This is a genomic window from Romboutsia sp. 1001713B170131_170501_G6 (assembly GCF_015668195.1).
GTDB lineage: Bacteria > Bacillota > Clostridia > Peptostreptococcales > Peptostreptococcaceae > Romboutsia_C.
Window position 1 is genome coordinate 1 of sequence record NZ_JADPFC010000003.1, and the last position, 57,671, is coordinate 57,671.

The window sequence follows — 57,671 nt, forward strand, 5'->3', positions numbered from 1 at the left end:
GTAGGAGTTTGGACCGTGTCTCAGTTCCAATGTGGCCGATCACCCTCTCAGGTCGGCTACTGATCGTCGCCTTGGTAAGCCGTTACCTTACCAACTAGCTAATCAGACGCGGGTCCATCCTGTACCGCAAAAACTTTGATAAGAAAGCCATGCGACTTTCTCATATTATCTCGTATTAGCATACCTTTCGGTATGTTATCCGTGTGTACAGGGTAGGTTACCCACGCGTTACTCACCCGTCCGCCGCTCTTCACCGAAGTGAATCGCTCGACTTGCATGTGTTAGGCACGCCGCCAGCGTTCATCCTGAGCCAGGATCAAACTCTCAAAATAAATTTGAATTTATATCGCCAACAAACAAGTTTCGTATTCACTCAACTTATTCTGTTGCTCAAATATAAGTTTTCCTGCTCAGACTATCATTATCTGAATATCTGGCTTGGTTGTATTCGATTCTTTAAAGAATCATTAGTTATATAAATTAACCTACTGTTTAATTTTCAAAGTTCATTTTCATTTTGCCCTTTTCTTAAGGACAAGTAATACTATATCACCTTATATTTATATCGTCAATACTTTTTATAAACTTTTTTATTTTTATATTTATTATTTAATATTAATATCACTAAATTACTTATCTTCACTTAGTTTTAAATATATTGTACTAGTTAATTTTTTCTTATCTTTATTTGTATAATTAATTTTAACTAGTACAATATATATTATTTTCTATTTAGTATAATTTTCTTCTGTTATCATATGATGTATGCATATTGCCATCATAATCTAATTTAGCTTTTATGCTTACTATACGTCTACCCTTATTATGATTCACAGCTATATCCTCATATCTAGCATCATCTGCGTTACTTTTTAAATAATCTCTTAAAAATTCTTTACCTGATGTTGTGTCTGCATTATCAAATACATTAAAGTATGCAGAATCTTTCACTTCTAAAGATATATCATATGTTCCATCTTCTCTTTTATATCTAGTTTCTCTTATATTATCCATATTATTTCCTCCTGTAAGAAATAGCATAATTATATTTAATTTTTCCATAATATTATTTTTTATTATAAAAACCTTAAATAAATTATAAAAAAAGAAGAATGCAATTTTGCATTCTTCTTTTTTTATAATTTATATTCCATCTTCAGCCAACACAACTTTTCTTATTGGTGGTTTTATACTGTTTATTCCAGCTGTCTTTATAGCCTCGCTATCAATTTCAAATCCTAGAGATACCATCATAGTTGATTCAACTAGCATTGGTAGATTAGTTCCACAGAAAACTTCTATATTTGAATGTTCTAATGTTAACTCACTACTAACTTTAAAAGGAGTTCCTCCAGGTAAATCTGTAAATATATATACTTTATTATCAGTATCTCTAATCATGTTATTTATTTCTTCTTTTAAATCATCAGATGATTTATTTTCTGTAAAATCAACAGTTTTTATGAAATCATATTTTCCTGCAATTAAATCCAAACTACTTTTAAGTCCACTTCCAAAATTCCCATGTCCTGTTATTATTATCATTTTACCCTCCTAGAGTATGCCTAAGAATGCTCCTATTAATCCTATTACTACTAATACTAATATATTAACTAGCGGAGAAACATTTTTCTTAACTAATCCATACATTCCAAATGTTAATCCAAGAGGTAATAAACATGGCATTATAGAATCTAGTATCTTTTGTAAGTCTATAGTTCCAGACATACTTAAGTATTCTGGAGTAACTATATTTATATTTACATATGATGCTATTAATGCTCCTACTACTATCATACCAAGTACTGTAGCTGATCTAGTAAATTCTTTAGCATTTTTAGTAAGCTTAGTTATACCTTCAACACCAACTTTATATGACCAATGCATAAGGCCAAATCTCAATCCTAAATGTACTACATTAAATAAAACAAAAAATATAATTGGTCCTAATATACTTCCTTGTAAAGAAAGATTCGCTCCTATACCTGCAGATATTGGTAATAATGTAAACCAGAATATTGCATCTCCTATACCACCTAAAGGTCCCATTGCTGCAACTCTTAGTGCACGTATAGTCTGAACATCTGATTTTTTTTGTTCAAGAGATAATATTATTCCCATAACAAATGTTATTAAAAATGGATGGCAGTTAAAAAACTCCAGATTATGTTTCATTGATGTTGATAAATCTTCTTTGTTTTTGTGTATTTTTTTAAGCCCTGGAAGTATAGAATATAACCATCCTCCAGCTTGCATTCTTTCATAGTTAAATGATGCTTGTAAAAACATTGATCTCCAAGCCATTTGATTTAATGTTTTATTGTTAAGAGTTTCGCCTTCTGTTTTATCAATATATTCTCTTTGACTTTTTAATGCTTCTATATTAGATGCCATCGCCTATACCTCCTCCTGTATTTTTAGTTTTCATACTTACATGGAAGTCATAAACTGCTGCAGCTATACCTACTATAGCTATAGCTAAAAGTGGCAATTTACCATATGCTACTAAAACAAATCCTAACATCATAAATAGTGCATATTCTTTACTTAACATAACCTTAAGTAACATTGCAAATCCTAGAGCTGGCATCATCTTACCTGCTGCAGTTAGTCCATCCCAAACCCATTGTGGTAATACTTTTGTTAAAGTTTCTCCTATTGCCTGACCTGATAATAATCCTGCTAAAACTATTAGTGCAAATGATACTGCTAATATTCCCATAGCCATATAATTAACTCTATCTATTCCTTTTGGATTAGCTTCATCTGCAGCCTTATCACATAGTCCCATTAATGGAGACATTACTGTAAATAAAGCTGTTACTGCATATTGACCAAGTAATGCAAATGGTATTGCAAGAGGTAGTGCAGCTGAAGTGTCAAGACCTGATTGAATAGCAAATACTGTAGCCATTATTCCACCTATAACTGCATTTGGAGGTTGTGCTCCTCCTACTGGCATTGCTCCTATCATCATAAGTTCATATGAACCACCAACTATAAGTCCTGTTTGTAAATCTCCCATAATAGCTCCTATTATAGGTCCCATTACTATTGGTCTATAAAAGGATTCTAAGAAGTTGAACTGGTCTACTGCTGCTATCATTGTAACTATTAGTATAAGACCAATTTGCATAAAACTTAATTCCATAAACTTACCCCCTTTATTGAATTTTATTTAAATAGTTCATCTAGACTCTCAGCAGATTCACTTGGAACCCTTCTGATTTCTAGTTTCACACCAAGTTCTTGAAGACGTCTAAATGCAGCTACGTCATCATCATTTACACATACAGCTTTAGATACTTGTCTTTTTCCTTCTGCCATATGCATGTTTCCTATATTAACTTCTTTTATTGGTACTCCACCTTCTACTAATCTAAGTACATCTTGTGGAGTTTCACATATTATTGCTATATGTTGAGCATTACTTGCTTTGTGTATTATATTTATAGTTTTTTCTATACTAAAATATCTAGTTTGCGCAAAGCTTGGTGCTGCCATATCCATAAGACCTTGTCTAAATTCATTAGCGCATACCTCATCATTTGCAACTAATAATAAATTTGCTCCTACACTTGAAGACCACATTGTCGCTACTTGACCATGTATCAATCTGTTATCAATTCTTGTTAATACTATATTTGGCATAATCCCCCACTCCTTAAATTTTGATATTATTTGTTATGTTTTATAAAATTATATTACTTACTTTAATTGTAGTAACTTTTTTTATCTGTGTATTTGTAATTTTGTCTTTATGATTTATACTTTTATACTCTAGATTCATTATAAAAATATATGTAGTTATATATATCAAAACTCTTTTATCAATAATTTAAAATTCAATATTTTGATAAAATAAAAAACGGTCCTTAAGTTTAATAACTTAAGAACCGCTTTTTATTTTTTTAACAAGCTTCTACTTCTTCAAACTGACTATTGTATAATTCAGAATAGAATCCGCCTTCTTTTAGTAATTCATCATGACTACCTTGCTCTACTATATCTCCATCCTTCATTACTAATATTAAATCAGCATTTCTTATAGTAGATAGTCTATGTGCTATTATAAAGCTTGTTCTACCTTCCATAAGATTTTCCATAGCTTGTTGTATTAATACTTCTGTACGAGTATCAACAGAGCTTGTTGCTTCATCTAATATTAATATTTTCGGATCTGCAAGTATAGCTCTTGCTATTGTTAGTAATTGTTTTTGACCTTGAGATATATTGTTAGCCTCTTCATTTATTTCCATGTTATATCCGTCACTTAATGTCTTTATAAAGTGGTCTGCATGTGCAAGTTTTGCTGCTTTTATAACCTCTTCATCGTTCGCTTTAAGGTTTCCATAACGTATATTATCCATTATACTTCCATTAAATAACCAAGTATCTTGTAAAACCATACCAAATAGATTTCTTAAATCTCTTCTTGTAAATTCTTTTAAATCGTGTCCATCTATTAATATCTTTCCACTATTTAATTCATAGAATCTCATAAGAAGTTTTACTATTGTAGTTTTACCTGCCCCTGTAGGACCTACTATCGCTACTTTTTGACCTGGTTTTATTTTTATTGAAAAATCATTTATTATTATTTTATCATCACTATATCCAAAGTTTACATTTTCAAATTCAACTTCACCTTTAATATTTTCAGTTGATGCAGGTGTTTTAGTTTCTTCTATTTCTTCATCTTCACTTAAGAATTCAAATACTCTTTCGGCTGCTGCTGCCGTTTGTTGCATTACATTGGCGATTTGAGCTGTTTGTGCTATTGGTTGCATAAATGATCTTACATATTGAATAAATGATAGTATATCCCCAACTTCTATTTTTTTCTTTATTGTAAGATATCCACCCATTATAGCTACCATTACATATCCTAAGTTTCCTATGAAAGTCATTATAGGCATCATCATTCCAGATAATGCTTGAGATTTCCAAGCAGAATTATATAATGTATTGTTTAACTCATTAAATTCTTCAATAGCTTTTTCCTCACCATTAAATGCTTTCATTATATTGTGACCACTATATATTTCCTCTATATGACCATTAGTGTGACCTAAGTACTCTTGTTGATCTTTAAAGTGTTTTTGAGATTTTTTAACAACAATACTTATAAATACTAATGCTAAAGGTATTATTACTAAAGTTACTAAAGTCATACTTACACTTATTGATAGCATCATCACTAGTACACCTATAAGTACTGTGGCTGCAGTTATCATCTGTGATAGTATTTGGTTTAAGTTTTGACTTATTGCATCTACATCGTTAGTAACCCTCGATAGTACTTCTCCATTTGTTGTTCCATCAAAGTATTTAAGAGGTAATTTGTTTATTTTTTCTGATATCTCTTTTCTTAAATTATAAGATACCTTTTGTGATATATCAGATGTAACAAATGTCTGAACAAATGAAAATAGAGCACTTATAACATATAACCCAACCAACATAACTAGTGTTTTTGATATGCTAGTAAAATCTATTCCGCTTCCACTTCCACTTACTTTGCTTACTAATCCTTCAAATATTTCAGTTGTTGCATTACCTAATATTTTAGGTCCCACTATAGTAAATACCGCACTACCTATAGCAAATAATACAACAAATATTAATGATACTTTATATGGACTTAAACGATTAAGTAATTTTTTCATAGTCCCTTTAAAGTCTTTTGCTTTTTCTGAACCTGCCATCATAGAAGGTCCTCCACCCATTCCCATAGGTCTTTTGCTTTTCTTAACACTCATTGACTAACTCCTCCTTTGATAACTGAGATAGTGCAATTTGCTTATATACGTCACAGTTTTCTATTAGCTCTTGATGAGTTCCTTTACCTACCATCTTCCCTTCATCAAGCACTATTATTTGCTCTGCATTCATTATAGTACTGATTCTTTGAGCTACTATTAAAACTGTTGAATCTCCAGTTTGATTTTTCAGTTCTTTTCTAAGTTTCGCATCTGTTTTTAAATCTAAAGCTGAGAAACTATCATCAAATATAAATATCTTAGGCTTTTTAGCTAAAGCACGAGCAATAGAAAGTCTTTGCTTTTGACCTCCAGATACATTCGTACCCCCTTGAGATATTTCAGTTTCGAATTTTTCTGGCTTAGTAGATATAAACTCCATAGCTTGAGCTGTTTGTGCTGCTCTTTCAACTTCTTCCTTACTTATATCTCTTGCGCCGTATTTTATATTACTATCTATTGTTCCAGAGAATAAAACTCCTTTTTGAGGTACATATCCTATTTTTTCTCTAAGATCATGTTGGCTTACTTCCTTTATATTAACTCCATTTACCAAAACTTCTCCCTCAGTAGCATCAAAGAAACGAGGTATAAGGTTTATTAGAGTTGATTTACCACTTCCTGTACTTCCTATAAATGCTGTTGTTTGACCTGGCTTAGCAACAAAACTTATATCACTTAATACATTATCTTCTGCATTAGGATATTTAAATGATACGTTTTTAAATTCAACTTCTCCATCTTTTGAATCATCAAATATTTTAGTGCTTTCAATATCTTTTATAGATACTTCTGTATCTAATACTTCCATTATACGCTTAGCTGATACAGCTGCTCTTGGAAGTATTACTGATAACATTGATATCATTAAAAATGCCATTATTATTTGCATAGAATATTGTATAAATGCCATCATATCACCGACTTGCATTGCACCTGCATCTATTTGCTTAGCTCCAACCCATACTATTAGTACAGTTGTTATATTCATAATAAGCATCATAGTCGGCATCATCATAGTCATTATACGATTTACAAATGTATTTGTTTTTCTTAAAAGAGTATTTGTTTCATCAAATCTTTCTTCTTCTATTTTTTGAGTACTAAAAGCTCTTATAACTAACATTCCTGTTAACGATTCACGTGTTACTAGATTTAATTTATCTATAAGCTTTTGAACTTTATTAAATTTCGGTATAGCTAAACTAAATAATACTGTAACAACTATTAGTATTGCGCCAATAGCCACTCCTATTATCCAAGACATAGAAGTATCTGTATCTAGTACTTTTAATACCCCACCTATACCTAGTATTGGAGCATAAAATACCATTTTTATAAACATCGCAGTAAATACTTGTATTTGTTGTATATCATTTGTACTACGAGTTATAAGTGATGCAGTAGAAAACTTATTAAATTCTACATTGGAAAATCCTACAACTTTTCTAAATACATCTTTACGTATATTTCTTCCTACGCCTGCACCAACTCTACCAGCTATGTAAACCACTGATATTGTAGCTGCCATACCTACAAGAGCTATTACTATCATTATTGCTCCTGTTTTGAATATATAATTGTTTTGTAACTTAGTTAAATCCATACCTATTTTTTCATATTCAGTTTTAACCGCATAAATAGCTGATTGATTAAGCATGCTAGGATCTAAATCATCTATTTTTTCATCAATAGGCTTCATCATAGTGTCTAACTGAGCTTTTGGCATATTTTCTATCATAGGCCATATATCAGTACCTTTTGGTACATTTGGTATATCTCCTTTATCACTAGCCATATTTATAGCTGCTACTCTCATCATAGAGTCAGACATTATCTTATTTAAGCTATCTATAACATCTTTATCTTTAGTATTTAATTGGTATAAAGGTTCATTTTTAAGTGCAGGATACTTTTCAACTTCTTTGTTATACTCCTTGTCACTTAAATCTTCTTTGTCTATCAAGTTATAATATTTTTCAACCTTTTCTTTTTCAGTATCGTTCATAAATATTTTTAACTTCTTAAATTCTGATTCTCTTATAACAACTGGTACTGCATTTTCTATACCACTTTGTTGAATTCCTACGTTTACTATGTTTGAAGTATAATCAGGCAATGATAAATCACACATTGCTTGAACTACTAAAAGCATAACCGCCATAATAATTGACACAATAAACGGTTTTGAGTATTTAAAAATCTTAAACATAGCTTAAAATTCCCTCCATTTAATTTTAGTCTTTTTACACAATTTATAGTTTTTGATGTATAATAATATTAAACTACTTATACTAGTTAATAGTTATACTTTTTAACTATTATATTTTTTAAGTATATAGTATTTTAAAAAAAAGTCAATATTTTATATACTATTTTTATAACTAAAAATAGTTGATTAGAAACCTTATAAATTATATATATTATATTTATCTACAATCTCAAAATAAATTTAATGTTATATATAGTATGAAATAATTTTTCTGAGTAAAATTTGTGTTAAAATAAATTTTTATGGAGGTATTATTATGGCTGATGATAAATTAGAGTCTATAGTTCAAAATTTTGTAAAGATAATGCCATTATTTCAAAAGAAAATAATTAGGAATGAGTGTGGATTTAGAAATGATACATTCAATCATTCTCACTTTCAAATAATGGAGGTCCTTAGGCATCATGGTACTCAACCAATTTCTGAAGTTGCTAAAAAGTTGTTAATTTCAACACCAAATATGACAAAACTTCTTAATAAACTTATAAATGAAGGAATGGTTGAAAGGGCTCATGATACAAAAGACCGCAGAATAGTTAATATTAGCTTAACTGATAAAGGAGATCAATATTTAAAAGATAAGTTTAATCTTATGAAAGATACCTTAAAAAACAGACTTTCGACTATTCCAGACGACCAACTTAATAAATTAAATACATCTCTTGAGAATTTAAAAGAGGTATTAATGGAAATAAGCTCAGATAATTAAGTCTGAGCTTTTATTTTAATAAGGTATGTTTTATCTACTTTACTAACCTCTTTAGTAGTAACATCTTATTTTTCTATAAGGTTGTCTGGCACATATAGTGATGTTGACTTAACAAAATACTAGTGTAATCAACATGACAATTACTTTTCTTAAATTAACATATTCTCTTAATTTACATTTCGTTATGTAATAATTCAATTTCTATTACCGAACACATTAATTTATTTCTTCCATTATCTCTTTAATAACTGATTTTGCATCATTTATAACATACTTAGGTTCTACTTCATAATATTCGCAATCTATAAATCTTTCTATCTTTTCTATGTCTTCTACTTCAAAACTTATTACAAATAGTACTGCACATGCTTTTCTAATTTCAGTTTCACTTATTTCATTTTGTATTTTGAAATTTTCTTGTATTTCACAAACCACATTTATCCCTAGTTCTTGTCCTGCTGACTTTATCGCTTCAGCACTTTGTATATTTTCACATATAACTACTATGTTCTTCATATTTAATACCTCTCTCTTTTATAATCTATCTTTATATTATTATATTTTATTATTCTCTGAGTCAATATTAATTTTATAAATAAACTTCATAGATAAATCAATATAATTTTTTATTTAAAATAAGTCCATTCTAATAAAAAAAAGTATTGTTAGCTAATATAACTACAATACTTTTTTATCTTGTTTCAAATGTTATTTAACTAGTTAAACAAATTACATATTTTGAGGAAGTATTTCTATCCAATAATTATCTGGATCCGCTATAAAATAAATTCCCATAGCTTCATTCTCAAAACATATACATCCCATATCTTTATGTAGTTTGTAAGCTTTATCAAAATCGTCTACTCTAAGAGCTAGGTGGAATTCATTATCTCCTAGGTTATAAGGTCTATCCCAATCTCTTAACCAAGTTAACTCTAATGTATAATCACTTTCTCCATCTCCTAAATAAACTAATATGAAACTTCCGTCTTCAGCTTCTTTTCTTCTTACTTCTTTAAGACCTAATGCCTTTTCATAAAACTCAAGACTTTTCTCAAGATTTAATACGTTAAAGTTATTGTGACAAAATTTAAAATTCATAGATTCCCCTCCATATATCTTTTTATTTATTATAATTTATTTATTGATTTAAATAAATATATTAGTTTAATTTTAGCTTTACACTAGTATCTAAACATATGTAATCATTATAAAAATATGTTAACCTATCCACAAATTAACATAAATATAGTGGAAAACATTTTTCAATAATTATAAACGCATTTCTTAAATATATAGCTATACTTTAAAATATTATGTTTATTTTTATATTATTAATAGGCTATTTTTGTAATATTAAATTTAATTTTTATTTATATAACTTTTGTTAAGTGAGTATTAATTATAAATTAATTTCTATAATAATAAGAATGTGTGTATATAAATTAATTTACAATAATATAGATTTACCCATATTAAATTATTTTTGTGTATAATTTTATTATATAACTAGTATTTTGCCTAACTCATTATTAATCAACTTTAGCTTTTCCATATCATTCATATTTTGATTCTCCACTATTTCCTTTATGCTTATAATTATTCTTCTGCTTTCATTTTCTCTTTCACTTTTTAAATCTATTAATCCTTCTATTATATTTTCTCTACTTAAAACCATTATATATACCCCCTAAAGTAATTATTAATACTATCTTTGACATTTCTTATAATATTTAATCAATCTACATAACAAAAATAACTAGCTATAAGCTAGTTATTTTTGTACATATTTTCTGGTAATATTATTGTAAATTTGGTTCCTTTTCCTAATTCACTCTCTACATATATATCACCTTTATGTAGATTTATAATATGTTTTGTTATAGTAAGACCTAGTCCACTACCTTGTTTTGATTCACCATATTCATCTACCACTTGGTTAAATCTATTAAATATAGAATGATGATATTTTTCTTCTATTCCTACTCCTGTATCAGATATTTCTATCTGCACGTTTGTTCCAACTTCCTTAATTATAACCTCTACCTTTCCTCCCTCACTTGTAAACTTTATAGCATTGTTTACTAAGTTTACTATACATCTATCAATATCGTATGAATCACATAATATTGTTTTTTCTTCTATATAAGGATCTACTATTAATTCAATTCCTTTATCATGAGCTAAATTACTCAAACTTAGTGCACTTTCCTCTACTAAATATACTATATCATGTTCATTTACATTAAGTATATAGTTCCCATTTTCTATTTTTGATGTATCAATAATATTATTAATAAGCCTTAATAATCGATTTGAATTTTTTCTTAAGATGCTCATATAATATTCTATTTTTTCACTTGATATTTGCTTTCCACGATTATTAAGTCCTGTTATCAACTGCTCTGTACTACGTATAAGATTTAATGGCGTTCTTAATTCATGAGATAAGTTTATAAAATAATTATTTTTGTTTTTTTCAAGCTCAATAACTTTATCAAAAAGAACTTTATTCTTTTCCATCTCTTCTCGTAATTCTTCTGTTCTTTCTCCTACTAATTTATCAAGCCTCTTCATTTTTCTTTGATTGTGGACAATAATGGCTATTATAATAAGTGCATAAATAACTAGTGCTTCTTTACTTCTCCACCACGGTGGATTTATCTTAAAGTTTATATTAGTTTTTTCACTCATTACACCATTATTATTTATAGCTTTTACCATAAACTTATAGCTTCCTGGTCTTAAATTTGTATATGTTACTTTATTATCCTTTATAGTATGCCAACTATCATTACTTCCTTCTAACTTATATACATACTGTATTCTTTGAGTATTTTTATAATCTGGTAAGAAGAATTTTATCTCTATAGTATTTTCATCACTTTTAAATTCTAAATTTTTTCCTTCTTCAAACACAACTCCATTAACTGATATATCATCAATCATTACTCTAGATATATCTTTTGATGTTACTAAATTATTTGGATTAATTATATTTAATCCATTAATTCCTCCAAATAGTATCTCTCCTTTAGAGTTTTTAAAGCAAGCATTACCGTTAAATTCATTACCTTGAAGTCCATCTGTAACATTTAAATTTATAAATTTATTATTTTTTACATCGAATTTTGAAATTCCATTATTTGTACTCATCCAAGGGTTATTTTTATCATCAAGAACTACACCATATACTGTATTATTAGGCAAGCCTTCTTGTTCTGTAAAATATATTATTTTGCCAGTTTCTTTGTCTAATTTATTTAAACCATAGTTAGTGGCTATCCATAAATTCTTATTATTATCTTCAACTACATTTCTTATTTCATTAGTACTTAATCCATCTTTCTTTTTGTATATTTTTACTTTTTTAGTTTTAGGATTTATGCTTATTAGACCGCCTTCAGTAGATGTGCCTAACCAATAAATACCTTCCTTATCTTTATAAATACAAGATATATAATCTTTAGGAATTTTATATTTTACTAGCAAATCATTTATATTACTTATTTCATTGGTTTTAGAATTAATTATATTAACTCCACCCCTTGTAGCTACAAATACATATTCTCCATCTATATAAATAGTTCTTATATAATTATCTAATAATCCATTATCTAAAGTATAATACTTTATTTTCTTTGTTTTTTTATTTATCCTGTTTAATCCACTATTTGTTCCGATCCATATATCATCATTTTTGCCCGTTATATATCTAATTCTATCATCAGTTAATATGCCTTTTTCTATTTGCCTTATTGTATCTTTTTTTCTATTAATTATATTTATGCCATCAGATCTTGTACCTACCCAAATTAGTCCATCTTTGTCTTCATATATTCCATGAATCACACTACTACTCAAAGAGTTTTTATCATAAGGATCATTTTGATACTGAGTCACTCTATTTTTAGGATCAAATATACTTATACCTGTGTATGTTCCTACCCAAATTAAGCCATTTTTATCTTGCATAATACACCTTGTACTATTGCTAATTAAACTATGGCTATCATATGGTCTATTTTTGTACAATTCTTCCTTATTTCCATCTTCAGAGAGCTCTAATAATCCATCGTCAGTGCATACCCATATATTCCCTTCAGTATCCTTTAATATATTTTTTACAAAGTCTAATTCTTTATTTTGCTTACTTATTTTATGCAATTTTATCTTGTTTGTATTGATGTCTATTTTAAATAAACCATTTTTCATAGTTCCTATCCATACATATCCTTCTTTATCCATATACAGTCCATAGATAGTATCTTTTTCATTAGGTTTCTTATCCTTTGTCAAATATATCTTATCTATATTTTTATTTTTTGTATTTATTTTATTTAATCCATCACTAGTCCCTATCCATATATTTTTATTCTTATCTTCATCTAAGCAATAAATAAATTGATCTGTTAAATCAGATTCTTTCGATAATATTCTTTCAAATCTATCCTTGTTCTCATTGTATATATTTAGTCCATTTATAGTACCAACTAAAACTTTTCCATCAGAAGTTACTAGTATATCGCAAACATTATCATCAGAAATATTTCCATTTTTACTACCTTGTTTGTAATTTTTTATCTTCCCATCTTTAGAAATCTTACTTACTCCATCTATAGTTCCTACCCATATATTATTATCTTTATCTTCTTTTATTTTTATAATATTATTACTTACTATTGAGTTTTTAGATTTTTCATTATGTCTATATTGTTTAAATTCATATCCATTGTACCTATTTAAACCATCTTGAGTTCCTATCCATATGTATCCCTTACTATCTTGATACAAATCTTCTATAGTACCTTGTGACAATCCCTGCTCAATCGTGATGTTCCTAAATTTCAGACTTGTTTGAGCAAATATTTTAATAGTATTTATAGATAATATCATTACTAATACTATTAACACTTTAAAAATATTTAGCTTCTTTATATATGTCATATTGACCTCTCTTTATCTGTATTTTTTAACTCTTTCATTATATTACATAATCTTACATATTTCTACATAAGTAGATAGTATTACTTGTCTTATTATATTTACTATACAGTTGTATTTATTTAAATATTTTACATTACTTAATTACAAAACATCATATAAGGACTATAATTATTGTAGATATTTAATTTATGTATTAGGGGGGGAATAAATTTTATGAGATTTGATTGTTTTTATTATCCTACAGTAAATGACGATGGAAAAGTCATAAGATCTAACATAAATTTAAAAGAGTTTGAGTTTGGAGATTTAGTCCCAACAAAAACACTTTATTACAATTACAGTAAAAACTTTGCTATTTACCAAGGGGAAGAATTTTATATTGTAGAAGATGGAATTTTAACTCAGTCTATAAGCTCTGATAACTTAAAGTTTCCACTAAAAATAGTATTTGGTAAGGGGAGACAGCTTAAAATATTTTCAAAAAAAGATTTGCCATCTATAAGGCTTTTATTAAAAGGTGAATTTGAAAAAGAAAAAGAACTAGGTGAACTATTCTGCTTATCTCTTATGTTAAATAAAAAAATCAAGCATATCCAATATGAAATTATGTCAGATTTAACTAATAGTTCTAGAGATTGTGATTTTTTAAATCAAGAAATAGATAATCGAACACATAAACTTATAGAAGATCTAAAAATAGTAGAAAGAAAGTTTTATTCCCTTACTTTAGATTACCCTAATTTAAAGGACTCTTATTTAAAGTATATGAATTTTAGTGATAAAGAAGATCTGTTAGAAATATCTATAAATAAATATTTTAAACCTGAGAGTAGTGAATATAAACATTACTTAATATTACGCTCTATGTGCAATTCAAAGCCTATATATCCTAAATTCAAATTAGATAACCTTATTAGTTCATTTAATTACAAGATTTAAGAAATCTTATAAAAACTCTTTATATTTTAGTTAATAATTATGCCAAATACGTTCACTACATATATAATAGTGTATATGTAAATATCAATAGATTTAAAATGGTATTGTTTTAATTAAAGCAATACCATTTCTTCTATCTTAAATTACTTTAGATTTAACATAAAAATTTCTCTTAATATACAGGCTAATAAAAAAAAATAGACTGCATGTGCAGTCTTGAGCTTTTTTAAATACTATTCAGGGGGGATAGTATTTTCCATGTCATTAGATTTACTCTTATATTATCTATCGTCTGAAAATAATCTGAGTAAACTTATCTATTCTTATGATATAAATTGTGGTTGTGTCCTTCTATGTCCGTTCCTGTCGGTGACTATTAATAATATAATATATTTCTACATTTTTTACCATATTATAATTTCTTTTTTATGTAAAATTTTATTTTTATATATTTTATAATTAATTATTTATAAGTGTTATATAAAAATATCTTTTCTATTTACATCATTATTATAATATAATTTACATATTTATTTTATTTAATTAAACCTTCTGTTGTAATTAAAAATTTTATATTTTTAGATTGTTTATCAAGACTTATATCCTATTTTTATTTTAATCAATTCCTTAATATAATAAAAAATGGATACTTAAACTTTTAAGTATCCATTTTTTATTATATATGAACTTCTACTTTATTTTTTATAGCTTCCTTTGGCATAAATCCAACCATAGTATCTACAGGCTTTCCATCTTTAAAAATCATCATTGTAGGAACACTAGATATCATATATTTTCTAGCTATTTCAAGACTCTTATCTATGTCTACTTTAACAAATTTAGCGTCATCTTTCATTTCAACGCTAAGTTGTTCAAATATAGGAGCTAGCATTTTACAAGGTCCACACCAAGTAGCAAAGAAATCAACTACTACAACCCCATCATTTATTTCTTGTTCAAAGTTAGTACTATCAAGTATTTGTGCCATTTTTCCCTCCAAAATCTCCTGTTTAATATTTTTAAATTAATATATGTTATCTATAATATAAAGTATATTAATTTTATAGTATATTTATTGCCCTTAGTAACTATTAAATCAATTTTTCAAAATTTTATATCTAGATAAAATTTATTTATATTTAATAGTTAATAATTTTTATTTTACATTTCCTCTGCAAGTAACTCATTTATAGCATCATAAGTAAAATTTATTATTTCATCACATCTAACTTTATTTTTCTTTAAGTCTACACATATTTCTGAGTTATATTTTTCTCTAACTTTTTTCATTAACTTATTTGAATATTTTCTAGCTATATTAGCTTCTGTATTATTTTCCCTGCCTTTTATAAATCCTATAACTAGCACTCCTGCATTTACAGCACCACATACACTTCCCACTGTCATACCAACTCCCATACCACTACCTAATGCAACAGGTATGTTTGTATCATGTTCTTCATTATATGCTTTTATTAATGCTTCTGCACAAGTATACCCTTGACTATGGTATTCTGATGGTCTTATCATACTATCACTCCTTAAGTACTTTATGTTTATGAGTATATGTTACCATACTTTGCTATATATTTCTGTGACTTTATCACACATATAAACAACCCTTATAATTATAAAGATTCCTTATATTAACTTATCATCTTTTAGAAGCTTGTATAATGTCGGCTTAAAGTTAAATTCACTTATTAAATTATTTACTTCATTTAACGCTTTTTCTCTTTTCTCTTGAGACACTTTTCCCTTAGCCGCTCTTATTAATATATTCTTAGGCGAGTGGGCTATATCTATAAATTCTAATAATTGAGTCTTATATCCTATACTTTCAAGTAGATTTGCTCTTACAGCATCTGTCATAAGTGCAGCCATTCTTTCTTGTATTATTCCATACTTTGTGAGTAATGAAAATTCATCTGACTTCATTTGACTATTAAATTCATGTTGGCAACAAGGAACTGAGAATATCATCTTTGTATTCCACTTTATAGCATTATATAAAGCATAATCAGTAGCTGTATCACATGCATGAAGTGTTATTACCATATCTACCTTATCTGTAAATCTGTATCCATTTATATCTCCTAGTTCAAATCTTAAGTTATCATAGTTATACTTTTTAGCTATTTCATTACACTTTTTAATAACATCTACTTTTAAATCCAGGCCTATCATATTTACATCTATTTTTTTTATCTCTACAAAATAGTAATATAAAACAAACGTTAAGTAAGATTTTCCACATCCAAAATCTAATATAGTAAGTTCTTTATAGTTATTTTTCTTAATCTCATCATCAATAATTTCTATAAATCTATTTATTTGCTTATATTTATCATATTTTGATTTAACAACCTTACCATCCTTAGTAAATACTCCTAAGTCTATAAGTGGTTGTATTATCATTCCTTCTTTTAATATATAGTTTTTTTCTTTATTATGACTCTTATTTACCATATTTGAATTATCGCTATTCTTTTTTCCTAAAAATATTTTACCTTTTTTAGATACTTTTAGATCAAAAGTTTTAGACATAGTCCATGCTGCTAATTGTTTATAGTTATCACCTATATACTCTAATAATTTAGTATTTAGTTCATCTTTTTCTATATTTTCATGAAATACTTGTTTATCTGTATACTTTTCTATTTGATAATATTCTTTATTGTTTTTTTCTTTTAAAAGTATATTTATTTTATTGTATTCTATATCTTTATTTTTCTTATTACTTATAACTACTTTAATAACTTCATCTTTAGTTATTTCATCAATTGATTTTATTAATTCTTCCATTCATTCACACCTATCATCTCATATTTTTATGCCTATATAAGATATTATTATATATATTAGATTAATTCAAACTCTTTTTGCATAACACCATAATGTATAATCATTTTTTAATATTTACCTTATATACTTATCTCTATTCCTCCATCTTGTAAAATTTTTTTGAGAATATAGTCATTTCTAATGAAATAAAATAAAAATTCGCCTTTAATTAAAGGCGAATTTTTTTAAGCTACTTTAGTTTTACTTTCAATTTCTAATTTCTTTATTCTATCTTTATTTAGATTATTCATTCCTCTAGATGCTATTATAAGTAATGTGTATGCTGCTGCAACACAAGCTAATATTCCCATCCATGCAGTGTTATAACCAAACTTATCTGTAAATAAACCAAATATAGCTGATCCTCCTGAGAATCCAAGTGCAAATACTAAGTTTATCATCCCTAATATACTACCATATTCTTTTCTTCCAAAGAATGAACCTGTAAGATATGCTGGTCCCATCATATACATATAAACAGCTATACCTTTTATAGCAGAGAATGCATATGCAAATATTGGAGATCTTCCAGACATAGTTAAGAATATTCCTGACACAAACACTGCTACCGATGATATTACTAAACACTTCATAACACCTATTTTATCAAATAATATACCACCAACTACATTCCCGCATAATGATGTAATTGCAAATATTGAACCTGACATTGCTACAACACTAGGATCTAGCTTTAACTCCCCTTGGAAATATGCAGCATATTGTACTGAGTATGCAGATACATATATTCCTACAAATAAGAATCCTATTGCCATCATCCAGAAATATTTTATCTTTTGTACTTCTTTTAATGTATATGCTAAATCTAATTTTTCTTTATTTTTATCTTCTAGCTTATCTGCTTTTTTATTTCCTACTACTATTTCATCTTTATTTTTAGGCATTCTTATCATTAATAATGCAACTGGTATACCAACTGCTAAAGATAATACTCCAAATAAGAAATAAGCTTTAGAATATCCATTAGATGCTATTGAGTATATAGCCATTTGTTGAAGGAATATATTACCTATAGACCCTCCAGCAAAAGCAATTCCCATTGCCTTTCCTTTTGTACTTTCATCAAACCATGAGTTTATTAAAAGTGGAACCCCTATAGCTGATATAGCTGATGTCCCTATATTAACTATTCCTGCTACTAAGTAGAATTGCCATAACTCTGTACACATAGAGAATAACATGAATCCTCCACCAGATAATAAACATCCTACTATATATATTAATTTAGCATTTATCTTCCCGTAAAGTGCACCTATAAATGGAGATGCTACTGCTGATACTATCGTTCCTATTGTAAATATTAATGAGAATGAACTCAGACTAAACCCTTTATCCGTTGTTACTGGATGTATAAATAGTGGCTGAATATTTGATGCTACACCAAATGGTATTGCTTGTATAAGCATACATGCTATTACTATCATCCATCCTTTTGCTATTTTGTTACTCTTTAAATTACCCATATATCCTCCTAATTTTATTGCCTAGAAATTTTCTAGTTTTTCCTCACTATAATTTTAGTATATTTTGTCTTTTCACTTAAGAAAACGTATTTTACCTTGTCTATGCTTATATAATAACACGTATTGTCTACTTAATTTTACGAATAATAACGAAACTTAAGGATATAAGGAATTTTTTATATTCCTCTGCATTTTTCATTGAAGAAACTTTCTTCAAATTGCTTCTATTTTATTATATTTCAATCTTTTTCGAACTCTTATAATATATGTTAGTAAGTGATATAATATAATTCAAAAGCTAACATAAAACGAATTATTGGGGGGATATAACTTGAAAACTATTACTTTTGGAAGTTTATTAGAGAATCTACTATACTTATCAAATCAAAAGAAAAGTAGTTTGGCGAAGTATGTAGGTTATGATGTTTCTTATGTAAATAAGTGGATTCTTTCTAAACATCTTCCAAGCTCAAAAAGAATAAATGAAATATGTAAGAATATATCAGACTTTATTATGAAGTCTTTAAATGATAATACATTAGATAATTTAATAGATTATTTTGAAATATCTTCTGATAGCAGTAATGAATTCATCGGAGAATATATAGAAACTAAACTTAAAGAAACTTATATGGATACTGTCAATGTAAACAATACCCAGGTAAAATCCATGCCTAAAACTACGCATTCAGAAGAATATTATAATAGTACTTCTTTAGTTAATCCAGGTATAATATATAAAACTTTTTTTAAAGAATTAGGTTTTTATGCTGATAAAGACGAAGATTTAGAAGTGCTAATCTCTGTAAATTTACTTTATCTAAATCATAAAGATAAATTAACATTATCTAACTTAAAAGCTTTTTTAAATGAATTAAGTAAAAAAGTTAATGTTAAAGCAAGTTTTTTAATAGGTCTTAATGACTATGAAGAGGAGGATGTTATTAATACTCTCCTTGCTATAAACTTAATTTCAACATCTACTTCACTTAATTTTAAACTATATAATTGTAGTATAAATTCCAATACTGCAATATTTGCAATTAAAAATAAATTCTTATCTACAAATCTATTCTTTGAAGAAGGTGAGTGTATGTTTACAACAACCTCTAAAGATAGAAAATTAGTAGAAGATTTTTATGCTAATATAAAGTATACCTTAAAAAATAAAGGAAAACTTTTATATGATAAAAGAGACTGTACTTCTATGATAGAAAACCAAACTTATATTCAATATATAATGAACAATGATTTAAGGTGTCTTTTAGGCTCTATTAATGAATTCTTTATGCCTCCAGATTTATTCATGGAGATTGCTGAAAGAGTTTTTGGAGATAATAAAAAAATTATAAATGAGCTAAAAAAGATAAATGTATTCCTTCATAATGTTACTTATAAATCTAATCTTAAAGTACTTATATATGAATCAGAACTTAGAAAGTATATGTCTTCGGGATGTTTACACTTTTTCAATATACCAGTAACTCTTACATTTAAAGAAAGAGAAAGGCATATTGAATATATAGAAAAAATATTAATGGAATCTAACGATGTTGAAATACGATTAGTTGATGGAGATTTTGTTGATGACTTTAGAGAAAAAGAAAATCCATCTTTGTATCTATCTAAGAATTTAAAGTTTACAAAAGTACATCCTAATTCTGGACAAAATGATTACTTTATAATAAGTGACAATGATTTTAAAAATATGTGTAATAATTTATTTGATACACTTTGGAATGATAGAAAAGATATAGTATTAGATAAAAAAGAAGAAATATTAGATAGGATATCAAAATCTATAAGTTATACGCGAATAATAAGTGAAAATTTCGGAGAAAATATAGAGTAAAGTTGAAGCTGTAGAAAAGCCTTTTGCTATCTACAGTTTTTTTGTACATTACATTATTGTAATATTATGTATTTTTATTGACAAACGATAATTTTGTATTTATTATAGGTGTATAATATATATTTTTTAAGAGAGGTAAATAAAAATGATAAAAAGCTTAAATTCTAAAATATTAAATGTTATTATATTAATAGGAATATTTATTACAGGTGTTTTGCTCCTAGCTACACCAATGATAAGTATAGCTTTATTTAAAACACAAATACCTATATCACAACTTAACTCAATAATGATTAATGTATCAATTTGTGTATACTTATGTTTTATACCTTATATGATATCTTTATTTAAATTAAAAAAACTTTGTAGATTAATTATAAAAAATATACCTTTTACTATGGCCAGTTCAAAAGCTCTAAAAACTATATCTATCTGTTCTTTTAGTGAGATTATTATATTTTCTGGATGCTTATTATATCTAAAGTACTTTGTAATCCCATTTAATGATACACTTATAATTCCAGCAATTATAGTAGTTACTTTTGTCTGCCTAGTTATAGGATTATTATGTCTTACTCTATCTCAATTATTTGAGACAGCTACAAAGATAAAAGATGAAAATGATAAAACAATTTAGTGAGGAATATTTTATGCCAATTCTTGTAAACTTAGATGTTATGATGGCTAAAAGAAAGATTAGTTCTACCCAACTCTCCAAGGAACTTGGTATAACTATGGCTAATCTATCTATATTAAAAAATAATAAAGCCAAAGCTGTAAGATTTACTACATTAGATTCAATATGTAAAATACTAAACTGTCAACCAGGAGACATATTAGAATATGTAGATGAAGATGATGAAAGATTGAAGTAAATAATGCTAAAAAGGAGCTATATTAGATTTCTAATAGCTCCTTTTTAGTTTAGTATTAAAAAAAATTGTTATAAGTTCCACATTAAACTAGAACTTTTTTATTGTATATATAAAACAAGCTAGATATATACCATATCTAGCTTGTTTTATATATTATGAATTTTTAACTATATTTTTATATCCAGTATAAGTTGCATAGAAATATCCAACATATATAAACATAAATATTAACGCAGTTATTAAAGATGATAATCCGATATCTGGCTTGTTGTACATAGCTATAAACTCATTTGATACTTTTATACCAACTATAGAATGTATAAATGCAAGACCTATTGGTAAACTAAAGTATATTAATGTTTGTATAAATATACTTTTATTTATCATTTTATCATTTGCACCTATTCTTCTTAGTGATTTATATCTTTCTATACTATCACTTGCTTCTGATAACTGTTGTAATGCTAATACTGCCATACTAGATATTAAGAATATTATTCCTAGGTATATACCTATAAATAACATAGTTGTTGTCATACCTTTACTTTCTGCATATACTTGAGCCTTAGTTTCTCCATAGATAAATGGTGAGTTTTTATAGTCAATCTTATCATTTTTAAAATCATCAAATAACTTAGATAATTTTTCTTCCGATTGCTTGCTGTTTTCTCCAAAATTCACATTTAAATAAGATTCTCTAACTTTAAGTTTGTTTGTTAAATCATCATTAACTACTATAGTAAACATATTGTCAGCTATAGCAGTTGTATGAAGAGAGTCCTCTATAACCTTTTCATTTTTAACCTTATATTCTTTTTTATCTATTTTTATCTCTTTATTATTTTCTAAAAAGTTATTTATTATTTTGCTAGCCATATTATTATTTGACATAATTAAAACTTCATTCTTACCTAAATCTATGCTTTTTTTACACTCTAGTTTTCTTATGTCATTGTATTCTGATATTTTTATAAAATTAGCATCTAAGTCTTCTATCTTGTTTAAATTCTTTTGATTTTCCTTATCTAAACCTTTATTTAGATTCTTCATTTCAAAACCTGACTCATATGTATTATAGTATACATATTTGTCTTTATCATTAAATTTAAATCCTAAATTATTTAAAGCTTCTTTTATACTCTTAACTTTCTCATCTTCATGTGCAAATATTCTCGCACTGGCATCAAATGGTGTTGTTTTCTCAAGTCCTTTTTCTAATGCATTTTTAAATCCTATTCCAGTTGATAACATCCCCATAGTTAAAAATAACATTAGACATATAATAGACATTGATATAAAGTTTGTATTAATTTTACTATTTATTTGCTTTGTTATAAAAATATTTAATCCTTTAAAATAAATATTTTTACTATTTTTAAATATATATAATCCAAATCCAGCTAAACTATAGAAAAATAAGAATGTACCAACTACACCAAGTCCTATTGACATTGAAAATCTTATATCTTCAACATTAAGTCCAACATCTAATATTAACTTATATGCAGTTCCTATTGAAATTAAGCATAAAATAAATGTTATTAAATATATAATTGGATTTTTAAATCTTATATTTTCATTCTTTTTCCCTGCTGTTAGTAAATCTATTATCTTGTATCTAGATATTATAATTACATTAAATGCCATAACAATTAAAAATATTATTCCAAAATATATTATGGTTTTTATTATTGCACTTGTAGAAAGAATAAATTTATACTCACTCATACTTACGTCAAATAATTTAGATGTAAATAATGATAACCCTTGACTCATTATTAGCCCTAATATAAGTCCACTTGCTAATGATATCACTCCAACTATAAATGTCTCTAAGATTAGTATTTTAGATATTTTTCCTTTACCCATACCTAAAGTCATATATATTCCAAGCTCTTTTTTACGTTTTTTTATTAAAAAATTATTTGCATATAATATTAAGCTACCTAAGATAAATGATACAAATATAGATATTCCACCTATAATCTTAGATAGTGTATCTACAAATCCCATTGTTGAATTATTCATCTCTAAAACAGCTTTTTGAGATTCTATTGAATTAAAGCTATAGAATATACTTACAGCTAAAGTTAGAGTTAAAAAATATATAGCATAATCTTTGAAGCTCTTTTTTACATTTCCTATTGCTATTTTAGAATACATCGTTGTCATCACCTCCAAGAAGTGTTATAACCTCTATAATTCTATTGAAAAACTCTTTTCTAGTATCATTGCCTCTTACTAATTCACTAAATATTTTTCCATCTTTTATAAATAGAATTCTATGAGCATAACTTGCAGTGAAAGCATCATGTGTAACCATAAGTATAGTTGTTTTTAAATCTTGATTTAGACTTTCAAATCTTTCTAATAATAATCTTGCTGCTTTTGAATCTAAAGCTCCTGTAGGTTCGTCTGCAAGTACTAATGATGGATTTGTAACTATTGCTCTTGCAGATGCTACTCTTTGCTTTTGCCCTCCTGATATTTGGTATGGATATTTATTTAATACTTTTTCTATTTCTAGGTATTTTGCTACTTCTTTTACTTTAGAATCTATATTAGATGGCTTCTCCCCTTTTATAGTAAGAGCTAATGCTATATTTTCATAGTTTGTTAAAGTATCTAAAAGATTAAAGTCTTGAAATATAAATCCTAGCTCATTTTGTCTAAACTTATCTAATTTTTTTGATTTTAAATTCGTTATATTTTGGCCATTTATTATTATATTTCCTGTAGATACGTTATCTATTGTCGATATACAATTTAGTAAAGTCGTCTTACCACTTCCTGAAGGACCCATTATACCAACAAATTCACCTTCATCTACTCTAAAACTTATATTATCGATTGCCTTTGTTATATTATCTTTGTTCCCGTAGTATTTTTCTATATTTTCAACTTTTAATATATTATTCATTTAATAACCTCCTTAGATTTCTTATATATGTATTTTATACTAAATCCAAAAATCTACATATTTATTTATCTTTCATTTTCATTACACTTTTGTAAGATTTTATAATTTTCTAATATCTCTTATTGTCTAATTTAGGTATATGTAACCATATTGCAACCAAATTCGTCTAAATATCTCTTACAATTATACTAATTACTTATTTACTAGGGGGAATACTTTATGAACTGTTTAAGATGTGACACAAGCCTTGAATTTTTAAAAGAATATAGATTTGATTCGCAAGAGGCTGACCGTGGATTTTTTAAAGCTATCTTTGATGTAGAGGAACATTTAATATTTAAAATTTACGTCTGTCCTAAATGTAGACATACAGAATTTATATATACAGGTAAATCAACTTGGGTTGATTTATAACAAAAAAAAGATGATTCTAATATTAGAATCATCTTTTTATTATATCTAACATACTATTTCCTATGAAGTTTTGAATAAACTCCACCTTTTTCTATAAGTTCCTTATGAGTTCCTCTCTCCTCTATACCTTTTTCCGTTAATACTACTATCTCATCTGCATTTTTTATAGTTGATAATCTATGAGCTACAACTAAATTTGTTCTATCTTTGCTTAATTCTTCTAATGATTTTTGTATTTCATATTCTGTAACGTTGTCAAGGGCTGATGTCGCTTCATCTAGTATCATTATTGGAGGATTTTTTAAGAATATCCTAGCTATAGAAATTCTTTGTTTTTGTCCTCCTGATAATTTAACTCCTCTTTCTCCTATATATGTATCATAACCTTTAGGAAGAGTTTGTATAAAATCATGTATTTTAGCCTTTTTACAAGCGTCTACTATTTCTTCATCAGTAGCACCAGTTTTTCCTATTACAATATTATCTCTTATAGTTCCTGTAAATAAAAATACATCCTGTGCTACAACACCTATATTTTTTCTTAAGGAATCTAAACTTACGTCTTTAATATTTATTCCATCTATTTTTATACTACCTTCGTCAAAATCAAAAAACCTAGGTATAAGGTTACATAGAGTTGTTTTTCCTCCGCCTGATGGACCAACTAAAGCTATTGTTTTTCCCGCTTCTATAGATAAATTTAAATTATCTAAAACTTGATTTTCATCTTCATATGTAAAAGATACATTTTCTATTTCTATATTACCTTTTACATTTCTAAGTTCTATTGAATTTTTGGCTTCCTTTTCTGTTTCTTCATTTATTATTTCCATAAATCTTTCAAATCCTGTCATACCATTTTGGTATTGTTCAGTAAAGTTTATTAATTTTCTAATTGGTTGTATAAACATTTTTACATATAAAAGATACGCTGCAAAATCACCTAAAGTTATACGGTTCATATAAGTGAAATATCCTGCTACTATTAAAACAACTAGCTCTAATAAATCTATAAATAAAAACATTCCTGAAAAATACTGTGCCATAACTTTATATGCACTTTCTCTCGCGTATTTAAATATATTATTAGATTTATTAAACTTTTCTAATTCCTCTTCTTGGGTACAGAATGATTTAGTAACTTTCATACCTGCTATACTATTTTCTAAAGTAGCATTTACATCACCAGTTTTTACTCTAGTTTCTTTAAATGCCTTATTCATTCTCTTTCTTTGAGTTATAGCATATAAAAGTATTATAGGTAATATAGCAAAAACTATTAGTGTAAGTTCTATATTTATTCCTAATAGTATAAAGAATGAACCAAATAACATTACAATAGATATGAATAAGTCTTCTGGTCCATGATGAGCCAATTCAGATATTTCCATAAGGTCATTTATTATTCTAGACATTATAACACCTGTTTTATTATTATTAAAATAAGAACTTGGAAGTTTTTGAAGATGAGTAAATACATAGCTTCTCATATCAGCTTGCATCCTTACTCCAACCACATGCCCCCAATATTGCATAAAATAGTTTAATCCTGCTTTTATAATAAATATAACTAATAAAGATATTGCAAATACAGCTAACATTCTTGTATCTTTATTTGGAACAACATCATCCATTATACTTCTAGTTATCATTGGATAAACTAAGTCACATAGTGCCACCGTGAAAGCAGCTAGTAAATCAAGTACAAACAATTTTTTATAAGGTTTGTAATATTTTATGAATTCTTTTATCATTGTTTACCTCCATCTTTCAATATATTTATATACTGTATATAATATTTTAAAACTATTTTATATTTTAAAAATTTTATGTACTCCACATAATTATATTTCTAATTTATGTATAAGTAAATGATATCTATATTATTCTTAGAAATAATGTAATTTATATAATGAGCACCAAAGAATAAAAGTTGTATAAGAATTACACTCATCCTCATACAACTTTTAGTAAATTACATTTATTTGTATTATTTGCTTATTGCTTCATCTACCTCATCTAACATAGTATTTGTAGATATTATTCCACCATCACTTAAATACCATGAATGAGTATCTAGATAAACTATATTTCCATCTTTAGCTGCCCTAGTATTATTTATTAATTCATTATTTAATATTTCCTGTGCTGGCTTTTGACCTTCGCCACTAGATATAACTGATTTATCAACAACAAATATATAATCTGAATCTTGGCTTGCTATATATTCAAATGAAACATCTTGTCCATGATCTGAATTTTTTACATTTTCATCAGTTTCTTTAAATCCTAAATTCTTATATATTATCCCAAATCTTGATTCTGCTCCAAGTACACTCAATGATCCATCACTAATCATTAATGTTGTTGCATTTAAATCTTTTTCTTTTACTTTATTATTTATTTCTTTTACTTTTTTATTTATCTTCGCTAACTCAGTATCTACCTGTTCTTCTTTATCAAATATGTCTCCTATAACTTCCATATTGTGAGTAAAAGATTCCATGTACTTACCATCTTCTTTTGATAATGATATAGTTGGCGCTATTTCCGTAAATTTATCATAGAAACTATGTTGCCTTCCATTTATTATTATTAAGTCTGGCTTAAGTTCATTTACCTTTTCTAAGTTTGGTTCTTTTAAGCCTCCAACATTTCCGTATTTAGATCCTTTGTATTCGCTTAAATATTCTGGTATCGAAGATGATTGCGGAGTTCCTACTACACCATCTATACCTAAACTTTGCATTGCATCTAATGCTGCATAGTCAAAAACTACCACTCTCTTAGGATTAACTCCTACCTCTGTAGTTCCTAAGGCATGCTCTACTTTAACTGTTTCATCTGCTTTAGATGCAACTTCTTTATTGCCTTTATTTGAAAATACTAATGCCCCTCCTATTAATCCTGCTATAACTAAACCTGATATAGCTGCTACTTTTTTATTCATAATAAGTCCTCCTAATAATTTTTATTACTTTATATTGATTATCTTTATCATTAAAATTTTAAATTTTTTAGAAATAAATACAAATTTTATCTCCATTTATCTCTTGGATATCAAATTCCATCTCATATATTTCTTCTAGTACTTCTTTTTTTATTATCTCATCAGTCTTTCCATACCTTGCTATTTTTCCATCTTTAAGTGCTACTATGTAATCTGAATAACAAGATGTATAATTTATATCATGCATAACTAAAATTACAGTCTTTCCTAGCTCATCACATAAATTTCTAAGTACCTTCATCATTTCAACTGAGTGCTTCATGTCTAAATTATTAAGTGGTTCATCTAAAAATACATATTCTGTATTTTGAGCTATAACCATTGCTATATAAGCTCTTTGTCTTTGTCCTCCACTTAATTCATCTAAGTATCTATCTTCTATATCTTTAAGCTTCATATATTCTATTGCTTCATCTATATATTTATTATCTTCTTCGGTAAGCCTTCCTTGGCTATGTGGAAACCTTCCAAAAGCAACAAGTTCCCTTATTGTAAGCTTTAGATTTATATGATTAGATTGTTTTAATATAGCTATCTTAGTAGATAATTCTTTATTGTCCCAATCTTCTAATCTTTTTCCATCTATAATAACTTCTCCACCATCTTTTTTCATTAACCTAGTTATTATAGATAAGGCAGTACTTTTTCCAGCTCCATTTGGTCCTATAAAAGATGTTATTTTTCCTTTTTCTATATTTATTGAAACATTATCAACAACTGGTTTATTTGAATATTTTTTTATTATATCTTTTACTACTATCATTATGCTTTACTCTCCTTTAGCAATAAGTATATGAAATATACTCCCCCTACAAAGTTTATAATTACACTTAGAGTTGTATTAAAGCTAAATACTCTTTCTACTAAGAATTGCCCACCAACTAATGTTGATATACTTATAAGAATTGATGCTACTATTAAGTAACTGTGCTTATATGTGCTTAGCAGTTGCTTCGTTACGTTTACTACTAATAGTCCTAAGAAAGTTATAGGACCTACTAAAGCTGTAGATATTGATACTAATATAGATACTACTATTATCATCTTTTTAACAACTTTATCATAATCCACGCCTAAATTTATGGCATTATCTTTACCTAAACATAATACATCTAAATACTTAAGTTCATCATATATAAATGGTATTATTGCTATTAGCATTATGGCTGCTATTAAAAGTATTTCTGTATTTACATTTCCAAAACTTGCATGTAAGCTATTTTGAAGAGTAGCATACTCATTTGGATCTATTACAACTTGCATGAAAGTAGACATACTTTTAAACAAAGTTCCAAATATCATTCCTACAAGAAGTAAGAAAAATATATTATTTCCACTTTTTTCAAAAAGTTTTTTATATAAAACAAAAGATGCTATAACCATTACTACTACTGATAATAAAAAGTTATGACTTTTACTTGCTATAAATTTACTATCTATTCCAACAATAAATACTATAAGTGTCTGAACTAATATGTATAAAGAATCCAAGCCTAATACACTTGGTGTAAGTATATTGTTATTAGTTATGGTTTGAAAAATCATAGATGAAAAAGCTATACATCCACCGGTTAATACTATTGCTATTAACTTAGGTATTCTTTGACTCATAGCATAATCTATGTGTTCTAGATTTACTCCTGCTATTAAGAATAGTGCTGAAAATGCAATAACCATTAGTCCTATTACATATATAATTCTTTTTTGTTTATTTTCTTTTTGTAATCTGATGTTTATATTTTTACTAGGTAATTTATTTACACTACTAACTTGCATATGACTTCCTCCTTAATATCATATAAAGGAAAACTATACTTCCTATAACACCAACTGTTAATCCTATAGGTATTTCATAAGGATATATCACAATCCTTGAGAATATATCACATGTTAATACAAATATTGCTCCAAATAGTCCTGTATGCCATATACTATCTTTTACATTGTCCCCTTTATAAATTGATACTATATTTGGTACTATTAATCCTATAAAAGGTATACTTCCTACTGTTATTACTACGCATACTGTAACTATTGCTACAATAATTAATCCTAAGTTCACAACCTTATTGTAATTAAGCCCTAGATTTGTTGCAAAATCTTCACCCATACCTGCTATAGTAAATTTATTTGCATAAATATATGCAAGTATTATCATTGGTATTGTTATGTATAATATTTCATAATTTCCTTTAAGTATCATAGAGAAATTTCCTTGCATCCAAGAAGTTATATCTTGCATTAAATCATATTTGTATGCTATAAAAGTCGTCATTGAGCCTATTATATTCCCAAACATTATACCAACTAACGGTACAAATACAGCATTTTTAAACTTTAGGCTTTTTAATATTTTCATGAAAATAAAGGTTCCACCAAGAGCAAATGCAAAAGATGTTATCATTTTGCTACCCATAGTTGCATTTGGTAGAATTAGCATCGCAAATATCAATCCTAATTGAGCTGAATCAATAGTAGCTCCTGTTGTCGGAGATACAAATTTATTTCTACTTATTTGTTGCATTATAAGACCACATATACTCATTCCTATTCCTGCAACTAATATACTTATTAATCTAGGCAATCTGCTTATCAATAAAATATTTAATTGTTCTTCATTTAAAGTTAATATATCTACTATCTTTATGTTATGTACTCCTAAAAATACTGATATTGCAGATAATATTATCAATATTATTCCTAAGTATCTTTTCTTCATCTTTCCTCCTAGCTAAAACCTTATATGAAAACACATATCCTTTGAAATTAATTTTCAACTTATCTTAATTTTATTGATAATTATTATCATTGTCAATATTTTTTTAATTTTTAATAATTATTAATTTAAATATTTATTTTCAAAAATAAAAACAAGTTCTTAAATATATTAGTAACTTGTTTACATTTATATAACAAACACCTATTAGTAGTGACTTTTTAATATGTAATATAAAATAAGAGGAGAATGGATAATCTCCTCTTATTTTAATATTTAGCTATATCTATCCCACCTAAAGCAATATGAGCAACTCCTGCTCCCACTAGAAGTGCGCCTGCCATATTTTTATAATCTTCCTTATTGAATCTATCTTTTTTATTTTGCTTTGCATCTAGCATCAAACCTGTGGCTGTTACAACTGTTCCTAAAGCTACTGGTATTAATCCTTTTTTCATATTGTTACCTCCATAATTATATAATTTTATGACTTATCTTAATTTGTTATTTGGATTATCTACTCTATTATGAGTTCTAGGTCCTGCACCTACCCTAGTTATGCATCTTCTATTTCCACTACTATCAATTTCTGTAATATTTTCTCTATCTGTATTTGTATTCTCACTTTCTGTGTAAAGTAGTTGTTTTCCTATATTTTTTAATCCATCAATAAAAGAATCATTATTTTCCACTACCTTCACTCCTTTTTATAATTTATTTAACATTAGTTTGTTCATTATAAAAAATCAAATACAGCATAATTTTTACAATAAAATCTACTTATATTCTTTTTTTAAAATAATATCCATTTATACATATACTTTACATATTTTTTTCATTATAAAAATATTCCTATTTTATAGTATTTACTTTTAAATTAAAAACTATCATAAATCAATGCTAATTAGATTAATTTTAAACATTTTGTGTTATATTTATAATTAAGCTATTATATTATCTGGGGTGTTTTAGATGAAAATTAATAAAAATATACATTTTACTACTGGAGAATTTGCTAGACTTTGTAAAACTAGCAAGCAAACTCTTTACCATTATGATCAAGTTGGAATTTTTTCTCCTGAAATAAAAGGAGATAATAATTATAGATATTATTCTTATCAACAAATAGAAATTTTTGGGGCTATAACAATGCTAAAGGATATTGGTATGCCTTTAAAAGAAATTAAAAAATACTTAAGTAAGAGAAATCCCAATGAATTAATTAATTTGCTGGAAAAGGAACGTATAAATGTAATCAATAAAATAAATAAGTTAAATCAGATAAAACTTTTTATCGATAGAAAAATTGAATACTCCAAAGATTTTATTAATAATTATACAGATGAAGTTAGCATTTTACCATTACAAGAAGAATACATATTTATTTCAAAAGTTTTTAATTGTTCTACAGATAAAGAAATTTATGAGGCTTTCTCTACTCATATAGGTCGTTGTGAAGATAGAGGTATAACTTACCCCCATTTTTTAGGTCAAATACTTGAATACAATGATATAATTAATGGTAATTACTTAAATTATAAATATATATATAATAAACTTCCTAATAAAGAACATTCTAATTTTACTAAGACTAAAGGATTGTATATTGTTGCATATCATAGAGGTAGTTACTATAACACTAGCATCACTTATAATAAAATCTTAAAGTTTATAGAAGAAAATAATCTATCTGTTCAAGGTAATTTCTATGAAGATATAATACTTGATGATTTAGCAGTTCAAGGATATGATGATTATGTAATAAAAATCTCAATAAAAGTAAGCGTCTAAAATAACAAAAATCATTTTAAGACGCTTACTTTTAATCTATATTCACTTATTGTTTTTTCTATATTTTTACTACTCATTATAGTAGACATAACAGCTATATCATCACAATAATCTACTATATATTTAACATTGCTAGGTGTTATTCCACCTAATGCAATTAAATTTATATTTGAATTAGTAAATAAAGAATTAGCTTCTTTTAATATTTCTATTCCCTTTGGTTTTAAATTTTCCTTGCACTTAGTTTCATATATGTGTGATAAAAATATATAATCTGCATTTCTTTTTAGTACTTCTACTATATCTTTTATACTATGCGTTGATACTCCTAATAATTTATTAAAATTTTTAATATCTATATACTCACTTGTATTTTCTTTATTTTTTTCATCATAAATATCTATAAACTTATCAAATGGCAAATGTATACCATCGGCATCAACTCTTTTAAATACTTCTATATTACTATTTATTATTAGTTTAGTTTCCTTATTTATATTTTTTTTAATCCTAAAATATAAATCCTCTAACTCATCATTACTCAAATCTTTTTCTCTTAGTATTATATTTTTAACACCAAAATAAGATGCTTCTTTTATAACTTCAATATATCTATCATATTTACATAAATGTCTATTCGTTATTAGATACATTAAAACCTTTCCCAATCTTTAAATATTTGTTGATATCCAATATCTTTTAACATGTCTTTTATATCACTAACACTACTCTCATCACTAATTTTAAATTGAGATGTATCTTCACTATATTGAGAATGTCCTCCTACATTTGTTGATACACCTGCACTTAATTTTGTAACGCCCAAAGGTATTAAGTTTCTTCGTAGTGATAAACTTTCTCTAGTCGATAAGTTTATACCACCTTGATTATCAAATAATCTCATAACAACCATAGCTTGTACTAAATCTTTATCCTTAACATCAACTATTTTTTCATAGCAGCCCTTAAATGGTCTTATTCTAGGTATTGAGTATGAAACATCTACATGTGGATATTTTTTTCTTAAATATCTTCCATGCATTAATGTAAAAAAAGTTTCTTTTCTAAAATCATTAAGACCTAGCAATGAACCTATTGATACACTTCTCATTCCACCTTTTATTCCTCTTTCTGGTGAGTCTAATCTATATTTATAATTTGATTTTGGACCTTTTAAATGTACCTCTTTATAAATATTTTCATCATAGACTTCTTGATATACAGTAAGGCCTTCAACCCCTTTATCTACTAAATATTTATACTCTTCTTCATCCATTGGATAAACTTCTATTGTGATAGATGGAAATTTATTTTTAAGAACTTCTACAGCTTCACCTATATACTCTACATCTGAATGAATTTTACTTTCTCCTGTTAAAAGTAACAAATGTTTAAATCCCTCTTTAGATATTTCATTTCCTTCTATTTCAATTTCATTAATATTTAGCTTTTTTCTACTTATTCCAGAATCTATATTATATCCACAGTATAGACATTTATTTACACAATAGTTTGCTATATACATAGGAGTATACAAAAGTATAGTCTTTCCAAAATATCTATTAGTTATCTCGTGTGCTTTTTGTGCCATTTCTTCCAGGTATTTAGTGGCTTTTTTCGATAATAAATTTAATAAATCATATTCATCTAAATTATCCTTTTCTAAACTTCTTAAAACATCATAATTTGATACATTTTCTAGATATTTATCTATATCAATATCTTTATACTTTTCTATAACATTATAAAAACTCAAATTAAACACCTACTTCACTTAAAAATCCAGTAAGAGGTGAAGATGCATTTGCAAAATTGCTTACTCTTCCTGTTTTAGCTAAATATGCTTCTCTTCCACCTTCAACTGCTAATTTGAAAGCATTCGCCATTTTTATAGGGTCGCCTGCACTAGCTATTGCAGTGTTTACAAGTACTGCTGCTGCCCCCATTTCCATAGCTTCCATAGCTTGAGATGGTTTTCCAATTCCTGCATCTACTATTATTGGTATATCTAATTCTTCTATCATTATTTTTATCATTTCTTTCATTTTAAGTCCCCTATTAGAACCTATTGGTGCCCCCAGTGGCATAACTGCTGCTGCCCCTGCTTCTATTAACCTTTTTCCTGCATATAAATCTGGGCTCATATATGGAAGAACTACAAATCCTTCATCAGCAAGTGTTTTAGTTGCTTTTATAGTTTCTTCATTATCGGGTAATAAGTACTTTGTATCACTTATTACTTCTATTTTTATAAAGTTTCCACATCCCATTTTTCTAGCTATTCTTGCTATCCTAACAGCTTCCATATGATTAGTCGCTCCTGATGTATTAGGAAGTATCGTCATATTGTTAGGTATATGTGATAGTATATTTTCTTCTGTATTGTCTAAGTCTACTCTTCTTAATGCCATAGTTATTATTTCACTGCTACTTGACTCTATCACTCTTGGTAACATATCATTTGAACTATATTTTCCCGTTCCTATTAAAAGTCTACTATTAAACTCATGTCCATTTAATATTAATTTATCCATTTTTATCCCCCATCTAATCTTATTTGTCTTCTATCAATATTTTTGTTGCTAAATTAGCCATGTGATTAGCACATATAGCCACCCTTGGTGCCATAAGCCCATCACCTTCTTTAGCTTCATTTATCTCATCTCCACATATATAAAATTTGTCTCTAATTTTTCTTGTTTTTATTATGTTAGAATCATAATATCCTGCCATTCCAGATGAGGATATTAAATATTTATCTCTCATTTTAGTTAAAATGTTATTTGCAATTTCTGCTTTGTACTTTGGATTATCAAAAGCCTCTATTATTATATCTACGTTTCCAAATTCATGTATATTTGCTGAATCTATTATTTTGTTTATAGTTTTAACTTCTATAAATGGATTAATATTTTCTATATTATTTTTAAGTGCCTCGGTTTTATATTTTCCTATATCACTTATAAAATATTGTTGTCTATTTAAATTAGATGGTTCTACTATATCAAAGTCTGCTAATATTAATGTTCCTACGCCTATCCTAGCTAAAGATATAGCTATATTTGAACCCAATCCACCAATACCTAATATTGCTACTTTTCCATTTTTTAATTTGTAGTGAACATTTGGAGTATGTCTGCTAACCATAAGATTTTCTAATTCTTCAAATTTTGGAATTTCACCCCTTTTTATTAATGTAACTCTATCATTTTCATATAATTCTAAATCTACACATGCATCTACTGGATGACCATTTAATATTATTATCTCTGCATCTTTTTTATATTTTTCTTTAACTTTATCTACTGTAACTATATCTTCATCAATATTTACAAGTAGTTCATTTATAAAAAGTTGCATCTTATCCCCCTCCAACAAACCTTATGACTTCTATAACATCTTCTTCTCTTAGTATATAGCTATCGTATTGATTATTTTCAATTATGTTTAAATTTATCTCTACTACTACTCTATCTTTTTTTACCCCAATATCTTCTAATAATTTTGATATTGTCATACCTGATTTAAATTCAAACTCTTTCCCATTTACCTTCACTTACATTTCCTCCTTTTAAGGATTATCTTTTATAAGATATAAAAATAATTATATAAATTTAACTTTAATGGCATTAAAAAAGCACTCTCTTTTTATAGAGAGCGCCTTATTTAACTAAAAATCTAGGTACATTAAAATATACGAGCTTCCCTACGTAAGAATTATCTTAATCAGGTTCTTAGAGTCTGAAAGTTATGGCTTTACTTCTCAGCTATCCAATCATAGCTCCCCTAGCTTTTATTTATTTTTACAAGTTGAGTGTAGCACAATGTATTTTCATAATCAACAAATTATTAGTTTATAAATAAACTATATATATATTTATTATACGAATTTTATTTAATTTCCCTATTAAATTAGTTAGATTTCTTATGTATAATAATTATATAGTTATTCAATAATTTCAATATACTTTGAATTATTCTATAAATTAATTCTTATAAAAAATTCGGAGGCGAAAAAAATTGATTTCAAAAGATACAAAGTACTTTTTTGTAGTACTAATACTTTTTTGTATAATTGGATTTACAGTAACTATATCTACAACACAACTCAATATTTTAATATATGGTTCTCCTATTTTTATGTTATTTTATGCACTTTCAGGGTATTCTCCTGCTTTAGCTGGATTAATTACCGCTAAAAAGTTTTTGTCTAAAGATGAATTTGATAGATTTTTAAGGAACTGTATAAATGCAAACAGGAGTTTAAAGGAATATTTATATGTTATTATTGCCACTTTAATACTTTGGACCGTTCCATATATAGTAGTTGAAATATTTAGAGGATATGGTGCCTTACTAAAATCTCCACTAATATTTTTAAGTTGGTTAACTCCTATAATGATATTTGGGGGAGGATTAGAGGAAATAGGATGGAGAGGTTTTTTACTTCCTAAATTACTAAAGAAATATTCTCCTTTTAAAAGTTCTCTAATAATAGGTGTTATTTGGTCCTTATGGCATCTACCTTTATGGTTTGTAGTTGGTACACCACAACAACATACTAATTTTATTCCATTTGCTCTTAGTTGTATTGCTTCATCTTTTGTACTTACTTACATATACATGGAAACTAATAGCATTTGGCTTTGTATATTATTTCATGCTTTAGATAATGCTTGTTCTTATGTATTTGAGTATGATGTGGATTTACATATAATTATAGCTCTAGCAACTTGTCTAGCTGGTTTTATTATATTTTATATATCAAAAAAATGTATAAAACTAAAATCTAAATAATTCAAGTTATGTTAATAATAATAAGCTATTTTTTAATAATAAAAAACGTATTGAAAATTTCAATACGTTTTTATTATTAAATGTTTATGGTATTACACTTGTTCTATAAGGCCATATCCATCATGTCTTTTATATACAATACTTGTTTCATTTGTTTCTATATTTCTAAATACAAAGAATTGATGTCCTAATAAATTCATTTGAACAATTGCATCTTCTGGAGTTATTGGCTTGTCCATTTTAAATTGCTTTCTTCTTTTTATTACATCGTCATCTAAATCTATTTCTTCATATTCCTCTATATTATCAAATCTTATACTTTCATTTTTTCTATTTCTTCTTATCATTTGTGTTTTATATTTTCTAAGCTGTTTATAAAGCTTATCGTATAATAAGTCTATTGCTGAATATAAATCTTCTTGGCATTCTTCAGCTCTAACGATAGTTCCATGTTTAGTATATACTGTCGCTTCAATACTTTGATTTTTTCTCTTTACATCTATTTTAACATGTACATCAAAATCATCATTAATATATTTTTCTAGCTTTTCAAACTTACTTTCAATTTTTTCTCTTATTGCCTCTGTAACTTTTACATGCTTTGAAATTATTTTTACGCTCATAGTATGTACCTCCTGTATCTGGACTACATTTTTGTATATACAAGTTATCTTGTATATTTAAATAATAACAGGAAAACAATTACATTTTAAGGCTATTATTATATATTTTTTTGGTGTATTATAGAAATTAAGGGGGTTTTTTATCTATTATCTTTTTTTATTTTTACCATCTTCTTTTTTACGCTGATCTCTTTATATTTCTTTAATATAATTTCACCTTTATGGTTTAATATATCTGCATAAGAACAAAGATCTTGTACCTCTATTACACCTATATCTTCATTATTTATTCCCTCTATACTATTAAGAGCCCCGACAATATCTATAACTCTTATTTTCTTTTTCTTTCCAGCATTTAGGTATAGCCTCGTTACTTCACTGTGAACCTTTTTTTCTTCATTTCTATTTTTTCTATTTTTTAAAACTTTTTTGTTATTTTCTTCAAACTTAGCTTTTCCTAAAGTAATATCTTCTTTTTTTATGTTATCTAGCTCTTCTATTTTATATCCAATATAATGTTCTATGTCTTCCATATACTTTTCATCTTTTTGATTTACCATAGTTATAGATTTTCCAAAGCTTTTTTGTCTTCCTGTCCTACCTATTCTATGTATATAGTTTTCTTTATCTCTAGGCACATTAAAATTTATAACTAAAGATATATCATCTATATGTATACCTCTACCGGCTACATCTGTACTTACTAGTATATTAAATTTACCATTTTTAAAATCTCTTATTGTAAAATTTCTTTTGTCTTGAGACATATCGCCATGAAGTTCTGTTACTAAAAATTTATCTTCTTTGAGATTTTTATAAAGCTTTGTAACAGCTTCTTTTGTATTGCAAAATATTATTGTCGATGTTGGAGCTTGAGAATATATTATATCTTTTAAAGTATTATACTTTTCTTTATCCTCTACTTTAACTATCTGCTCTAATATTTGTTTATTATTTAATAAATTTTCATTTTTTATCTCTACCACTTCTGAATCTTTCATATACTCTAAGCAAATATCTTTTATATCTTTATCTATAGTCGCTGAGAATAGTCCTTTAATGCTATTTTTAGGTATACTATTAAAGATAAACTCCATATCTTCTACGAATCCTTTATTAAGCATTTTATCTGCTTCATCAATTATAAAATATCTTATACTTTCAAGGTTAATTGTCTCCCTACTTATATGATCGATTATTCTTCCTGGAGTTGCTACTACAATATGAACTCTTTGCTTTAATTCCTTTATTTGATCTTTCATAGGTTGTTTTCCAAATATAGCACTACATCTTATTTTCTTCAATCTACCTATATTAGATATCTCTTCTTTTACTTGAAGTGCTAACTCTCTAGTGGGTACAACTATTAGTGCTTGAAGATTGTTATTATCCACTTCTACTTTTTCACATATTGGTATAGCAAAGCTCGCAGTTTTTCCACTACCAGTTTTTGATTTAACTATTATATTTTCATATCTTAATAGCCTTGGTATAACTTCACTCTGAACTTTCGATGGTGAATTATAGCCTAAATTATACAATGCTTTTAATATTTCTTTATTTAATTTTAAACTCTCAAATTTATTATTCATTTAACTCCACCTTATCTAATTTCACTATTATTGTTTTATTAACCATCATAGAATATGGTTAATATGTTTATTTTATTTCAATGTTTTATTGTATTATAATTGTCTTTTTATTTTATTACTTTTATATTAGCATTTAACTAATATACACTAAATTTTTATTTTTTTCTATAATTGCTATTACTTAAGCCTTTATAATTTACTGCATATTTATAAAATATTTTTTACTTTAATTATAAAATAATTTGTATAAATTTTCTGAAAAATATTATTGACATATTCCCTTTAACTATATATAATCAATTTAAATATAAATTTTTTAGGAGAATATAAATATGATAATTAATACAAATCTAACTAACAATAAACAATTAAATATATCTTATTTTAGCTTTTGGCTATTGTAGTTGGTTTGTATTTATGAACGATAGATTAATCGTAGATACAAACTGGTACTTGTTTGTATCTATGATGGTGAAAGCTAACTTGTTATGTAAAGCCACATAGATAATACTATGTGGCTTTTTTATTTATCCTAAGCAAAATAAAAGTCACATGGTACATACTATGTGGCTTTTTTATATATAAAATAAAAAAAGAGGTGTTATTATGAAAAAAAATATTGATATTATTATTATTGGTTTCGCACTATTTTCAATGTTCTTTGGAGCAGGTAATTTAATTTTCCCACCATACATAGGTGTTACCTCTGGCAGCAATTGGCTAATGAGTTTTTTAGGCTTTATAATTGCAGATGTTGGTATAATACTACTTTCTATCAGTGCAATAGCAAAGGCTGGTTCATTCCAAGGTGTTGTTGGAAAAGCTGGCAAAAGATTTGGGCTTACTTTAGAAGTAATAATGATGTTGTGCTTAGGTCCAATATTAGTAGTGCCTAGAACTGGTGCAACTACATTTGAAATGAGTATACTTCCTCTAAATAACTCATTTAATCCAATAATATTTTCAATTTTATTCTTTACACTAGTGTTTATATTAACTATAAAACCAAGTAAAGTTATGGATATTATAGGTAAATTCTTAACGCCTATACTTTTAGCAGCGTTAGCAGTCTTAATAGTCAAAGGGATATTATCTCCTATTGGTAAATTAAATAATAATATTTCTTCTGATAATCTATTTATGGGAGGTGTTACTCAAGGTTATCAAACTATGGATGCCCTTGGATTAGGTGGTGTAACTGCACTTGTTATGTCATCTTTCTTAAGCAAAGGTTACAAAAATAAAAAAGAAAATATAAGCCTTACTATAAAAGCATCTTTAATTGCAGGTATTGGACTTACACTAGTTTATGGTGGTCTAGCATACCTTGGAGCTACAGTTTCTACAATGTATGATGCTAGCATTTCTCAGACAGAATTACTAGTTAATATAACAAATCTTTTATTAGGAAATACTGGTACTATATTATTAAGTATAGTTGTTGCATTCGCTTGCTTAACAACTTCCATAGGATTAACTTCTGTTACAGCGAAGTATTTCGAAGATGTAACTAATAAAAAACTAAAATATGAATATATAGTAACCTTTATATGTGTATTTAGTGCCATTGTTTCTAATTTGGGCGTAGATAAAATAATAGCTATTGCTGCTCCTATATTAACAGTATTATATCCTGTTTCAATAGTTTTAGTTCTAATGAGTTTATTTGGAAAAATATTTAAGAGAGATTCTACTTTTAAGGGCGCTGCTTATGCAACATTATTAATAAGCCTACTTACAGTACTTAATAATCTAGGTATAAGTATCCCTTTTGTTAATAATCTTCCATTTGCTAATTTTGGATTTAACTGGGTTGTTCCTGCACTAATTGGAGCTTTTTTAGGCAGATTAATAATTAAAGAAAATAATATATATATAAATTCAAAGATTTCTTAATGAAAATATTACTATGAAAAACTAATAAGAACCTTCAAATAATTAATAGTTATTTGAAGGTTCTTATAGATTGTACTAATTTATTTTATCTTTTTCAATTTTATCTAATGAACTAGCAACTGCTATTGCTGAGGCCATAGTTCCATTAACATTAAGCATTGTACGTCCCATATCTAATATTGGGTCTATAGCAAGTATTCCACCTAATAATGGGAAATATGCTCCCATACCCATACCTGATATAACTACTGAAACTGACATTGTTGCAGTACCTGGTATTCCAGCTATTCCTAATGAACTTATAGTTATTACTATAAGCAACATAACATAGAAGCTAAAGTTCATAGGAGTACCAGACATATTAGCTACTGTAACTGCCATTAATGCTGGATATATACCTGCACAACCGTTCATTCCCATATTAGAACCTAAACTTCCTACAAAACTTGCTATACCTTGGTCTACTTTAACATTATCTGTAAGTGTCTCTATTGTAACTGGTAATGTCCCTAAACTTGATCTAGATGTAAATGCTAATATAAGTGGCTTAGATACATTTTTTAAGTATTTTATAGGATTTATCCCACTTAAAGTTATTATTACTAAATGTACTATAAACATTATTGCTACACTTACATAAAGGGCTATTATGAAATCCATAACATCCAATATTGATGTTACGCCTCTATCTATTATCGTAGTAGCCATTAAAGCAACTACTGCATAAGGCATTAATTTTATTACTGTTATAGAAACACTTATTATTATTTTATAAAATGCTTCTACTAAATCTACAAATGGTTTTATTATTTCTGAATACTTTTTATTAAGTCTCTTTATTGCTATACCTAAAAATCCTGCAAATATTACTACTGCAACTACATTAGCTTGTGCCATTGCATTTACTGGATTTGATGGTAATAAACCTCTTAGAGTGTCGACTATTGGTGTAACTTCTCTTATCTCTCCACTTTTTACTATTACTTCATGTCCTACTCCTAAGTTAAATAAATTTCCAACTACTATACCTGTTATGGCTGCTAATGCTGTTGTTCCTAATAACATTCCAATAGTTTTTCCTGTTAATTTCCCTAGATTTTCACCTTGCTTTAAGTTCATTATAACTCTTATAATTGAAACAAATACAAGTGGAACTATTAACATTTTTAATAAATCCATAAATCCATATCCAAATAGTCCATACCATTTAGATACTTCTGTCAACCAAGTTACCTTAGTAGGATCTTCTGGGAATCCAGCTATAGCTTGAACTAATATACCTAGTCCAATCCCCAATACTATTGATAAAATCATTAGTTTATTAAATTTTATCTTTTTACTTAATTTTTTTATTACAAAAAACATACCTATTAAAATTGCTATTGATATTATAGTCATATAATTCGTGACCATAAGAAATTCCGAAAAAAATGTATAATTCATAAATTGCCTCCTTCCGATTATTTTTATATAAAGTAAATGAGCTCATACTTGTTTTTTATAATATAACAAGTATGAGCTCTTATATCAACTGGTAACTTTTTCGTAACCAGATTAATCTCTATATAAAATTAACAATCACATTTAATATGTTTATTACTCCAATGTATCATAGTTTCCATTATTGGAAGTAACGAAATACCACATTCACTTAAATAGTATGTTGATTGGATATTATTTTTTAATTCTTTTTTGTCATTAATTACTATCCCATTTTCAATTAAAAATTCTAATTGTTGAATTAACATTTTCTTACTACATCCATCTATACATCTTTGTAATTCTCCAAATCTTTTTTTGTCATTACCAATTTCCCATATTATTTCACATACCCATTTTTTTCCCAGTATGTTTGATATGAATTTTAATGGACAATTATTTTGCTTGATATTGTTCAAACTATACATTAACGACCTCCTTTTAATTCTTTTATATAGATTAGATTATAATATAACTATCATTTTGTCTATTTTTATCTTTATAAAATACTTAAAATAAAAAAATTACCATAAACCCTAAGATTTATGGTAATTTTCTATTTAGATTATTTTGAGTAGTACTCAACAACTAAAATATCGTCAATTTCTATTGGTACTTCATTTCTTTCAGGTTTTCTAGTAAGAACACCTGAGAAGTTCTCTACATCCTTAATTAAGTAAGGATATTGGCTAGTAGCATTTTGTTGAAAACTATCTTTAAACATTGTATTTTTTTGAGATTTTTCTCTTAAAGATATAACATCTCCTACTGACACTCCATAAGAAGGTATATCTACTTTTTTCCCATTAACTAGTATATGTCCATGAACTACCATTTGACGAGCTTGTCTTGTAGAACTTGCTAAACCTAATCTATAAACTAAGTTGTCTAATCTACACTCTAACATTTGTATTAATGCTGTACCTGTAGAGTCTTTAGATTTCATTGCCTTTTTCACATAGTTAGAAAATTGCTTTTCTAACACACCATAGTACGCCTTTAATCTTTGCTTTTCTAATAACTGTACTCCATATGGTGAAAGCTTTTTGTCCGCTCTAGACGTTCCTTTTGTAGCTCTATCCATTGCTTTTGGATGCCCACATACATTTAATCCTAGTCTTCTACATTGTTTAAATCTAGGTCCCATCATTCTTGCCATAATTATCATCTCCTATAAAATCAGAAATTTGCCGCGATAACTTTAAGCCTATTTTTAATATATCATAGTTTTCTTTTTTTGTAAATGAATTTCATTATCATTTTTAAAAATAAAAACCACGATATTAATCGTGGTCTTTATATAGAAGTTGTGTAATTATATTAGTAAATTAAGAGTATAATTAGCATAACATTTATAATGTAATTTATCATATAGGAGAATATTATACTTTCTGTATTAAATCTGATAATGTGCTGAAGATCATCAGATTTAGAAAATTTATGTAAGCTATGATATAATTTACACTTTCATGCTCATTTGCTAGTAAATTACTCATTAATTCTCTATTTGTTTAAAGTATACCATAATTAATCATTTTTGTAAATGATAATAATTATTAATTTCATTTCATAAAATTAAAGATCAAAATACTATATGAAATTACTTACTCTAGCACAATAATTTTTTTATTTTATTAAAAATTCGCTTAGCTTAAGCCACTGCGTGGGCGCTATACTTCATGTCGCCAACAACTTTGTCCGTTGCTTAAAATGTTACTTTTTGCATTTTCGAGCATATTGACATATTTTATTTTCATGAGTTGTTAACAGTTTTGCGCTTAATATGATTTACTTATATGCAAAAAATGCATCAAGATAAAATTTATATTTATCTTAATGCATTCTACATACTTAATCTAATTCGTAAAATACTATTTTATTACTTAATAATGTCTTTTTTACGTCTATAACTCTTTGATTTGATGAACCTCTTAACATTAGGCTTAGATTTCTATTATTTTCTTCAAACTTACCATCTATTAATACATCTATATATTTTAATACTTTCTTTTGACTTTCATCAAAGTTTTCTAGTGTATATCCACTCCATAGGTATATCATTTTATTTGGGTAATGTTTCTTAAATTCTTTACATAAGTTAAATACACCTTCTACATTTTGAGGACATAGTGGCTCTCCTCCTAATATAGATAAGTCTCTATTTATATTATTTTTATTTATATTATCAATGATATATTGTAAATCTTCTTGTGTAAATTCTTTGCCTCCGTTAAAATCCCATGTTTCTCCATTAAAACATCCTTTACAATGGTGGGGACATCCTTGTGTCCAAAAAGACATCGTTACTCCAAGTCCATTCGCTATGTCATTGTCTTTTATTTTGGCAAATCTCATATTATCACTCCAAATTCTATAAGTGAAGTACTCTTTCACCTATCTCTTGAGTACGTCCTTTACCCCACATATTTGCCCCAATGTATCCACAAGTTCTTCTCATTACTTGCATTTCATCTTTATCTCTGTTTCCGCAGTTTGGACAATACCATTCTAAATCCTTATCAAGCTTTATTTCACCTGTGTATCCACATTTATAGCATATATCTGGCTTAGTATTTATTTCTGCATATTGTATATTGTGATAGATATAATTTATTATTTGTTCTACTGCTTGTAGGTTTTTGCTCATATCCGGTACTTCTACATAACTTATACATCCACCTAAACTTATGTCGTGGAATTGACTTTCAAACTTTAATTTTTCAAAAGCATCTATTTCTTCCGTTACGTGAACATGATATGAGTTTGTATAGTACATTCTATCAGTTACATTTTTAATTTCTCCGAATTTTTGCTTATCTATTCTACAGAATCTTGAAGTTAAACTTTCTCCAGGAGTTCCGTATAATCCAAATCCAAGACCAGTTTCTTTCTTCCAACTTTGGCAAGCATCATTTAAATGGTGCATAACTTTTAATGCAAATGCTTCACCTTCTTTAGTTGTGTGACTTACACCAAGCATTGCTTGAGTCATTTCATATACTCCAACATATCCCAATGAAAGAGTTGAATATCCATCCTCTAAAAGAGCATCTATTTTCTCTCCTTTTTTAAGTCTAGCTATTCCTCCATGTTGCCAGTGTATTGGAGATACGTCTGATCTTACTCCTTTTAATAAATCATGTCTAACCATTAAAGCTTCTTTACAAAGTTCTAATCTTTCATCTAATATCTCCCAGAATTTATCCATATCTTTATTTGCAGTTAATGCAACTTGTACTAAGTTTAATGATATTACACCCTGATTGAATCTTCCATACCACTTATAATTTCCATTTTCATCTTTCCATGGAGATAAGTGACTTCTACATCCCATAGGTGGGAAAGTATTTCCTTCATAATTCTTTCTCATTATTTTAGCACTTTGATAGTCTGGAACTAATCTTTTCGTATTACATTTAGCGGCTAACTTTGTAATATAGTCGTACTTACCACCTTCTAGGCAGTTATGTTCATCTAATAAATAAACTAGCTTAGGGAATTCTTCCCCTACATCTTGTCCTTTATAGTTTTTCATACCTTCTAATCTTTGTGCTATCATTTCTTCACAAATTAAAGCCATTTCCTTTTCATATTCATGGCCTTCTTCAATCTCTAAATAGATAGTTGAAAATGGTGATTGACCATTACTTGTATATAACGTTGATAGTTGATATCTTATTGTTTGTATACCTGATTTTAGCTCCTCTAACATTCTTTCTTCAGCTAATTCTTTAGCCATTTCTTCAGAGTACTTTTCTTTGTATTTATTGAAATATTTATCATATGATACTCTTAAAAATGGTGCTATATGCTTTATAGTTATAGAGTTTCCACCATATTGACCGCTTGCTATTTGAGCTATTATTTGTGTTGTAACTGTACAAGCTGTTGTAAATGATTTTGGTGATTCTACTAATTTATTACTTATTACTGTACCATTATTTAACATATCTTCTAAGTTTATAAGCATACAGTTATGAATTGGTTGAATTGCATAGTCCATATCGTGATAGTGAAGTACACCTTCATCATGGGCATGCGCTATATGTGCTGGTATTAATTTTCTTCTTGCTATATCTTTTGAAACTTCTCCAGCTATTAGGTCTCTTTGAGTAGACGCTAATAATCCATTTTTATTTGAATTTTCATTTATAACATCTTCATTACTATTGTCTAGTAATCCTAATATACTTTCGTCAGTTGTATTCACTTCTCTTTTAAATGACTGTACTGCTCTATATCCTTCATAAGCTTTTGCAGTCAATTCGTGTTTATAATCTATTAACTTCTTATATACCATATCTTCTATTTGATATACTGTCGGCGAAGGTGACTTTTCATAACAATTTTCTTCTATTTCGTTAGCTATTTTTTTAGCTATTTCTTCTTCATATATACCGCTACCATATTTCATAGCATTTAATATTGCATTTTCGATTTTTATTTTATCAAACTCTGCAACTTTTCCATTTCTTTTTATTATATTTAATTTTCTGGTCATAAAACTCTCCTTTTGCCTAATATTTCTTGATGTGTTTGTCAAGTCTTACTAGATAAAAAAACAATAACTTTTTTTAGTAAAAAGTATTGACTTTTTTGTTTTTTAGCACTTTATTTTACTTTGTATAAGCACTATATGTAGTAACACAACCTCTATTTTATACCATATATAGTGTATATTCAAGCTATTTATATTCACTTTTCTTATACCCCTTGATACCACCTAATTCTAGCTTAAATTTTATATTTTTCAGTAAGTTTCCTTAATTTTTTATATATTTTTTTGATAATTTTATAACGTCTCGATGTAAATAATTGAATAAATATAAAAGTAGCTATAAATCATATTTACCCCAATTTTTGTATAAATAAAATTTATTTTATACTAAAAAGACACCTATATTACTAATTAATATAAGTGTCTTTATATTCTATATCCTAAAAATAAACAAGAATCATGATTAGAAATACTATCCCATACATTAAATAAATTGTCATATAAATACTTATAAGAATAGACTTTGTATAATTTAGAATAAGCTAAAATTATCCCCCATTGATAAGTTCTATATACATTATTTCTATGTATATATGGTTTAATATTCTCTTTATTATAATACATGTATTCTTTCTTTAATGACGTTTTAATTTCTTTTAATATTTTCATAGCCCCCTTTTGATTTCCCTGTGATATGAGTTTCATACCTTCATTAGATCTTGAAATATAATAATCTATATTTTCAATCATCTCTTCTTCTGAAACTAGCCTTTTGTCAAATTCTAAAACAATACTTTGGTTAAACATATGAACTCACCTCTTTATTAATATAGTTCTACAAATTTAAACAAATTCCTTTTAATTAATTTATTTTTTTATTATCTTTGTATTTATTATTTAAATTCATAAAAAAACACTAACTTTAATAAGTTAGTGTTTTTTTATGAATTTAAATAGATACTTATATAGACATATAATACTTAAATTATATACCTTTATAAATACCTATTTAATTTATTTATTTCCTTTTCTTTCTTCTCTTTTTTCTTCAAACTTTTCTTTTTCTAATTTCTTCATAGCTTTTTGTTGAGATTTAGCTTCTCTTTCTTCTGATGTTATTTCTTTTTCTAAATTCATTTTAATATCTCCTAACTATAGTTCTTTAAATGCTTTAATTTTTTTTATTTGAATTAAACTTTATATACATATATATTAATTTTATTCCCATATTTTTACATACAAAACAATTGTGTTAGATTTTAAACAAAAAAAATACTAACTTTACTTGTTAGTATTTTTTCTAAAGAATTTAGTTATTTGTTTAATATATCAATTATTTGACTAAATGAATTTTCATTTCCATTTCCACCAATTTGAGTTACTTCATTTGTTTCTTTAGATGATAAAATTTCTTTTTGCTTCCAATTTAAATTACTTCCAACTATTACAATTGGAGAGTTTTTCTTAGCTGCTAATACTCCTGCTGATAGGGCGTCAATTAAATCATCTTGTTTATTTATGCCATCTTTTGCTATAAGTATGTCTTCTAGATTTTTTTCTTTATAAAAGTTCTCTAAAATTAAAGCATTGGTTTCATTTCTATCATCTCCACCTATTCTTTTATAATTAGGTAATTTAGTTGTTATATCATTAGATATAGTACTTTGTCCACCTATAACATAAGATGTTTGTATATTGTTTTGTTTAATAAACTTATTAATTTTATCAAAATTTTCATTTTGTGATGTTAGTATTATCGGCATATTCTTATTGGCTGCGACAGGTGCTATACTAACTGCATCTGCTAATCCTTTAACTCCATTTACAACAGCTATATTTGATATGTTACCTAATCTTTTAGCTATTTCTAATGATGTGTCATATCTATCTATTCCACTTATTCTATTTACCTTAAATCCATCATATTCAAGCTCATTTACTATATTATTCGATACTGAACTTGTACCTCCAATAATATATATATTTTTAGCTTTTAGTCTCTTTATCTCTTGTTCAATATTATAATATAAGCTGTCATTTGGTGTTAGAAGTATTGGCGCATTTATAGATTTTGCAAATGGTGTGGCTGAAAGAGCATCTGCTATAGAACTTGAATTTACTAATACTACATTATCAGAAGTATCCCAACCTTTTTGACTTATCATTATAGATGTTTCATATCTAGTTTCTCCTACCATTTTACTTATAACTACTTTAGGATTATTTGAGCTTACCTTCATTATCCCAACAGCTTTTAGAGCATTTTCTACTGTTTCTTTTTCACTTGCTGTTTTAGCTTTTAATAATAATACTTCTCCTAGATGATTAAAATCTGATTGAGAATATAAGCCTTCTGTAAGTGCATCATAGAAAAGTTTACCCATTTTTTCTTCTCCGATACCTTTAACATTAATACCATATTGTGTTCCACCTTCAGATATTAGGTAAGCTAATTTATTTATTATACCACTATTTTCATGTACGTAATCATTGTCACAGCTATCATTATGTACATGAGACCTTCTACAGATTTCCATATTATCTACATTATCTATATCTGGGTTTTTCATGCTTCTTAAGTATCCATATTTTGAGAAATCTTCTCCTATAGTCCAATTTTTGCTTGATTTATAAGTATGTTCTACTAAAGTACCAAAAATATCTCCATATGCTTCGTTTATAGCGCCTGATTGAGATACATAATCTAAATTAGCAGTATGTCTTACTACTGAATGAGTATATTCATGTCCAATTACATCTAATGATCCTGCAGAATCATAAGTTGTTGAGTTTTCATTTCCAAAAACTAGTATATCAACTCCATTTACTAGACTGGAAAATGCATTTCCTGGCTCATTTACATTTACAAGTAATTCTGGCTTACTTCCCTTTCCATCTAGCCCATCTCTATTGTATTTATTTAAATAAAAATCGTAAGTTTTTCCTACATGGTAGTTTGCATCTACAAACTTTCCATCGCTCTTTTCTAGTTTTGTGCTAAAATATTTTATATCATTATCCATGCCATAAGGAATTTTATTTTGATAATAATATTGATAAAAATATTGACCTTTTATATCTAAAGTTTTTATAGGTTTTGATCCTCTACTTAAATCTATAAAATAATACCCGTCTTTAAAGCCTGCTTCACCTTGTCTATGTATTACTTGTATTTCTCTTTCATCTCCAAATACACCTTTTGCTTTAATTTTTTCTGATTTGATTATATTGTTTGTATTTTCGTATTGATTTATTATATCTCCACTGTTAGCATCTATAAATACAATTTTATTATAAATTGTTTTTCCTATTATATTTACATCTACTTTGTATGCAAGTTTATATTCTTCTTTACTTTTATATAAATATAACTCTACTTTTTCATTTTTATTTAATTCATTTTTTAGTTCAAGTTTTTCCTTTGCTATCTTAAGTGCATCATCTTTAGTTAAAGTCGGATTATAGTTAAATCCTTTTAATGTCTTTGATGTTGGCTCTATATATCCTGAAATTGATTTTATATTTCCGTCATAATCTACACATCCTACTAAATCTGAACCATAGATAGGCATATTATTTATATACTGTTGAAGTCTTACTATAAACTGAGAATCATTTTTATCATCTTCTTTTGATTTGACTTTGAAAGTAGAAGTTTTTTCTACATTACTTAAATAATTAATTAGGATTTGTTGAGGTGATATACCTTCTTTTTTCTCTTCCTTTATATTACCACTTACTACAAATGGTTCCGATTTTTCTATAGCTTTTTTTAATTCTTGTTTTTGCGTATCCTCACTTGCAAAACTCAAACTAGTTAGATTTATAGTTATTAAACATAGTGTCGTTATGCTTGCTATGATCTTTTTTAATAATGTCACTTGCTTTCCCCCTCAATTTTCTTTATTTAACGCTTTTGCTCCTTGTTATATTTTTACTAACTATGTTAACTCTATTTTAACACTTGCAATTATTATTAGTAAACTTATTATTTATTGTTTTTGTACAAAATCTAACCTTTTCTATTGACTTATTTTTTATTTTGGTTATAATTTAAAACAACAAGTAGATAACTGAGATAGAGGCGCGAAATTTAAGAGTAGTATTATGGAGGTAAGCTCAATGAAATAATACAAAAGGAAATTTCGCCGAAGTAAATAGTTAATGGCTTTGATACTATTTGCTGGGCTTATGTAAAATATGCATAAGACTGTCACATTTTTGTGGAGAGCTATTTTCAATGAAAACGTACGGTACGTTGTATTTTTTGTATATAATTTACGTATTTTTGTCATGGGTATAGTCTCATGGCTTTTTTTGTATACAAAAACCTTATGTAAACCTAAAATTACTGATAACTTATATAAGGTATATCAATAACTCAATAATATAAAAATATATCTGAGTAACCGTCGAAGTCGTTAGCGACATAAACTAATCGCATTTTTATTGTTAGATAAATTTTATTATCTTAGTTACTTACTTATGGAAAATTTACACCATAAGGAGGATAATCAAATGAGTGAACAAAATCAAGAATTAAAAAGAGGATTAAAAGCAAGACATCTAAACATGATAGCACTAGGTGGTTCTATTGGAACAGGTATTTTTCTTGCAATGGGAGATACTATCCATCAAGCAGGACCTGGCGGTGCATTAGTTGCATATGGTTTAGTAGGCATTATGGTTTATTTCTTAATAACAAGTTTAGGTGAAATGGCTACTTTTATGCCAATTTCTGGATCTTTTAGTTCCTATGCTACTAAATTTATTGACCCAGCACTTGGGTTTGCACTTGGATGGAATTACTGGTACAACTGGGCTATAACAATAGCTGCTGAAATGGTTGCAGGTTCTTTAGTTATGAAATTTTGGTTCCCAAACATACCTGGAATTTACTGGAGTTTATTATTTTTAATAATAATTGTCGGATTAAACTTTCTATCATCAAAAGCCTACGGTGAGTCTGAATATTGGTTTGCTGGTGTTAAAGTTGTTACTGTAATTATATTTTTAATAATAGGTGTGTTAATGATAGTTGGTATAATGGGTTCTGATGAAATAGGATTTCATAATTATTTTATAAAAGATGGACCTTTCCATGGTGGAATAAAATCAATCTTTGCCATTTTTCTAGTTGCAGGATTTTCATTTCAGGGAACAGAACTTATAGGAGTTGCTGCTGGAGAAAGTGAAAATCCAGAAAAAACTATTCCTAGGGCTATAAAATCCATATTTTGGAGAATATTAATATTTTATTTAGGAACGATAATAGTTTTAGGTGCTATAATACCTTTTACACAGGCTGGTGTTTCTGAAAGTCCATTTACTATGGTATTTGAAAAAGCAGGTATAGCTGGAGCTGCCTCTCTTATGAATGCGGTAATATTAACATCTGTATTATCTGCTGGAAATTCTGGTATGTATGCATCAAGCAGAATGCTTCACTCTATGGCTAAGGATGGACTTGCTCCAAAGCTATTTGCTAAGACTAATAAAAGAGGTGTTCCTGTAAATGCTTTAATATTAACTACTATAGTTGCATCTTTTTGTTTCTTAACAGGTGTATTTGCCGAAAGTACTGTTTATGTTTGGTTAGTTGCTGCATCTGGCCTTGCTGGATTTATAGCATGGGTTGGAATAGCAATATGCCATTATAGATTTAGAAAAGCATATACTCATCAAGGTAATAATTTAAAAGATTTAAAATTTACTGCTAAATGGTATCCTTTTGGACCTATACTAGCATTAATAATGTGTATAGTTATAATAATAGGTCAAGGTTATTCTTGTATTAAACCAGATGGCATTGACTGGAGTGGTTTAATAGCTTCTTATATAGGTATACCTCTATTTTTAAGTTTATATATAGGTTATAAAATTAAGCACAAGACTAAACTTATCCCTCTTCACAAGGTTGATTTAACTTATAATGAAGATAAAAATTTAGATAATATAGAAAAAAAGATCCTTGAATTAAATTAATAAACATAAAAAATGTAACTCCTTTAACTTAGGAGTTACATTTTTTATGATGAAGTTATATAATTTCTATCAACATATTCTAATATATAATCTCTAAATAACTTTGCTATTGGAGGTATATATGAATTTTTTAAATAACTCATATATATTATTCTTTCCTTAATAGTTTCTTTAATATTTATTTTAGATAGTGTATTTATATTGATAGTTGGTGAATCGGGAACTACTGAAATCCCTGCTCCAGCAGATACTAATCCTTCTATTACACTTCCTATATTAGCTCCTTTTGGCTGAATTGATATTTTAGGGGTATACCCTAAAGCATCAGTACAAGAAAGAATCCTATCTTTACTACCTTCACAAAATGCTATAAAAGATTCATTTTCTAATTCCTTTAAAGATACCTCTTTTCTATTGGCTAGTTTATGATTCTTTGGAACTATTAAGACATATTCTTGCTTTTTTATTGGTATAGATTCTATATTAGCATCCCAAATAGGTTCTGTATGATTATCATAGAAACCTATATCAATTTTTCCCTTTTTTAAGTCTTCTATTATTTCAGTTACAGACTGTTGGTTAAATTGAAACTTTGCATTAGGGTTATCATTTAAGAAATCGCTTATTATAAAATTCATAAAATAAGCTCCAACTCTAGATGTAGAGGAAATAGAAACTGTCCCTGTAGTATCACTAACCATTTCATCTAACTCCTTTATCCCTTTTTCAATCTCTACTAATGCTCTCTCCGCATGAACCAAAAATATTTTTCCAAACCTAGTTAGTTTGACATTTCTACCACTCTTTTCAAATAAAGGAACTTTTAGTTCTTCTTCTAACTTTGCTATTGATTTACTTAATGCTGGTTGAGTAACTAATAATAACTTTGAAGCTTTAGTAAAATTTTCAGTCTCAGCTACTGTCTTAAAATACTCCAGTTGTTGTAGATTCATCTTATCCTCCTTTTTATAACTTATTAAATCTATAACTAAAAGTTATATGTTTATGAATATTTTAAATTAGACATAGTAGTTATAACAGTGCTATAATCACTATTATTCTTAATAAATATATTTGTATTTTCTTATGAATTTTATTTATTAGTATACCAAAGTAATTAAGAGATATAAATTAAATTTGAAAGATATTATATAAATTAAAGGGAGTGTTGGTTATGATGAAAGTAGATAAGGATCTTTGTATAGGATGTTCTCTATGTGTTAAAGATTGCATGGTTAAAGATATTGAACTTATCGATAAAAAAGCTCATATTAAAAATGTAGCTTGTTTTAAATGCGGTCACTGCGTGGCAATATGTCCTAAAAATGCAGTATCAACTGATGATTATAATATGGATGAAGTTAAAGATTATAATAAAGAAGAATTTTCTATAGATGCAGATAATTTATTAAACTTTATCAAGTTTAGAAGAAGTGTAAGGCACTTTAAAAATCAGGATGTAGAAATAGAAAAACTTTCTAAAATTATAGAAGCAGGGAGATTTACTCAAACAGCAAGAAATGCACAAGATGTATCTTATATTGTAGTTAAAGATGGTATAGAAATATTAAAAGAAATGTCTTTAGAAAGATTAAGTGATATGGGTAAATACATGCTTGCTAACTTAACACCTGAAACAATGAATTTAAAGTTATATGCCCAAATGTGGGTAAGAATGTATGAAGAATTTAAAGCAAACCCTACTGGTAGGGATAATTTATTCTTTAATGCTCCTGCTGTAATACTTGTAGTTTCTGATAATCCTGTAGATGCTAGTTTAGCTTCCTCTAATATGGAACTTATGACTAATGCTCTAGGCCTTGGAACTTTCTTTAGTGGATTCTTTACAAGATCTGCTGAAGGAAATAAAAAAATTATGGACTTCTTAGGCCTAAATGAAAATCAAAAAATTGTAACTTGTATGGTTATAGGATATCCAGATGTAAAATATCAAAGAACAACGCCAAGAAAAGAAGCACAAATATCTTGGAAATAATATAAGCTAAAAAATGGGCTATATTAAAACAAATTAGCCCATTTTTTACTATCTCTTCATAGATTTTATTAAGAATTTTCTTTCTTTGTCAACCTTTAGAGACTCACATATTTTCTGAAGAGATTTATTGTAAGTAAAATCATCAAGATTATTATTATTTAAATATTCTAATGTTATATCTTCAAACTTTACATAACATACTGATACTGCCCATGCCACAGCCATTTTTACATAGTATCCATTATGATTTACTTTGTCTAATTCTTTAAGCACTTTTCTAATATATTCTTCATCAATATAGTAATTAAGTAACATTACTACTGCAAATCTTACCTCATATTCCTCTTCTGAGGATAAATATTTTTTTAGAAATTCCCATACTATTTCTTTATTTTTATTAGCTATTTTAAGCCCACTAGAAAAACTATCACATACAGACCAATTATTTATTTTAGGAATAAAGTTTTTTATATATACTAGTATTTCTTCTATATTACTATCATTGACATAACCTATTACCATACCTTGTAGCATAACCTCTTCAAAATGTGTATCATTAGCATTTTTTAGATATTTTCTCCAATCTTTTTTAGCTATCTTCTTTGCGATTTTCCTTAAATGTAAAAGTCTAACACCTAATATATTATCAACTCCTGGTATTAACCTTGAAGAAAATTCTCTATACTTCTCTTCTGATAGTTTCAAAAGTTCATCTCTAATTCTTTCGTTCATATATCCCTTCTCCATATACTGTTAATATATCTTTATTTAATTATTCTTTTCCATATCTAATAATTGTTTTTTTATATCTAGGCCTGCAGCATAGCCAACTAAACTTCCATCAGCACCTATAACCCTATGGCATGGAATTATTATTAATATAGGATTTTTATTATTTGCCATTCCCACTGCCCTAGCTGCTGTTGGCTTACCTATTTTTTGAGCTAGTTCTTTGTAACTATATGTTTTACCATATGGTACATCTTTAAGTTCATTCCATACTCGCTTTTGAAATTCTGTGCCTTTAAGAGAAAGAGGTACATCAAATTCTATTCTGTGTCCTAATAAATACTCCTGAAGTTGCTTTGCTGTTTCTTTAATTAATGGTGTTTCTTCAATATTCATATCTTCTAATGATAGCTTCTCTGCTAGATAAAGATCTGTTATTCCTTTCCCATCTTCAGCAATTCCTATCTTTCCAAGCTTTGTTTCATAATAAAAAATATTTTTCATATAAACACCTCATTTGTTAATTTGCATATGTTATTTCATAATCTACTATACAATACTTTATATAATATTTATATAATAAAAAATTCGCTTCGCTCAAGCTACTGCGTGGGCGCTACACTTCATGTCGTCAACGACTTCGTCCGTTGCTTTAGCGACGTGTCGGCGAAGCACTTCAAAATGTCTTTTTTACGCTCTGCAAACTGATAGTTATTACTTAAACTTCAATAGTTATCCACAGTTTTTTAAGTATCATAATTTCCTTAATCGTAAAAAAGTTACTATGCTAAAAATAAGCATAATAACCTCTTTATATTTCTCTATACTAATATTGTTTTAAATTTATTAAACCATCATCAGAGTATTTTTCTAATTCTAGTAAACTTTCATATGGATTATTTTTTAATCCTAGTTGTTTATCAAAAGCTGGTTCTGTTTTTAACCCACTCTTTTTTAAAACTATTATGTCATTTTTTCATATATTCCTCTTATTTAGATCTTTAAATATAAATTGATTTTAAAACAATTATCCATTTTATTAAATAATACTATAAAACATAAATTATCTATCCATCCATATATTTTTTATACAATCAATAATATAATCTATTTCTTTTTCTGTGTTAAAATATCCAAAACTAAATCTAACTGTACCATTAGGAAAAGTTCCTAATGTTTTATGAGCGGAAGGTGCACAATGAAGCCCACTTCTAGTTGATATACCATAATTTTTATCTAACATATGACACACTATCCCATTATCAATCTCTTTAAAATCAAGAGAAACTACTGAAGTTCTATTTTTAGTGTCTATCTTTCCCACTAACAAACTTTTATCTATTTCTTTTATTCCATCTATAAATCTTTTAGTTAATAGTATTTCTTTTTTATGTATATTACTAATATCTACCTCTTTTATATATTTTAAAGCTCTATTAAGTCCAAATATCGCTGGTATATTTAAAGTTCCACTTTCATATTTATCTGGCATGTAGTTTGGTTGTACTTCCTCTTCTGATAAACTTCCCGTTCCTCCTTGT

Annotated in this window: 55 protein-coding genes, 1 rRNA gene and 2 riboswitches (1 of these 58 running past the window's edge); of the genes, 11 read left to right on the plus strand and 45 right to left on the minus strand. The window is 27.1% G+C overall.

Annotated features, from left to right (window positions below):
• From I4U89_RS08745 to I4U89_RS08780, 8 genes are all read right to left on the minus strand, one after another.
• Window positions 1-332: ribosomal RNA gene (locus I4U89_RS08745) — 16S ribosomal RNA — on the minus strand; the annotation flags it as partial.
• A 400-nt stretch (window positions 333-732) separates the two neighbouring features.
• The gene (locus tag I4U89_RS08750; RefSeq protein WP_195940004.1) at window positions 733-1,014 is read right to left on the minus strand and encodes a hypothetical protein; all 282 of its coding nucleotides are present in this window, start codon (window positions 1,012-1,014) and stop codon (window positions 733-735) included.
• Window positions 1,015-1,143: 129 nt separating this feature from the next.
• Window positions 1,144-1,545: a PTS sugar transporter subunit IIA gene (locus tag I4U89_RS08755; protein WP_195940005.1), complete on the minus strand. Its 402-nt coding sequence runs from the start codon at window positions 1,543-1,545 to the stop codon at window positions 1,144-1,146.
• A gap of 9 nt (window positions 1,546-1,554) precedes the next feature.
• Window positions 1,555-2,394 carry a PTS system mannose/fructose/sorbose family transporter subunit IID gene (locus tag I4U89_RS08760; RefSeq protein ID WP_195940006.1) on the minus strand — a complete coding sequence of 280 codons (840 nt, stop codon included), beginning with the start codon at window positions 2,392-2,394 and terminating at the stop codon, window positions 1,555-1,557.
• On the minus strand, window positions 2,384-3,151 hold the full coding sequence (locus I4U89_RS08765; RefSeq protein ID WP_195940007.1) for a PTS mannose/fructose/sorbose/N-acetylgalactosamine transporter subunit IIC: 768 nt from the start codon (window positions 3,149-3,151) through the stop codon (window positions 2,384-2,386). Before I4U89_RS08765 ends, I4U89_RS08760 begins: the two co-directional genes overlap by 11 nt.
• 23 nt (window positions 3,152-3,174) lie before the next feature.
• Window positions 3,175-3,651: a PTS galactosamine transporter subunit IIB gene (gene agaB, locus I4U89_RS08770; protein ID WP_195940008.1), complete on the minus strand. Its 477-nt coding sequence runs from the start codon at window positions 3,649-3,651 to the stop codon at window positions 3,175-3,177.
• A gap of 260 nt (window positions 3,652-3,911) precedes the next feature.
• Window positions 3,912-5,762 carry an ABC transporter ATP-binding protein gene (locus tag I4U89_RS08775; RefSeq protein ID WP_207744161.1) on the minus strand — a complete coding sequence of 617 codons (1,851 nt, stop codon included), beginning with the start codon at window positions 5,760-5,762 and terminating at the stop codon, window positions 3,912-3,914.
• The gene (locus I4U89_RS08780; protein WP_195940009.1) at window positions 5,752-7,974 is read right to left on the minus strand and encodes an ABC transporter ATP-binding protein; all 2,223 of its coding nucleotides are present in this window, start codon (window positions 7,972-7,974) and stop codon (window positions 5,752-5,754) included. The genes I4U89_RS08775 and I4U89_RS08780 overlap by 11 nt, the downstream gene beginning before the upstream one ends.
• A 316-nt stretch (window positions 7,975-8,290) precedes the next feature.
• On the opposite strand from I4U89_RS08780, the gene I4U89_RS08785 reads away from it, so the two are divergent.
• Window positions 8,291-8,743, plus strand: a complete 453-nt coding sequence (locus I4U89_RS08785; RefSeq protein ID WP_195940010.1) for a MarR family winged helix-turn-helix transcriptional regulator — start codon at window positions 8,291-8,293, stop codon at window positions 8,741-8,743.
• Window positions 8,744-8,959: 216 nt separating this feature from the next.
• Here the strand turns inward: I4U89_RS08785 and I4U89_RS08790 are convergent, their stop codons facing one another.
• From I4U89_RS08790 to I4U89_RS08805, 4 genes are all read right to left on the minus strand, one after another.
• The gene (locus I4U89_RS08790; RefSeq protein ID WP_195940011.1) at window positions 8,960-9,259 is read right to left on the minus strand and encodes a PTS sugar transporter subunit IIBC; all 300 of its coding nucleotides are present in this window, start codon (window positions 9,257-9,259) and stop codon (window positions 8,960-8,962) included.
• A gap of 213 nt (window positions 9,260-9,472) precedes the next feature.
• A complete protein-coding gene (locus I4U89_RS08795) occupies window positions 9,473-9,844 on the minus strand; it encodes a VOC family protein (protein ID WP_195940012.1) in 372 nt (123 codons plus the stop codon).
• A 400-nt stretch (window positions 9,845-10,244) separates the two neighbouring features.
• A complete protein-coding gene (locus tag I4U89_RS08800) occupies window positions 10,245-10,421 on the minus strand; it encodes a hypothetical protein (RefSeq protein WP_195940013.1) in 177 nt (58 codons plus the stop codon).
• Between the two features lie 92 nt (window positions 10,422-10,513).
• The gene (locus I4U89_RS08805) at window positions 10,514-13,690 is read right to left on the minus strand and encodes a ligand-binding sensor domain-containing protein (RefSeq protein ID WP_195940014.1); all 3,177 of its coding nucleotides are present in this window, start codon (window positions 13,688-13,690) and stop codon (window positions 10,514-10,516) included.
• A gap of 213 nt (window positions 13,691-13,903) precedes the next feature.
• Here I4U89_RS08805 and I4U89_RS15700 point away from each other — a divergent pair, with 213 nt between their 5' ends.
• Window positions 13,904-14,629, plus strand: a complete 726-nt coding sequence (locus I4U89_RS15700) for a hypothetical protein (RefSeq protein ID WP_243279187.1) — start codon at window positions 13,904-13,906, stop codon at window positions 14,627-14,629.
• Between the two features lie 676 nt (window positions 14,630-15,305).
• Here the strand turns inward: I4U89_RS15700 and trxA are convergent.
• From trxA to I4U89_RS08830, 4 genes are all read right to left on the minus strand, one after another.
• Window positions 15,306-15,617: a thioredoxin gene (gene trxA, locus I4U89_RS08815; RefSeq protein ID WP_195940015.1), complete on the minus strand. Its 312-nt coding sequence runs from the start codon at window positions 15,615-15,617 to the stop codon at window positions 15,306-15,308.
• Window positions 15,618-15,790: 173 nt separating this feature from the next.
• Window positions 15,791-16,159, minus strand: a complete 369-nt coding sequence (locus tag I4U89_RS08820; protein WP_195940016.1) for a C-GCAxxG-C-C family (seleno)protein — start codon at window positions 16,157-16,159, stop codon at window positions 15,791-15,793.
• A gap of 111 nt (window positions 16,160-16,270) precedes the next feature.
• Entirely contained in the window at window positions 16,271-17,434 is a 1,164-nt protein-coding gene (locus tag I4U89_RS08825) for a class I SAM-dependent methyltransferase (protein ID WP_195940017.1), read from the minus strand.
• 224 nt (window positions 17,435-17,658) lie between these two features.
• The gene (locus tag I4U89_RS08830; RefSeq protein ID WP_195940018.1) at window positions 17,659-18,957 is read right to left on the minus strand and encodes a conjugated bile salt MFS transporter; all 1,299 of its coding nucleotides are present in this window, start codon (window positions 18,955-18,957) and stop codon (window positions 17,659-17,661) included.
• A gap of 331 nt (window positions 18,958-19,288) precedes the next feature.
• Here I4U89_RS08830 and I4U89_RS08835 point away from each other — a divergent pair, with 331 nt between their 5' ends.
• The 3 genes from I4U89_RS08835 (at window position 19,289) to I4U89_RS08845 (ending at window position 21,684) form a co-directional block, all read left to right on the plus strand.
• Window positions 19,289-20,809, plus strand: coding sequence for a hypothetical protein (locus I4U89_RS08835; RefSeq protein WP_195940019.1), 1,521 nt, complete (start codon window positions 19,289-19,291; stop codon window positions 20,807-20,809).
• 145 nt (window positions 20,810-20,954) lie between these two features.
• Complete coding sequence (locus tag I4U89_RS08840) at window positions 20,955-21,446, plus strand: DUF2975 domain-containing protein (RefSeq protein WP_195940020.1); 492 nt, start codon at window positions 20,955-20,957, stop codon at window positions 21,444-21,446.
• Between the two features lie 13 nt (window positions 21,447-21,459).
• Window positions 21,460-21,684, plus strand: coding sequence for a helix-turn-helix domain-containing protein (locus I4U89_RS08845; protein ID WP_195940021.1), 225 nt, complete (start codon window positions 21,460-21,462; stop codon window positions 21,682-21,684).
• A gap of 153 nt (window positions 21,685-21,837) precedes the next feature.
• Here the strand turns inward: I4U89_RS08845 and I4U89_RS08850 are convergent, their stop codons facing one another.
• Together I4U89_RS08850 and I4U89_RS08855 are read right to left on the minus strand one after the other, a co-directional pair.
• The gene (locus I4U89_RS08850; RefSeq protein WP_195940022.1) at window positions 21,838-23,847 is read right to left on the minus strand and encodes an ABC transporter permease; all 2,010 of its coding nucleotides are present in this window, start codon (window positions 23,845-23,847) and stop codon (window positions 21,838-21,840) included.
• Window positions 23,837-24,604 carry an ABC transporter ATP-binding protein gene (locus I4U89_RS08855; RefSeq protein ID WP_195940023.1) on the minus strand — a complete coding sequence of 256 codons (768 nt, stop codon included), beginning with the start codon at window positions 24,602-24,604 and terminating at the stop codon, window positions 23,837-23,839. Before I4U89_RS08855 ends, I4U89_RS08850 begins: the two co-directional genes overlap by 11 nt.
• A gap of 219 nt (window positions 24,605-24,823) precedes the next feature.
• On the opposite strand from I4U89_RS08855, the gene I4U89_RS08860 reads away from it, so the two are divergent.
• The gene (locus I4U89_RS08860) at window positions 24,824-25,018 is read left to right on the plus strand and encodes a zinc ribbon domain-containing protein (protein ID WP_195940024.1); all 195 of its coding nucleotides are present in this window, start codon (window positions 24,824-24,826) and stop codon (window positions 25,016-25,018) included.
• 53 nt (window positions 25,019-25,071) lie between these two features.
• On the opposite strand, the gene I4U89_RS08865 is transcribed toward I4U89_RS08860, so the two are convergent.
• From I4U89_RS08865 to I4U89_RS08895, 7 genes are all read right to left on the minus strand, one after another.
• Window positions 25,072-26,772 carry an ABC transporter ATP-binding protein gene (locus I4U89_RS08865; protein WP_195940025.1) on the minus strand — a complete coding sequence of 567 codons (1,701 nt, stop codon included), beginning with the start codon at window positions 26,770-26,772 and terminating at the stop codon, window positions 25,072-25,074.
• A 236-nt stretch (window positions 26,773-27,008) separates the two neighbouring features.
• Window positions 27,009-27,968, minus strand: coding sequence for a siderophore ABC transporter substrate-binding protein (locus I4U89_RS08870; RefSeq protein ID WP_195940026.1), 960 nt, complete (start codon window positions 27,966-27,968; stop codon window positions 27,009-27,011).
• A gap of 67 nt (window positions 27,969-28,035) precedes the next feature.
• Entirely contained in the window at window positions 28,036-28,791 is a 756-nt protein-coding gene (locus I4U89_RS08875) for an iron ABC transporter ATP-binding protein (RefSeq protein WP_195940027.1), read from the minus strand.
• On the minus strand, window positions 28,791-29,804 hold the full coding sequence (locus I4U89_RS08880; protein ID WP_195940028.1) for an iron chelate uptake ABC transporter family permease subunit: 1,014 nt from the start codon (window positions 29,802-29,804) through the stop codon (window positions 28,791-28,793). The genes I4U89_RS08875 and I4U89_RS08880 overlap by 1 nt, the downstream gene beginning before the upstream one ends.
• The gene (locus tag I4U89_RS08885) at window positions 29,794-30,747 is read right to left on the minus strand and encodes an ABC transporter permease (RefSeq protein WP_195940029.1); all 954 of its coding nucleotides are present in this window, start codon (window positions 30,745-30,747) and stop codon (window positions 29,794-29,796) included. The genes I4U89_RS08880 and I4U89_RS08885 overlap by 11 nt, the downstream gene beginning before the upstream one ends.
• A 266-nt stretch (window positions 30,748-31,013) precedes the next feature.
• Complete coding sequence (locus tag I4U89_RS08890) at window positions 31,014-31,202, minus strand: asparagine synthase (RefSeq protein ID WP_195940030.1); 189 nt, start codon at window positions 31,200-31,202, stop codon at window positions 31,014-31,016.
• A gap of 33 nt (window positions 31,203-31,235) precedes the next feature.
• Window positions 31,236-31,436 (minus strand): hypothetical protein, encoded by a 201-nt coding sequence (locus tag I4U89_RS08895; protein ID WP_195940031.1) that lies wholly within the window; start codon window positions 31,434-31,436, stop codon window positions 31,236-31,238.
• A 280-nt stretch (window positions 31,437-31,716) separates the two neighbouring features.
• On the opposite strand from I4U89_RS08895, the gene I4U89_RS08900 reads away from it, so the two are divergent.
• Window positions 31,717-32,535 carry a MerR family transcriptional regulator gene (locus tag I4U89_RS08900; RefSeq protein WP_195940032.1) on the plus strand — a complete coding sequence of 273 codons (819 nt, stop codon included), beginning with the start codon at window positions 31,717-31,719 and terminating at the stop codon, window positions 32,533-32,535.
• A gap of 11 nt (window positions 32,536-32,546) precedes the next feature.
• Here I4U89_RS08900 and I4U89_RS08905 read toward each other — a convergent pair whose 3' ends face one another.
• The 5 genes from I4U89_RS08905 to thiS are packed head-to-tail and all read right to left on the minus strand — an operon-like array spanning window position 32,547 to window position 36,091.
• Window positions 32,547-33,188 (minus strand): thiamine phosphate synthase, encoded by a 642-nt coding sequence (locus I4U89_RS08905; protein ID WP_195940033.1) that lies wholly within the window; start codon window positions 33,186-33,188, stop codon window positions 32,547-32,549.
• A complete protein-coding gene (thiH, locus tag I4U89_RS08910; RefSeq protein WP_195940034.1) occupies window positions 33,188-34,291 on the minus strand; it encodes a 2-iminoacetate synthase ThiH in 1,104 nt (367 codons plus the stop codon). The genes I4U89_RS08905 and thiH overlap by 1 nt, the downstream gene beginning before the upstream one ends.
• A 1-nt stretch (window position 34,292) precedes the next feature.
• Window positions 34,293-35,069: a thiazole synthase gene (locus I4U89_RS08915; protein ID WP_195940035.1), complete on the minus strand. Its 777-nt coding sequence runs from the start codon at window positions 35,067-35,069 to the stop codon at window positions 34,293-34,295.
• Window positions 35,070-35,088: 19 nt separating this feature from the next.
• On the minus strand, window positions 35,089-35,895 hold the full coding sequence (thiF, locus tag I4U89_RS08920) for a sulfur carrier protein ThiS adenylyltransferase ThiF (RefSeq protein ID WP_195940036.1): 807 nt from the start codon (window positions 35,893-35,895) through the stop codon (window positions 35,089-35,091).
• Between the two features lies 1 nt (window position 35,896).
• Window positions 35,897-36,091, minus strand: coding sequence for a sulfur carrier protein ThiS (thiS, locus tag I4U89_RS08925; protein ID WP_195940037.1), 195 nt, complete (start codon window positions 36,089-36,091; stop codon window positions 35,897-35,899).
• 130 nt (window positions 36,092-36,221) lie between these two features.
• Window positions 36,222-36,333: riboswitch (TPP riboswitch) on the minus strand.
• Between the two features lie 222 nt (window positions 36,334-36,555).
• Here thiS and I4U89_RS08930 point away from each other — a divergent pair.
• On the plus strand, window positions 36,556-37,332 hold the full coding sequence (locus I4U89_RS08930; protein WP_195940038.1) for a CPBP family intramembrane glutamic endopeptidase: 777 nt from the start codon (window positions 36,556-36,558) through the stop codon (window positions 37,330-37,332).
• 92 nt (window positions 37,333-37,424) lie between these two features.
• Here the strand turns inward: I4U89_RS08930 and hpf are convergent, their stop codons facing one another.
• Together hpf and I4U89_RS08940 are read right to left on the minus strand one after the other, a co-directional pair.
• Window positions 37,425-37,955 carry a ribosome hibernation-promoting factor, HPF/YfiA family gene (gene hpf, locus I4U89_RS08935; RefSeq protein WP_195940039.1) on the minus strand — a complete coding sequence of 177 codons (531 nt, stop codon included), beginning with the start codon at window positions 37,953-37,955 and terminating at the stop codon, window positions 37,425-37,427.
• Between the two features lie 140 nt (window positions 37,956-38,095).
• Entirely contained in the window at window positions 38,096-39,547 is a 1,452-nt protein-coding gene (locus I4U89_RS08940; RefSeq protein ID WP_195940040.1) for a DEAD/DEAH box helicase, read from the minus strand.
• 606 nt (window positions 39,548-40,153) lie between these two features.
• On the opposite strand from I4U89_RS08940, the gene brnQ reads away from it, so the two are divergent.
• Window positions 40,154-41,443: a branched-chain amino acid transport system II carrier protein gene (gene brnQ, locus I4U89_RS08945; protein ID WP_195940041.1), complete on the plus strand. Its 1,290-nt coding sequence runs from the start codon at window positions 40,154-40,156 to the stop codon at window positions 41,441-41,443.
• A gap of 75 nt (window positions 41,444-41,518) precedes the next feature.
• Here the strand turns inward: brnQ and I4U89_RS08950 are convergent, their stop codons facing one another.
• The 8 genes from I4U89_RS08950 to I4U89_RS08980 form a co-directional block, all read right to left on the minus strand.
• Window positions 41,519-42,886: a cation:dicarboxylate symporter family transporter gene (locus I4U89_RS08950; RefSeq protein ID WP_195940042.1), complete on the minus strand. Its 1,368-nt coding sequence runs from the start codon at window positions 42,884-42,886 to the stop codon at window positions 41,519-41,521.
• Between the two features lie 128 nt (window positions 42,887-43,014).
• On the minus strand, window positions 43,015-43,350 hold the full coding sequence (locus I4U89_RS08955; RefSeq protein WP_195940043.1) for a winged helix-turn-helix transcriptional regulator: 336 nt from the start codon (window positions 43,348-43,350) through the stop codon (window positions 43,015-43,017).
• A gap of 137 nt (window positions 43,351-43,487) precedes the next feature.
• On the minus strand, window positions 43,488-44,081 hold the full coding sequence (gene rpsD / locus I4U89_RS08960) for a 30S ribosomal protein S4 (protein WP_195940044.1): 594 nt from the start codon (window positions 44,079-44,081) through the stop codon (window positions 43,488-43,490).
• A gap of 692 nt (window positions 44,082-44,773) precedes the next feature.
• The gene (nrdG, locus tag I4U89_RS08965; protein ID WP_195940045.1) at window positions 44,774-45,277 is read right to left on the minus strand and encodes an anaerobic ribonucleoside-triphosphate reductase activating protein; all 504 of its coding nucleotides are present in this window, start codon (window positions 45,275-45,277) and stop codon (window positions 44,774-44,776) included.
• Window positions 45,278-45,293: 16 nt separating this feature from the next.
• Window positions 45,294-47,423: an anaerobic ribonucleoside-triphosphate reductase gene (gene nrdD / locus I4U89_RS08970; protein ID WP_195940046.1), complete on the minus strand. Its 2,130-nt coding sequence runs from the start codon at window positions 47,421-47,423 to the stop codon at window positions 45,294-45,296.
• A gap of 423 nt (window positions 47,424-47,846) precedes the next feature.
• A complete protein-coding gene (locus I4U89_RS08975) occupies window positions 47,847-48,227 on the minus strand; it encodes a hypothetical protein (protein WP_195940047.1) in 381 nt (126 codons plus the stop codon).
• A 207-nt stretch (window positions 48,228-48,434) separates the two neighbouring features.
• Complete coding sequence (locus I4U89_RS15845) at window positions 48,435-48,557, minus strand: hypothetical protein (protein WP_279311322.1); 123 nt, start codon at window positions 48,555-48,557, stop codon at window positions 48,435-48,437.
• 176 nt (window positions 48,558-48,733) lie between these two features.
• On the minus strand, window positions 48,734-51,301 hold the full coding sequence (locus I4U89_RS08980) for a cell wall-binding repeat-containing protein (RefSeq protein WP_195940048.1): 2,568 nt from the start codon (window positions 51,299-51,301) through the stop codon (window positions 48,734-48,736).
• Between the two features lie 190 nt (window positions 51,302-51,491).
• A riboswitch (Lysine riboswitch) is annotated at window positions 51,492-51,662 on the plus strand.
• Window positions 51,663-51,938: 276 nt separating this feature from the next.
• Between I4U89_RS08980 and I4U89_RS08985 the strand changes: the two genes are divergently transcribed.
• Window positions 51,939-53,405 (plus strand): amino acid permease, encoded by a 1,467-nt coding sequence (locus tag I4U89_RS08985; protein WP_195940049.1) that lies wholly within the window; start codon window positions 51,939-51,941, stop codon window positions 53,403-53,405.
• Between the two features lie 44 nt (window positions 53,406-53,449).
• Here I4U89_RS08985 and I4U89_RS08990 read toward each other — a convergent pair whose 3' ends face one another.
• Complete coding sequence (locus I4U89_RS08990) at window positions 53,450-54,358, minus strand: LysR family transcriptional regulator (RefSeq protein WP_195940050.1); 909 nt, start codon at window positions 54,356-54,358, stop codon at window positions 53,450-53,452.
• A 221-nt stretch (window positions 54,359-54,579) separates the two neighbouring features.
• Between I4U89_RS08990 and I4U89_RS08995 the strand changes: the two genes are divergently transcribed.
• Complete coding sequence (locus I4U89_RS08995) at window positions 54,580-55,401, plus strand: nitroreductase family protein (RefSeq protein WP_195940051.1); 822 nt, start codon at window positions 54,580-54,582, stop codon at window positions 55,399-55,401.
• Between the two features lie 48 nt (window positions 55,402-55,449).
• On the opposite strand, the gene I4U89_RS09000 is transcribed toward I4U89_RS08995, so the two are convergent.
• The 4 genes from I4U89_RS09000 to I4U89_RS09015 all read right to left on the minus strand — a co-directional run.
• Complete coding sequence (locus tag I4U89_RS09000; protein WP_195940052.1) at window positions 55,450-56,133, minus strand: DNA alkylation repair protein; 684 nt, start codon at window positions 56,131-56,133, stop codon at window positions 55,450-55,452.
• A gap of 36 nt (window positions 56,134-56,169) precedes the next feature.
• Window positions 56,170-56,634 carry a methylated-DNA--[protein]-cysteine S-methyltransferase gene (locus I4U89_RS09005; protein ID WP_195940053.1) on the minus strand — a complete coding sequence of 155 codons (465 nt, stop codon included), beginning with the start codon at window positions 56,632-56,634 and terminating at the stop codon, window positions 56,170-56,172.
• Between the two features lie 322 nt (window positions 56,635-56,956).
• Window positions 56,957-57,097, minus strand: coding sequence for a DUF4269 domain-containing protein (locus I4U89_RS16035; protein ID WP_195940251.1), 141 nt, complete (start codon window positions 57,095-57,097; stop codon window positions 56,957-56,959).
• A 96-nt stretch (window positions 57,098-57,193) separates the two neighbouring features.
• A protein-coding gene (locus tag I4U89_RS09015) for an aminotransferase class V-fold PLP-dependent enzyme (protein WP_195940054.1) crosses the window boundary here: on the minus strand, window positions 57,194-57,671 show its 3' portion. It continues 671 nt past the right edge of the window; only the last 478 of its 1,149 coding nucleotides appear in the window; its start codon lies off the right edge, out of view; it ends in the stop codon at window positions 57,194-57,196.

Coding starts and splice junctions, on each gene's coding strand:
- I4U89_RS08750 (WP_195940004.1), bottom strand. CDS start 1,014: ATGGATAATATAAGAGAAACTAGATATAAAAGAGAAGATGGAACATAT.
- I4U89_RS08755 (WP_195940005.1), bottom strand. CDS start 1,545: ATGATAATAATAACAGGACATGGGAATTTTGGAAGTGGACTTAAAAGT.
- I4U89_RS08760 (WP_195940006.1), bottom strand. CDS start 2,394: ATGGCATCTAATATAGAAGCATTAAAAAGTCAAAGAGAATATATTGAT.
- I4U89_RS08765 (WP_195940007.1), bottom strand. CDS start 3,151: ATGGAATTAAGTTTTATGCAAATTGGTCTTATACTAATAGTTACAATG.
- agaB (WP_195940008.1), bottom strand. CDS start 3,651: ATGCCAAATATAGTATTAACAAGAATTGATAACAGATTGATACATGGT.
- I4U89_RS08775 (WP_207744161.1), bottom strand. CDS start 5,762: ATGAGTGTTAAGAAAAGCAAAAGACCTATGGGAATGGGTGGAGGACCT.
- I4U89_RS08780 (WP_195940009.1), bottom strand. CDS start 7,974: ATGTTTAAGATTTTTAAATACTCAAAACCGTTTATTGTGTCAATTATT.
- I4U89_RS08785 (WP_195940010.1), top strand. CDS start 8,291: ATGGCTGATGATAAATTAGAGTCTATAGTTCAAAATTTTGTAAAGATA.
- I4U89_RS08790 (WP_195940011.1), bottom strand. CDS start 9,259: ATGAAGAACATAGTAGTTATATGTGAAAATATACAAAGTGCTGAAGCG.
- I4U89_RS08795 (WP_195940012.1), bottom strand. CDS start 9,844: ATGAATTTTAAATTTTGTCACAATAACTTTAACGTATTAAATCTTGAG.
- I4U89_RS08800 (WP_195940013.1), bottom strand. CDS start 10,421: ATGGTTTTAAGTAGAGAAAATATAATAGAAGGATTAATAGATTTAAAA.
- I4U89_RS08805 (WP_195940014.1), bottom strand. CDS start 13,690: ATGACATATATAAAGAAGCTAAATATTTTTAAAGTGTTAATAGTATTA.
- I4U89_RS15700 (WP_243279187.1), top strand. CDS start 13,904: ATGAGATTTGATTGTTTTTATTATCCTACAGTAAATGACGATGGAAAA.
- trxA (WP_195940015.1), bottom strand. CDS start 15,617: ATGGCACAAATACTTGATAGTACTAACTTTGAACAAGAAATAAATGAT.
- I4U89_RS08820 (WP_195940016.1), bottom strand. CDS start 16,159: ATGATAAGACCATCAGAATACCATAGTCAAGGGTATACTTGTGCAGAA.
- I4U89_RS08825 (WP_195940017.1), bottom strand. CDS start 17,434: ATGGAAGAATTAATAAAATCAATTGATGAAATAACTAAAGATGAAGTT.
- I4U89_RS08830 (WP_195940018.1), bottom strand. CDS start 18,957: ATGGGTAATTTAAAGAGTAACAAAATAGCAAAAGGATGGATGATAGTA.
- I4U89_RS08840 (WP_195940020.1), top strand. CDS start 20,955: ATGATAAAAAGCTTAAATTCTAAAATATTAAATGTTATTATATTAATA.
- I4U89_RS08845 (WP_195940021.1), top strand. CDS start 21,460: ATGCCAATTCTTGTAAACTTAGATGTTATGATGGCTAAAAGAAAGATT.
- I4U89_RS08850 (WP_195940022.1), bottom strand. CDS start 23,847: ATGTATTCTAAAATAGCAATAGGAAATGTAAAAAAGAGCTTCAAAGAT.
- I4U89_RS08855 (WP_195940023.1), bottom strand. CDS start 24,604: ATGAATAATATATTAAAAGTTGAAAATATAGAAAAATACTACGGGAAC.
- I4U89_RS08860 (WP_195940024.1), top strand. CDS start 24,824: ATGAACTGTTTAAGATGTGACACAAGCCTTGAATTTTTAAAAGAATAT.
- I4U89_RS08865 (WP_195940025.1), bottom strand. CDS start 26,772: ATGATAAAAGAATTCATAAAATATTACAAACCTTATAAAAAATTGTTT.
- I4U89_RS08870 (WP_195940026.1), bottom strand. CDS start 27,968: ATGAATAAAAAAGTAGCAGCTATATCAGGTTTAGTTATAGCAGGATTA.
- I4U89_RS08875 (WP_195940027.1), bottom strand. CDS start 28,791: ATGATAGTAGTAAAAGATATAATAAAAAAATATTCAAATAAACCAGTT.
- I4U89_RS08880 (WP_195940028.1), bottom strand. CDS start 29,804: ATGCAAGTTAGTAGTGTAAATAAATTACCTAGTAAAAATATAAACATC.
- I4U89_RS08885 (WP_195940029.1), bottom strand. CDS start 30,747: ATGAAGAAAAGATACTTAGGAATAATATTGATAATATTATCTGCAATA.
- I4U89_RS08890 (WP_195940030.1), bottom strand. CDS start 31,202: ATGAAAAAAGGATTAATACCAGTAGCTTTAGGAACAGTTGTAACAGCC.
- I4U89_RS08900 (WP_195940032.1), top strand. CDS start 31,717: ATGAAAATTAATAAAAATATACATTTTACTACTGGAGAATTTGCTAGA.
- I4U89_RS08905 (WP_195940033.1), bottom strand. CDS start 33,188: ATGTATCTAATAACGAATAGACATTTATGTAAATATGATAGATATATT.
- I4U89_RS08915 (WP_195940035.1), bottom strand. CDS start 35,069: ATGGATAAATTAATATTAAATGGACATGAGTTTAATAGTAGACTTTTA.
- thiF (WP_195940036.1), bottom strand. CDS start 35,895: ATGCAACTTTTTATAAATGAACTACTTGTAAATATTGATGAAGATATA.
- hpf (WP_195940039.1), bottom strand. CDS start 37,955: ATGAGCGTAAAAATAATTTCAAAGCATGTAAAAGTTACAGAGGCAATA.
- I4U89_RS08940 (WP_195940040.1), bottom strand. CDS start 39,547: ATGAATAATAAATTTGAGAGTTTAAAATTAAATAAAGAAATATTAAAA.
- brnQ (WP_195940041.1), top strand. CDS start 40,154: ATGAAAAAAAATATTGATATTATTATTATTGGTTTCGCACTATTTTCA.
- I4U89_RS08950 (WP_195940042.1), bottom strand. CDS start 42,886: ATGAATTATACATTTTTTTCGGAATTTCTTATGGTCACGAATTATATG.
- I4U89_RS08955 (WP_195940043.1), bottom strand. CDS start 43,350: ATGTATAGTTTGAACAATATCAAGCAAAATAATTGTCCATTAAAATTC.
- rpsD (WP_195940044.1), bottom strand. CDS start 44,081: ATGGCAAGAATGATGGGACCTAGATTTAAACAATGTAGAAGACTAGGA.
- nrdG (WP_195940045.1), bottom strand. CDS start 45,277: ATGAGATTTGCCAAAATAAAAGACAATGACATAGCGAATGGACTTGGA.
- nrdD (WP_195940046.1), bottom strand. CDS start 47,423: ATGACCAGAAAATTAAATATAATAAAAAGAAATGGAAAAGTTGCAGAG.
- I4U89_RS08975 (WP_195940047.1), bottom strand. CDS start 48,227: ATGTTTAACCAAAGTATTGTTTTAGAATTTGACAAAAGGCTAGTTTCA.
- I4U89_RS15845 (WP_279311322.1), bottom strand. CDS start 48,557: ATGAATTTAGAAAAAGAAATAACATCAGAAGAAAGAGAAGCTAAATCT.
- I4U89_RS08985 (WP_195940049.1), top strand. CDS start 51,939: ATGAGTGAACAAAATCAAGAATTAAAAAGAGGATTAAAAGCAAGACAT.
- I4U89_RS08990 (WP_195940050.1), bottom strand. CDS start 54,358: ATGAATCTACAACAACTGGAGTATTTTAAGACAGTAGCTGAGACTGAA.
- I4U89_RS08995 (WP_195940051.1), top strand. CDS start 54,580: ATGATGAAAGTAGATAAGGATCTTTGTATAGGATGTTCTCTATGTGTT.
- I4U89_RS09000 (WP_195940052.1), bottom strand. CDS start 56,133: ATGAACGAAAGAATTAGAGATGAACTTTTGAAACTATCAGAAGAGAAG.
- I4U89_RS09005 (WP_195940053.1), bottom strand. CDS start 56,634: ATGAAAAATATTTTTTATTATGAAACAAAGCTTGGAAAGATAGGAATT.